The organism is Nonomuraea sp. NPDC049709 (genome assembly GCF_040674815.1).
GTDB lineage: Bacteria > Actinomycetota > Actinomycetes > Streptosporangiales > Streptosporangiaceae > Nonomuraea.
Genome location: NZ_JBFANM010000033.1, coordinates 1 through 57,671 on the forward strand (window position 1 = coordinate 1; position 57,671 = coordinate 57,671).

Annotated in this window: 45 protein-coding genes and 1 pseudogene; 22 read left to right on the forward strand and 24 right to left on the reverse strand. The window is 69.2% G+C overall.

What is annotated here, in order from left to right; all coding sequences use genetic code 11:
* Both AB0J69_RS30300 and AB0J69_RS30305 read right to left on the reverse strand, forming a co-directional pair.
* Window positions 1–455: sugar ABC transporter permease (locus AB0J69_RS30300; RefSeq protein WP_364123872.1), on the reverse strand; the 455-nt coding region annotated here is incomplete at its 3' end.
* 4 nt (window positions 456–459) lie between these two features.
* Window positions 460–1,734: an extracellular solute-binding protein gene (locus tag AB0J69_RS30305; protein ID WP_364123874.1), complete on the reverse strand. Its 1,275-nt coding sequence runs from the start codon at window positions 1,732–1,734 to the stop codon at window positions 460–462.
* A 241-nt stretch (window positions 1,735–1,975) separates the two neighbouring features.
* Between AB0J69_RS30305 and AB0J69_RS30310 the strand changes: the two genes are divergently transcribed.
* From AB0J69_RS30310 to AB0J69_RS30320, 3 genes are all read left to right on the forward strand, one after another.
* Window positions 1,976–2,992 (forward strand): LacI family DNA-binding transcriptional regulator, encoded by a 1,017-nt coding sequence (locus tag AB0J69_RS30310; protein WP_364123876.1) that lies wholly within the window; start codon window positions 1,976–1,978, stop codon window positions 2,990–2,992.
* A gap of 251 nt (window positions 2,993–3,243) precedes the next feature.
* Window positions 3,244–6,831 carry a LamG-like jellyroll fold domain-containing protein gene (locus tag AB0J69_RS30315; RefSeq protein WP_364123878.1) on the forward strand — a complete coding sequence of 1,196 codons (3,588 nt, stop codon included), beginning with the start codon at window positions 3,244–3,246 and terminating at the stop codon, window positions 6,829–6,831.
* A gap of 368 nt (window positions 6,832–7,199) precedes the next feature.
* Window positions 7,200–7,640, forward strand: a complete 441-nt coding sequence (locus AB0J69_RS30320; protein ID WP_364123880.1) for a hypothetical protein — start codon at window positions 7,200–7,202, stop codon at window positions 7,638–7,640.
* Window positions 7,641–8,025: 385 nt separating this feature from the next.
* On the opposite strand, the gene AB0J69_RS30325 is transcribed toward AB0J69_RS30320, so the two are convergent.
* Entirely contained in the window at window positions 8,026–8,646 is a 621-nt protein-coding gene (locus AB0J69_RS30325; protein WP_364123882.1) for a hypothetical protein, read from the reverse strand.
* Between the two features lie 32 nt (window positions 8,647–8,678).
* Here AB0J69_RS30325 and AB0J69_RS30330 point away from each other — a divergent pair, with 32 nt between their 5' ends.
* The gene (locus AB0J69_RS30330) at window positions 8,679–8,969 is read left to right on the forward strand and encodes a hypothetical protein (protein ID WP_364123884.1); all 291 of its coding nucleotides are present in this window, start codon (window positions 8,679–8,681) and stop codon (window positions 8,967–8,969) included.
* 174 nt (window positions 8,970–9,143) lie between these two features.
* Here the strand turns inward: AB0J69_RS30330 and AB0J69_RS30335 are convergent.
* From AB0J69_RS30335 to AB0J69_RS30345, 3 genes and pseudogenes are all read right to left on the reverse strand, one after another.
* Window positions 9,144–9,551 (reverse strand): annotated as a pseudogene (locus AB0J69_RS30335) (LLM class flavin-dependent oxidoreductase); the annotation flags it as partial.
* 99 nt (window positions 9,552–9,650) lie between these two features.
* Window positions 9,651–10,022, reverse strand: a complete 372-nt coding sequence (locus AB0J69_RS30340) for a DoxX family protein (protein ID WP_364123886.1) — start codon at window positions 10,020–10,022, stop codon at window positions 9,651–9,653.
* 152 nt (window positions 10,023–10,174) lie between these two features.
* Window positions 10,175–11,113, reverse strand: coding sequence for an NADP-dependent oxidoreductase (locus AB0J69_RS30345; RefSeq protein ID WP_364123888.1), 939 nt, complete (start codon window positions 11,111–11,113; stop codon window positions 10,175–10,177).
* A gap of 97 nt (window positions 11,114–11,210) precedes the next feature.
* Here AB0J69_RS30345 and AB0J69_RS30350 point away from each other — a divergent pair, with 97 nt between their 5' ends.
* Window positions 11,211–11,918 carry a helix-turn-helix domain-containing protein gene (locus tag AB0J69_RS30350; RefSeq protein ID WP_364123890.1) on the forward strand — a complete coding sequence of 236 codons (708 nt, stop codon included), beginning with the start codon at window positions 11,211–11,213 and terminating at the stop codon, window positions 11,916–11,918.
* 101 nt (window positions 11,919–12,019) lie between these two features.
* Here the strand turns inward: AB0J69_RS30350 and AB0J69_RS30355 are convergent, their stop codons facing one another.
* Together AB0J69_RS30355 and AB0J69_RS30360 are read right to left on the reverse strand one after the other, a co-directional pair.
* Window positions 12,020–12,799, reverse strand: coding sequence for an SDR family oxidoreductase (locus AB0J69_RS30355; protein WP_364123892.1), 780 nt, complete (start codon window positions 12,797–12,799; stop codon window positions 12,020–12,022).
* A gap of 368 nt (window positions 12,800–13,167) precedes the next feature.
* Window positions 13,168–13,917 carry an SDR family oxidoreductase gene (locus AB0J69_RS30360; RefSeq protein WP_364123894.1) on the reverse strand — a complete coding sequence of 250 codons (750 nt, stop codon included), beginning with the start codon at window positions 13,915–13,917 and terminating at the stop codon, window positions 13,168–13,170.
* A 94-nt stretch (window positions 13,918–14,011) separates the two neighbouring features.
* On the opposite strand from AB0J69_RS30360, the gene AB0J69_RS30365 reads away from it, so the two are divergent.
* Entirely contained in the window at window positions 14,012–14,620 is a 609-nt protein-coding gene (locus AB0J69_RS30365) for a TetR/AcrR family transcriptional regulator (protein WP_364123896.1), read from the forward strand.
* 49 nt (window positions 14,621–14,669) lie between these two features.
* Here the strand turns inward: AB0J69_RS30365 and AB0J69_RS30370 are convergent, their stop codons facing one another.
* The 8 genes from AB0J69_RS30370 to AB0J69_RS30405 form a co-directional block, all read right to left on the reverse strand.
* Entirely contained in the window at window positions 14,670–16,415 is a 1,746-nt protein-coding gene (locus AB0J69_RS30370) for a right-handed parallel beta-helix repeat-containing protein (protein ID WP_364123898.1), read from the reverse strand.
* A complete protein-coding gene (locus AB0J69_RS30375; protein ID WP_364123900.1) occupies window positions 16,412–18,850 on the reverse strand; it encodes a glycoside hydrolase family 95 protein in 2,439 nt (812 codons plus the stop codon). The genes AB0J69_RS30370 and AB0J69_RS30375 overlap by 4 nt, the downstream gene beginning before the upstream one ends.
* Before the next feature lie 3 nt (window positions 18,851–18,853).
* Window positions 18,854–20,629: an alpha-galactosidase gene (locus AB0J69_RS30380; protein WP_364123902.1), complete on the reverse strand. Its 1,776-nt coding sequence runs from the start codon at window positions 20,627–20,629 to the stop codon at window positions 18,854–18,856.
* Window positions 20,626–21,498 (reverse strand): carbohydrate ABC transporter permease, encoded by an 873-nt coding sequence (locus AB0J69_RS30385; protein ID WP_364124127.1) that lies wholly within the window; start codon window positions 21,496–21,498, stop codon window positions 20,626–20,628. Before AB0J69_RS30385 ends, AB0J69_RS30380 begins: the two co-directional genes overlap by 4 nt.
* Window positions 21,488–22,549, reverse strand: a complete 1,062-nt coding sequence (locus AB0J69_RS30390) for a sugar ABC transporter permease (protein ID WP_364123904.1) — start codon at window positions 22,547–22,549, stop codon at window positions 21,488–21,490. Before AB0J69_RS30390 ends, AB0J69_RS30385 begins: the two co-directional genes overlap by 11 nt.
* A gap of 44 nt (window positions 22,550–22,593) precedes the next feature.
* The gene (locus tag AB0J69_RS30395; RefSeq protein WP_364123906.1) at window positions 22,594–23,850 is read right to left on the reverse strand and encodes a sugar ABC transporter substrate-binding protein; all 1,257 of its coding nucleotides are present in this window, start codon (window positions 23,848–23,850) and stop codon (window positions 22,594–22,596) included.
* A 26-nt stretch (window positions 23,851–23,876) separates the two neighbouring features.
* The gene (locus tag AB0J69_RS30400; RefSeq protein WP_364123908.1) at window positions 23,877–25,052 is read right to left on the reverse strand and encodes a hypothetical protein; all 1,176 of its coding nucleotides are present in this window, start codon (window positions 25,050–25,052) and stop codon (window positions 23,877–23,879) included.
* Window positions 25,053–25,587: 535 nt separating this feature from the next.
* Window positions 25,588–26,583 (reverse strand): LacI family DNA-binding transcriptional regulator, encoded by a 996-nt coding sequence (locus AB0J69_RS30405; RefSeq protein WP_364123910.1) that lies wholly within the window; start codon window positions 26,581–26,583, stop codon window positions 25,588–25,590.
* 292 nt (window positions 26,584–26,875) lie between these two features.
* On the opposite strand from AB0J69_RS30405, the gene AB0J69_RS30410 reads away from it, so the two are divergent.
* The gene (locus tag AB0J69_RS30410; RefSeq protein WP_364123912.1) at window positions 26,876–27,016 is read left to right on the forward strand and encodes a hypothetical protein; all 141 of its coding nucleotides are present in this window, start codon (window positions 26,876–26,878) and stop codon (window positions 27,014–27,016) included.
* 274 nt (window positions 27,017–27,290) lie between these two features.
* Here the strand turns inward: AB0J69_RS30410 and AB0J69_RS30415 are convergent, their stop codons facing one another.
* Window positions 27,291–28,847, reverse strand: coding sequence for an OmpA family protein (locus tag AB0J69_RS30415; RefSeq protein ID WP_364123914.1), 1,557 nt, complete (start codon window positions 28,845–28,847; stop codon window positions 27,291–27,293).
* A gap of 533 nt (window positions 28,848–29,380) precedes the next feature.
* Here AB0J69_RS30415 and AB0J69_RS30420 point away from each other — a divergent pair.
* The 5 genes from AB0J69_RS30420 (at window position 29,381) to AB0J69_RS30440 (ending at window position 39,950) form a co-directional block, all read left to right on the forward strand.
* The gene (locus tag AB0J69_RS30420) at window positions 29,381–29,830 is read left to right on the forward strand and encodes a hypothetical protein (RefSeq protein WP_364123916.1); all 450 of its coding nucleotides are present in this window, start codon (window positions 29,381–29,383) and stop codon (window positions 29,828–29,830) included.
* A 1,714-nt stretch (window positions 29,831–31,544) separates the two neighbouring features.
* Window positions 31,545–35,219: a hypothetical protein gene (locus tag AB0J69_RS30425; RefSeq protein WP_364123918.1), complete on the forward strand. Its 3,675-nt coding sequence runs from the start codon at window positions 31,545–31,547 to the stop codon at window positions 35,217–35,219.
* Window positions 35,220–36,307: 1,088 nt separating this feature from the next.
* The gene (locus AB0J69_RS30430; protein WP_364123920.1) at window positions 36,308–36,670 is read left to right on the forward strand and encodes a peptidase inhibitor family I36 protein; all 363 of its coding nucleotides are present in this window, start codon (window positions 36,308–36,310) and stop codon (window positions 36,668–36,670) included.
* 2 nt (window positions 36,671–36,672) lie between these two features.
* Window positions 36,673–37,389 carry an ATP-binding cassette domain-containing protein gene (locus tag AB0J69_RS30435; protein WP_364123922.1) on the forward strand — a complete coding sequence of 239 codons (717 nt, stop codon included), beginning with the start codon at window positions 36,673–36,675 and terminating at the stop codon, window positions 37,387–37,389.
* Window positions 37,386–39,950 carry a hypothetical protein gene (locus AB0J69_RS30440; RefSeq protein ID WP_364123924.1) on the forward strand — a complete coding sequence of 855 codons (2,565 nt, stop codon included), beginning with the start codon at window positions 37,386–37,388 and terminating at the stop codon, window positions 39,948–39,950. Before AB0J69_RS30435 ends, AB0J69_RS30440 begins: the two co-directional genes overlap by 4 nt.
* Before the next feature lie 304 nt (window positions 39,951–40,254).
* Here the strand turns inward: AB0J69_RS30440 and AB0J69_RS30445 are convergent, their stop codons facing one another.
* The 3 genes from AB0J69_RS30445 to AB0J69_RS30455 all read right to left on the reverse strand — a co-directional run bounded on the left by AB0J69_RS30445 (window position 40,255) and on the right by AB0J69_RS30455 (window position 42,507).
* On the reverse strand, window positions 40,255–40,455 hold the full coding sequence (locus AB0J69_RS30445; RefSeq protein ID WP_364123926.1) for a hypothetical protein: 201 nt from the start codon (window positions 40,453–40,455) through the stop codon (window positions 40,255–40,257).
* A 231-nt stretch (window positions 40,456–40,686) separates the two neighbouring features.
* Window positions 40,687–41,565, reverse strand: a complete 879-nt coding sequence (locus tag AB0J69_RS30450; RefSeq protein WP_364123928.1) for a bile acid:sodium symporter family protein — start codon at window positions 41,563–41,565, stop codon at window positions 40,687–40,689.
* Between the two features lie 177 nt (window positions 41,566–41,742).
* Complete coding sequence (locus AB0J69_RS30455; RefSeq protein ID WP_364123930.1) at window positions 41,743–42,507, reverse strand: SDR family NAD(P)-dependent oxidoreductase; 765 nt, start codon at window positions 42,505–42,507, stop codon at window positions 41,743–41,745.
* 111 nt (window positions 42,508–42,618) lie between these two features.
* Here AB0J69_RS30455 and AB0J69_RS30460 point away from each other — a divergent pair, with 111 nt between their 5' ends.
* From AB0J69_RS30460 to AB0J69_RS30475, 4 genes are all read left to right on the forward strand, one after another.
* Window positions 42,619–43,467: a helix-turn-helix transcriptional regulator gene (locus AB0J69_RS30460; RefSeq protein WP_364123932.1), complete on the forward strand. Its 849-nt coding sequence runs from the start codon at window positions 42,619–42,621 to the stop codon at window positions 43,465–43,467.
* Between the two features lie 358 nt (window positions 43,468–43,825).
* The gene (locus AB0J69_RS30465; RefSeq protein ID WP_364123934.1) at window positions 43,826–44,797 is read left to right on the forward strand and encodes an MBL fold metallo-hydrolase; all 972 of its coding nucleotides are present in this window, start codon (window positions 43,826–43,828) and stop codon (window positions 44,795–44,797) included.
* 337 nt (window positions 44,798–45,134) lie between these two features.
* Window positions 45,135–46,319 carry a DUF2786 domain-containing protein gene (locus tag AB0J69_RS30470; RefSeq protein WP_364123936.1) on the forward strand — a complete coding sequence of 395 codons (1,185 nt, stop codon included), beginning with the start codon at window positions 45,135–45,137 and terminating at the stop codon, window positions 46,317–46,319.
* A 426-nt stretch (window positions 46,320–46,745) separates the two neighbouring features.
* Window positions 46,746–47,399 (forward strand): hypothetical protein, encoded by a 654-nt coding sequence (locus AB0J69_RS30475; RefSeq protein ID WP_364123938.1) that lies wholly within the window; start codon window positions 46,746–46,748, stop codon window positions 47,397–47,399.
* 287 nt (window positions 47,400–47,686) lie between these two features.
* Here AB0J69_RS30475 and AB0J69_RS30480 read toward each other — a convergent pair whose 3' ends face one another.
* Window positions 47,687–47,863: a hypothetical protein gene (locus AB0J69_RS30480; RefSeq protein WP_364123940.1), complete on the reverse strand. Its 177-nt coding sequence runs from the start codon at window positions 47,861–47,863 to the stop codon at window positions 47,687–47,689.
* A 260-nt stretch (window positions 47,864–48,123) separates the two neighbouring features.
* A complete protein-coding gene (locus tag AB0J69_RS30485; protein WP_364123942.1) occupies window positions 48,124–49,323 on the reverse strand; it encodes a YbfB/YjiJ family MFS transporter in 1,200 nt (399 codons plus the stop codon).
* Between the two features lie 444 nt (window positions 49,324–49,767).
* On the opposite strand from AB0J69_RS30485, the gene AB0J69_RS30490 reads away from it, so the two are divergent.
* The 4 genes from AB0J69_RS30490 (at window position 49,768) to AB0J69_RS30505 (ending at window position 52,633) form a co-directional block, all read left to right on the forward strand.
* A complete protein-coding gene (locus AB0J69_RS30490; protein WP_364123944.1) occupies window positions 49,768–50,478 on the forward strand; it encodes an SDR family oxidoreductase in 711 nt (236 codons plus the stop codon).
* 2 nt (window positions 50,479–50,480) lie between these two features.
* Window positions 50,481–50,846: an SgcJ/EcaC family oxidoreductase gene (locus AB0J69_RS30495; protein WP_364123946.1), complete on the forward strand. Its 366-nt coding sequence runs from the start codon at window positions 50,481–50,483 to the stop codon at window positions 50,844–50,846.
* 102 nt (window positions 50,847–50,948) lie between these two features.
* Window positions 50,949–51,566, forward strand: a complete 618-nt coding sequence (locus AB0J69_RS30500) for a VOC family protein (protein ID WP_364123948.1) — start codon at window positions 50,949–50,951, stop codon at window positions 51,564–51,566.
* Entirely contained in the window at window positions 51,563–52,633 is a 1,071-nt protein-coding gene (locus tag AB0J69_RS30505) for an alcohol dehydrogenase catalytic domain-containing protein (protein WP_364123950.1), read from the forward strand. Before AB0J69_RS30500 ends, AB0J69_RS30505 begins: the two co-directional genes overlap by 4 nt.
* A gap of 104 nt (window positions 52,634–52,737) precedes the next feature.
* Here AB0J69_RS30505 and fxlM read toward each other — a convergent pair whose 3' ends face one another.
* A complete protein-coding gene (gene fxlM / locus AB0J69_RS30510) occupies window positions 52,738–53,973 on the reverse strand; it encodes a methyltransferase, FxLD system (protein ID WP_364123951.1) in 1,236 nt (411 codons plus the stop codon).
* Window positions 53,974–54,206: 233 nt separating this feature from the next.
* The gene (locus AB0J69_RS30515; protein ID WP_364123953.1) at window positions 54,207–55,748 is read right to left on the reverse strand and encodes an MFS transporter; all 1,542 of its coding nucleotides are present in this window, start codon (window positions 55,746–55,748) and stop codon (window positions 54,207–54,209) included.
* A gap of 2 nt (window positions 55,749–55,750) precedes the next feature.
* Between AB0J69_RS30515 and AB0J69_RS30520 the strand changes: the two genes are divergently transcribed.
* Together AB0J69_RS30520 and AB0J69_RS30525 are read left to right on the forward strand one after the other, a co-directional pair.
* Window positions 55,751–56,719: a WYL domain-containing protein gene (locus AB0J69_RS30520; protein ID WP_364123955.1), complete on the forward strand. Its 969-nt coding sequence runs from the start codon at window positions 55,751–55,753 to the stop codon at window positions 56,717–56,719.
* 213 nt (window positions 56,720–56,932) lie between these two features.
* Window positions 56,933–57,376 carry a VOC family protein gene (locus AB0J69_RS30525; protein ID WP_364123958.1) on the forward strand — a complete coding sequence of 148 codons (444 nt, stop codon included), beginning with the start codon at window positions 56,933–56,935 and terminating at the stop codon, window positions 57,374–57,376.
* Window positions 57,377–57,671: the final 295 nt, after the last annotated feature.

Here is a 57,671-nt window from a genome sequence, read left to right on the forward strand (position 1 = left end):
GAATCGCTGTTGAGCATCCACGACCAGGTCGAGGCCGACACGATCAGCGGCAGCAGCCACGGCACCAGGAACAGCGCCCGCAACGTGGCCGACAGCCGGAAGTTCCGGCTGAAGAACACCGCCAGCGCCAGCCCGATCGAGAACTGGAAGGCCAGCGACACCACGGTGAACACCACCGTGTGCCACAGCGCCGGCCAGAACGTCGCGTCGGCGAACACCTTGGCGTAGTTGGCGAACCCGGCGAACGGCGCGTCCCCCTGCACGAACGAGCGCACCGTGTAGTTGCGCAGGCTCAGCTCCACGTTGCGGAACAACGGATAGGCGTAGAAGACCAGCAGGTAGGCCACGACGGGGGCGAGGAACGCCCACGCCGCCCACTGGCCCGACCGGCCCCGCGCCGCCGCCGGGACGGCAGCGCGGGCGGGGCGGGCCTGCGTCTGTGTGACTCGGTTCATGCGGTTACTGGGTCGCGCTCGCCGCGGCCGTCTGTGCCGCCGTCATGGCCTCCTGCGGCGGCTTCGAGCCGCTCAGCGCCGCCTGCACCGCGCCCCACATCGGCTCGGAGATCTTCGGGTACTTGGTGCCGAGGTCGTCGCTGGTACGGCCCTTGGCCGCCTTGACCGCCTCCACCCACACCTGCAGTTCCGGGGTGGCGGCGACCTGCTTGGCCTGCACCGCCTCGGTGGGCGCGATGTAGGACAGGGTGGTCGTGGTGGTCAGCGAGTTGTCGGCGCTGGTCAGGCAGGCCACCAGCTTCTGCGATGCGGCGTAGCGGCCGGTGTCGGACTGCACCGGGATGCTGACGAACTCGCCGCCGGTCGGCGCGGGCGCCGTGCCGCCGGCCTTCGACGGGATCGGGATGATGCCGTAGTCGAAGCCGGCCTCCTTGGCGTTGGCCAGCTGCCAGGTGCCGTTCTCGGCGAAGGCGAAGTCGCCGGTGGCGAACTCCTGCCAGCTGGTGGTCTGGGTGTTGTTGATGACGGAGTTGGGGGCGTACCCCTTCTTCAGCCAGTCGCTCCACAGCGCCACCGCCGAGACGCCCTCGGGCGAGTCGAGCTTGGTGAGGTTCGCGCCGGAGCCCCAGAACCACGGCAGGAACTGGAAGCTGCCCTCCTCGGTGCCGATCGCCGAGAACGTGATGCCCTTCTTCCCGGCTCCCTTCACCTTCTCCAGCGCCGCCGTCAGGGACGCCCAGTCCTTGACGGAGGCGACGTCCACGCCGGCCTCCTTCAGGACCTCCTTGTTGTAGTAGAGCGCCAGGGTGTTGGCCCCGATCGGGACCCCGTACGTCTTGCCGCCGCTCTGCCCGGCGGCCAGCAGGTTCGGCGCGATCGCCGTGACGTCGAGCTTGTTCTCCTCGGTCGTCGTCAGCACGCCGGCCTCGGCCAGCGTGGAGACCACCGGGTTGTCCACGATCAGCACGTCCGGGGAGTTGCCCTGCTGCGCCGCCAGCAGCGCCTTGTTCGTCAGGTCCGTCGTGTCGAAGCCGGTGCGCTCCACCGTCACCCCGGCCTGGGTGCCGCACGTCTCCAGCAGCTTCACCCACTCCGAGCTCTTGTCGTACTGCGGATAGGGGTCCCAGATCGTGTAGGCGCCGGCGGTCTGGCTCGCGCTCGCCGAGCCACCGCCGTCTGACGACGGTGACGATGACGAGCAGGCGACCAGCCCGCCGGCGGCGGCCACAACCGCCAGACCGATGCCGGCCGCGCGCCGGCTTCTTGACGCTGATCTCATTGACGTGACCTCCGCTGACAGCATGACGCGGCTGTTTCAGGCCTTAGCCGAACCGATTCGGCGAATCGGTTCGACCGAAGATAGGCCCGGCCTGTCGCGTGCGTCAATGGGGTGCTCACCAAGAGGTCGCAGCCCGATGTGCGGCCCATGACATCCTCGTCACGGGCTCCGAGGTCGGTCCCATCGGTGAAACGATTCGACTACGATGGGCGCGGCCGATTGCCAGAGCTAGGGAGCGCGGGTGAACATCGGGGAGATCGCCAGGCGGGCAGGCGTGTCGCGCAGCACCGTGTCGTACGCGCTCACCGGCAAGCGTCCGGTGTCGGAGGCGACCAAGCGGCGCATCCAGGCGGTGATCGACGAGCTGGGTTACCGGCCCAACGCCGCCGCCAGGGCGCTGAAGGAGGGCCGGACCCGCACGATCGGGCTGGTCATCCCGCCCGCCAGCCGGCGCCTGACCGACATGCAGCTCGGCTTCGTGGCCAGCGTGGTCGACGCCGCCGCCCACGCCGACCTGGACGTGCTGCTGTCGCCCTCCGGGGGCGAGCACGACCGCTCGTTCGAACGGGTGGTGACCGGCCGGCGCGTGGACGGCGTCATCCTCATGGAGATCCGGCTGGAGGACGACCGCGTCGCGCGCCTGCGGCAGAGCGGCCTGCCGTTCGTCGGCATCGGCCACACCAGTCACCCGGAGGAGATGTCCTGGGTGGACGTCGACTACGAGCGGCTCATCGCCTCCTGCGTGCACCACCTGGCCGACCTCGGGCACCGGCACATCGCCCTGGTCAACCGCAACGCCGAGCTGGTCGCCGCCGGGTACGGGCCGGGCCACCGCGCCCAGGCCGGTTTCGACCGCGCCGTGGCCGAGCGCGGCCTGAACGGCGTGCGCGTCTGCTCCGCCGACGACGCCCAGGCCGGGCAGACGTGTGTCGAGCGGCTGCTGGCCGAGCACCGGGAGCTGACCGCCATCGCCACCATCAACGAGGCCGCGATCCCCGGCATGTACCGCGCGCTGGCCGGGGCGGACCTGGCCGTGCCCGCACGCTTCTCCATCGCCGGCGTCGCCGCTCAGCACTGGGCCGAGAACCTGCATCCGCCGCTGACCGCCGCCGACGTACCCGCCGGACAGATGGGCGCCCACGCCGTCGAGCTGCTCATCCAGCGCATCGCCGACCCGCGCGCCCCGCATCGCCATCTTCTGCTGGCCCCGCCGATCTCGCTCCGCGGCACGACCGGACCCGCCCGGCCCCGCCCCTGACCAGAGGCCTGTCCGGGCCGCCGCATGCGGCCGACACCACCCCCCGTCAAGCGCGCCGCTCGACGTACGACCGCGCGTGACGGCGACATGGCCCCGGCATGTCGACTGCGTTTCCGGCTCTTGACCTTCGCGTGGCAGGCCGCTTATCGTCCAGTCGAATCGATTCGCCGAATCGATTCGACTCACCCTCCGCACTCCCCGAACGGGAAAAGCGCATGGCCAACCCCTTGTCCCGGAGGATAGGCAGGCGCATGCCGCACGCCATCCTCGCCTCCGCCCTCGTCCTGACCGCGATCCCGGTGGCCGCCTTACCGGCCGCCGGCGCCGACCCGGCGCTCGTCCTCCACTACGACTTCGAAGGCGACCTGTCGAGCGGCGCCGTCGAGGACCGATCCCCCTCCGGACTCGACGGAACCCTGGTCAACCCCGGCGGCGCCGGCACCGCCACCGGAGCCGACGGCACCCAGGCCCTGTCCCTGCCCGGCGGCGCGGACGGCTCGGCCACCGCCCCCTACGTGAGGATTCCCCAGGGCCTGTTCCGCGGCCGCGCGGCCATGACCATCTCCACCTGGCTCAACTGGGACGGCGGGCCCGACTTCCAGTGGGTCTACAACCTCGGCAAGGACGGCGGCAGCGCCACCTTCGTCACCCCGTCCTTCGCCGGCGACGCCACCACCCGCTCCTCCATCAAGCCGGTCAGCGGCAACGTCGAAGTAGGCGTCCCCGGCCGGCAGAAGCTGCCCGCCCGCACCTGGGTCAACCTCGTCACCACCATCGACGGCAAGACCCTCACCTACTACGTCAACGGCGCGCCCATCGGCAGCACCACCGCGGAGATCGACCTGGCGGCGGTGATGCACGCCGAGGGCAACACCACCTCCGGATTCCTCGGCAAAGCCTTCTGGGGCGGCCACCCGTTCCTGTCCGGCGACCTGGACGACTTCCGCGTCTACGACGCCGCCATGAACGCCGAGCAGGTCGCCGACCTGGCCGGCGACCACCTGGCCACACTGAAGAAGATCGAGCAGACCACCTTCGACGTCACCACCTACACCGGCATCGCGCCCGAGCTGGCCAGGACCGCCACCGCCGAGTTCTCCGACAGCATCCGCCGCGGCGTGGCGGTCACGTGGGATGCGATCGATCCGGCCCGGTACGCCAGGGCCGGCCAGTTCACGGTCAAGGGCAGCGCGTACGGCACGCCTGTCGTGGCGACCGTCAAGGTGATCGACAACAACCTCACCGTCGACCTCGGCACCGAGACCGGGGCCTTCCACGGCGGCGCGTCCGGCACCCTGTACGGCGTCTACGGCGAAGGCGTCCCCACGCGCAACCTCCTGGAGGGCATGAGGCTGCGCACCGTGTCGACCAAGGCCCAGGACGGCCCGCAACACCCCGGCGCCGACGCGCTGGAGGTGGTCAAGCCGCTGGCCGACGCCACCGACGGCGACGTGTACATCTACATGACCGACATCTATCGCGGTTTCCCCTACCAGTGGCCCGGCAACACCCCCGAGGAACGGCTGAACGACTACAAGGCCAAGATCGCCAAGCAGGTCGACCAGGTCCTCAAGCTCGACCCGAAATATCAGGACAACATCGTCTTCGTGCCGTTCAACGAGCCCGAGGGCAACATGTTCGGCAGCGGCGCGTGGAGCTACAACAAGGTCAGCTGGCTCAGCGATCCCCAGTACTACTTCAAGGCCTGGGACGAGGTCAACGCCCTGATCAAGGGCAAGATGCCGGAGGCCAGGATCGCCGGCCCCAACACCAGCATGCTCTTCGAGCAGGTCCAGGGCTTCCTCAAGCACACGCTGGAGGCCGGCACCGTGCCCGAGGCCGTCACCTGGCACGAACTGGGCGCCCCGGACCGCATCCGCACCAGCGTCGCCACCTACCGGAAGTGGGAGCAGGCCGCCTTCAAGGGCACCGCCTACGAGGGCAGGCAGCTGCCGATCAACCTCAACGAGTACGCGTTCAACTACCACACCTCGGTGCCCGGCCAGATGATCCAGTGGGCCTCGGCCATCGAGGAGTCGAAGGTCGACGCCGACATCGCGTACTGGAACATCGACGGCAACCTGTCCGACTCCGCCGTCCAGGCCAACCGCGGCAACGGCCAGTGGTGGCTGCTCAACGCCTACGGCCAGATGTCCGGCAACACGGTCAAGGTCGTCCCGCCGCGCCCGAACGTCAGCTACACCCTGCAGGGCGTCGCCACCCTGGACAAGGCCAAGGCCCAGGCCCGCGCCCTGTTCGGCGGCACCTCGGGCAAGGCGGGCATCCGCTTCGACCACGTGGACCCCGCGCTGTTCGGCGGCACCGTGCACGCGCTGGTCCAGGAGATCCCATGGACCGGCCAGGTGGGCAACTCCGCCCAGCCCGACGTCGTGGCCGAACTCGACCGGCAGGTGCGCAACGGCTCGGTGGCCTTCGACTTCGGTGACGTACTGCCGGAGTTGAAGGAGACCTCCGCCTACCAGATCATCCTCACCCCGGGGCGGGACACCACCTCCCCCGCCAAGGCGACCAAGCTCTGGCAGGCCACGTACGAGGCCGAGGACGCCGCGCACACCGGCAGCGCCTACCGGCGCGAAGGCCCGCAGGGCTCGCCCGACAACGTCGGCCAGTACTACACCTCCGGCCGGCACAACATCGGCGGCCTGCGCACCGGCTCCGACCTGACGCTCGACTTCAAGGTCTCGGTGCCGCAGGACGGCACCTACGACCTGTCGGTCTTCGCCGGCTCGCACAACCTGGCCGACGCCGTCAAGGAGCAAGGGCCCACCAACGCCTTCCTCCGCGTGGACGGCAAGGCCGAGCAGGAGCTCCACCTGCCTCTCAGCTACCGCTGGCTGGTCTGGGACCACGCCGACACCCAGGTCGAGCTGACCAAGGGCGAGCACATCATCACCCTGGCCGCCAAGAGCCTCGACGGCTCCCGCTCCACCAAGGGCGACGCGCTCGTCGACAAGATCGACCTGTCCCTCGCCAACCCGGCGGCGGCCGAGAAGATCTACGAGGCCGAGTACGCCACCCTCAAGGGCGCCGGCACCGACTACACCCGCAAGAAGGTCTCCGGCTCCGGCGTGGCGACCATCTCCAAGGACCAGACGGCCACCTTCTGGGTCTACTCCCCCGACGACGGCGAATCCACCCTGAACATCGACACCCGCGGCGGCGGCCGAGGCCGGCTGGACGTCAATGGCCGGCGCCTCACCGGCGTCAACGCCGACACCACGGTGAAGGCGTTCCTGTCCGGAGGCGTCAACAAGATCACCCTCACCGGCCAGTCCGGCAGGCTGCTGCTGGACCGCCTGCGCGTCGCCAACACCGACGGAACGCTCGAGCCCACCTGGTACGAGGCCGAGGCCGCCCGCGTCTCAGGCACCGCCAAGGTCGCCGCCTACCCCCTGGCCGGCGGCGGTAAGGCCGTCACCGACGTCGGCGGCGCCCCCGGCAACGCCAACACCCTCACCTTCGACGTCACCGCCCCGGCCGACGGCACGTACGCGCTGACCGTCCGCTACTCCAACCCCGAACAGTCCCCCGCCTCCCACTACAACCCCGACCCCCTGGCCCGCCACGCCGAGATCTCCGTCAACGGCGCCCCGCCGCAGCGGTCCTGGTTCCCGCACTCCTTCCACGCCGACAACTTCTGGGAGCAGACCATCCCGGTCGTGCTCAAGAAGGGAGCCAACACCGTCGCCTTCGCCTCCCACGAACTGCCGAACTTCGACGGCGACAGCTACATCTCCGACACCTTCCCCGACATCCTGCTCCGATCGAAGTACGCCCCGATCATCGACAAGATCGCGGTAACGCCGATCGCCAAGTAGCACATCGCCGGACGGGGCCCATGAAACCCCGTCCGGCGATCACGGCGATCCGCTGACGTAATCACGTGCCTGACGGTTGTCGTGGAGAGTGGCGAGAGCGGCAGCCCGGCATCCACCACAGGCATGCGATGTTTCGCCATCGCCCTGTGGGTGCTGGTCAGCGGCCCTGATGCCGGCGTGGGGCTGGTGGAAAAACCGCAAGTACGACCGGCTGCTCACGGAGTACGAAGCACTGCTGAACGTACGCCAGAACGCGCCGTGAACCTCCTGGCCCACCCTTTCCGGATCATCTCACCGACTTTTCCGCGCTTATCTCGGCGATACGGAGGAGACTGTCCACGACAAGGCGACCTAGTGGCGGAGACGACATGACCTGGAAAGACCACGACCTGCCTGTGCTCAAGGCGATCGTCCAGATGGCAGATGAGGGTGCGGTCTTGATCCAGCCACCCCAGATCGTCAAAAGGCTCGGCATGGACCCGGAGGACGTGCGGCGTTCGCTCGCTGCCCTGGCCGGTGAGAGGCCGCCCTTCTTTCAGTTCACCGATGTCACCGACTCCGACTCGCAAAGTCGGGAGATCGACGAAATTCACAGCCCGACCGGTGAAGCACGCCGCATCGCAGGCGTGTGGCCTGCGGAGCTGCTCGCAAGGAAAATCGTCGCCGGATTCGAAGCAGCTGCCGAGACAGAATCAGATGAGGAAAAGCGCATCAAGCTCAAGCAGACGGCGCAATTCCTGAGTGGCGCAGGCTGGTCGGTCCTGATCGGCGTGGCGGGGAACGCGGCATCCACGGTCACCAAGCTGTGAAGCCTGAACGCCTGGATGACCAGGCGGCCACACTCCGCGCCGCCCCGGCCCCAGGTGGAGGCGGCGTTGCCACCTGATCGGGCAGGGCTGAGAGGCACGGAATGCAGCTCTTCACCGGGCAGCCGTGACGCGAGAATACGGGTATGCCGGCCGCGATTCGCTCGAACTCCTCCAGCGGCGCGTGCCGGTCAACCGGCACGTGAGGTCGTGCACCCGGCGCGCGGCCAGATAGCGGCGCAGCATGGGGGCCCGGGCCCGGAAGTCCATGCTGCGAAGGCCAGCCGACATGCCTTTCCCGCCAGACCAGGCCATATCGCTCTGGCCTGCGAGGACAGGCCAACCGAAGACAGGTTGGTGAACGTGGGCAATCGTCAGGGCCTGTGGATCAACCATTCGCCTGGAGGGCGAGCGACTCCCGGTTCTGCGTGACCGCCGCGATGAGATCGCCAAGATCACACTCCACGGAAGCATTGACGACGGGTTTGAAGTCATGAACCCTCGCCGCCGTCTCGGCGAAATCGGAGGGGTAGAAGCTCCAGCCTTCGATGCTGCTCCAGCCTGCCTCAACGGTGGCTCGACCACCGTCCGGCGACGAGACGCGCAACCAGGCCGTGCACTGGTCCGAGAAATCGAAGGGCAAAAGGACGGTGCCTCCAGTGAGCCGCAGTCGCTGGAGGTGCTCATCCCACTGGTCGAGGAGCCGCACGAGGCTATCCGCAACGTTCTGATCTGTCTGTGCGGACTCGTCGATGGCCAAGTAGTAGGAATCGCAGACATGCCGATAGGTGCCCAGTCGCAGCATCAAGTCGTCGTGGACATCACGATCGGTGGTGCGCTCCAAGCGCAGCGGGACGTGGTTCATGATGAGCACTCCAGCCTGGTCAGGTCCGAGGCTATGCCACTGTTGATCGCGCGCCGGCGGGTTCGAGCGGGCTCGATCGGCTTGAAGGCCATTGCCAGGCCCGGCGGAGTGACAATGGATCCACACATAGTCATAGATGGCCATGACAATCCCTGACCCCGAGAGAAGGGGACGTCATGCGCAGACTCGCCACCACAACCGCCGCCATCCTCACCGCCTCCCTCGGCCTCGCCGGCACGGCCACCTGCCGGCGGCTGCTCACCGGAGCCGGGCAACCCCGCCGAGGCCGCCCTGCTCTATCTGACCGGCAACCCCAGCCCCAACACGCCTGCGAGGCCATCGTTCACGTGATCGATGACGAGTTCGTACCGCCCGACCGGGGTGACGAGCAGGAAGGCCCGGAGTCCGCGGTTCCCGCCGGCGATCCGGACGAGGCGGTGCGGTTCTCCACCACTACCGGCGCCTGACCCTGCGGCGGGCCGCCGCCCCAGACGCGCGCACAGGACCGTCGAGCCGGGCATGATCTCCCCGGAGTCGACGAGATCGATCAGCGCCGCGACCGACTTGCCCGCATGCTTTCCCTGCTGTCGCCTCCGGCGTCCGGCTGCCGGGGAACACCACCAGGCAAGACCGTCAGCAGGTCAACCAGCGCGACGTACGATCCCGGGATCAACAAATGGCGCGTTGACGGCCATCAGCGGCTCCAGCTTGGAGGCGTGGAGCATGTCGTAGTCGTGCTCGTCGTGGTCGAACAGCGGGAACGTGATCGTGGACGATCCGCGTCCGGCGACCACCTCGATGCGGCCGGGGGCGATCGCGGCGGCGGTCGCGAGCTGCTGGAACACCCGGATCGGGTCGTCGGTCGACAAGACGGTGACCGCGGTGCTCAGCTTGATCCGGCTGGTGGTCGCGGCGGCGGCGTTGACGACGGCGGTCGGCGAGGACAGCGGCATCGTCCGTATATGGTGCTCCCCCACGCCGAAGAAGTCCAGCCCGACCTCGTCGGCGAGCTTGACGGCCGCCAGCACGTCGCGGACGGCCTGGGCGGTGGGGCCCCGGGCCGCTGCCGTCTGCCGGCAGCGGGGTGTTGCCGAAGGAGTAGACGCCGAGTTCGAAGGTCATGACCGGTTCCTGGTGAGCGGGGTTCTTTAGAGGGGGTAGGGACCGAAGCGGCCCCAGGCGACGAACGCGGCCAGCACGAACAGGACCGCGTTGAAGGCGATCGCGGCGGGTTCCTTGCGGCGCAGGTGGGTGAGCGCGGCCAGGACCATCACCACGGCCAGGCCGGTCGCGGCCAGCGGGGTCAGGATCGGCGCGATGCCGGTGGCCGCGGGCAGGATCAGCCCGAGCGCGCCGGCGAGCTCGGCGATGCCGATGAGGCGGACGGTGCCGGCGGAGAAGTCCTCGGCCCAGGGCAGTTTGGGCTCGAGCTTCTCCTTGGGCTGGGTGGACTTGGTCACGCCGGCGATGCCGAACATGGCGGCCAGCACGGCCTGCACGATCCACAGGGCGATGTTCATCGCAAGATCTCCTTGACGGTAGGGGGTGAGAGGGCCTCCGGCACGGCCATGGCGGCCGGTCAGCCGGTGAAGACGATCACCGCTGGTCGCGGCCCTCGTGCCGCTGCCAGGACACGGGAGCGGCACGAGCGGGCGAGGTCATGGCGAGCACATCAGGAGCAGGTGACGGCGATCTTGCCGAGCGTTCCGGCACCGAAGGCGGCGAACGCCTCGGGGGCCTGCTCCAGCGCGTAGGTCGCGGTGACCGGGACGCGCAGCGCGCCGGCGGCGGCGTGGGCGGCCAGCTCGGTCAGGGTCTGCGGGTTCGGGTCCGCCATGATCGTGTGTACGGTGACCTCGACGCCCTGGACGGCGTCCGGGGTCAGGCCGAGGGTGGAGGCGAGCCGGCCGCCCTTGCGCAGCAGCCCCGCCAGCTCGGCGCCGTCGCCCGCCAGGTGCAGCACGGCGTCCACGCCCTCCGGAGCGAGCGCGCGGACCTGGGCCGGCAGGTCGCCGCTGTAGTCCGCGAGCTCGACCTTGGCGCCGGTGAGGCCGGTGACGAAGTCGGCTTCGGCGCCGGGACGGGCGGTGGCGATGACGCGGGCGCCGCGGGCGGCGGCCAGTTGCACGGCCAGCGCGCCCACCCCGCCGGTGGCGCCGGAGACCAGCACCGTCTCGCCCTCGGCCAGGGCGACGGCGTTGAGGCTGTCCAGCGCCGCGGTGCCGGCCAGGCCCAGCGCGCCCGCCTCCGCAGCGGCCAGCCCCTCGGGGAGGGGGGTGATGCCGTAGCCGGCCGGCACGGTGAGGTACTCGGCCATGGCGCCGGGCCCCAGGAACGGCTTCATCACCACGCCGAAGACCGCCTGCCCGACCGTGAAGCCTTCGACGCCCTCGCCGAGCGCCTCGACGGTGCCGGCGAAGTCCTTGCCCACCACCAGCGGGAAGCGGTGCTCCATCATCTGCTGCACGTAGCCGGCGGCGACCGACAGGTCGAAGCCGTTGACCGAGGAGACGGCGACCTTCACCAGCACCTCCCCGGCCTCGGGCTGCGGGGTGGGGATCTCGGCCAGGGCCGGGGTCTCGGGGACGGAGTTCAGCGTTACGGCACGCATGAGCTGCACCTCTCAAAGTGGAACGGGCTACCCGTTTTGTGCTGCCAGCGTAACAACAGAAGTGGGTAGGTTGTTCCACTTGGGTAGGGTAGACGGCATGGATCTTCCCGCCGGCTCCCCCGAGGCCTCCGGCGAGCAGCCCGGACCGGGACTGCGCGCCGACGCCGAACGCAACCGCGAACGCATCCTCGCCGCCGCCCGCCGCCTGTACGCCGGCCACGGACTCGACGTCTCCATGGCGTGCATCGCCCGCGAGGCAGGCGTCGGCAAGGCCACCCTGTCGCGCCGCTTCGCCACCCGCGAAGAACTCATCAACGCGGTCTTCGCCGACCGCATGGACGCCTACGCCGCCGCCGTCGCCGAGGCGCTGGCCGACCCCGACCCCTGGCACGGCTTCACCGGCTACGTCCAGGCCGTCTGCGCCATGCAGGCCGCCGACCGCGGCTTCGCCGAGGTGCTGGCCATGACCTTCCCCGCCGCCAAAGCCCTGGAAAAGCGCCGCGCCGAGGCGTACCACAGCTTCCTCGACCTCATCGCCCGCGCCAAGGCCACCGGCCACCTGCGCGACGACTTCACCGACCAGGACATGGTCATCCTGCTGATGGCCAACGCCGGCGTCATCGCCGCCAGCCAGGACGCCGCCCCCGACACCTGGCGCCGCCTCGTCGGCCAGATGCTCCGCGCCTACGCCGCCCCCGGCGCCGACCTGCCCCCGCTGGAGCCGGCCCCCGCACCCACCGCCCTGTACCGGGCCATGGTCCGCCTCACCCGATCCGCCCCCGGCCCTGAAGGAAACAAGGGGTGAGCAAGCGGCCGTGGCCGGGCTGCCGCCCTGACCGCGACAACCGGTGTCGTGTGATGGCCGGGGAGCGCGTCAGAACAGTTGCCTGTCCGGGACGATGCGGCTCAGTAGTGGATCGGGCCTTTCGTTCCCCCGCTGGCGATGACCGCGTCACCGTTGATGGCGACGCTGAGCGGGCTCGCCAGGAAGGCGACCACCGACGCGACCTCCTCCGGCTCCACGAGCCGTCCGATGGAGACGGAGGCGGCCATCCGTCGTTCGACCTCTTCTCTGGTGCTGCCGCTCGCTGCTGCCCACCGGTCGGCGATGTCCAGCATGGTTTCCGTACGGGTGCCGCCGGGGTGGACCACGGTGACGTTGACGCCGCTGGGCCCGAGCTCGTCCGCCAGATTCTTGGTCATGGCGGCCACCGCGACATTGCGGATCGAACCGGTGATCGAGCCGCTCTGGCGGGCCGCCAGCCCGCCGATGTTGATGACACGCCCCCAGCCGCGCTCCGCCATCGCCGGGGTGAACGCGCGGACGCAGCGGAGGTACCCGCGCACCTTCACGTTGATCTCGGCTTCCAGATCGTCGTCGGGGATCGCCCCCGGATTGGTGGCGGCCGCATTGTTCACCAGGATGTCCACTCCCCCGAGACCGCGCACGGCGGCCTCCGCCATGGCGGCCACGGACGCGTCATCGCCGGTGTCCGCGGCGATGCCGATGACCCGGGCGCCGGTTTCCGAGCTCAGGCGGGCCGCCTGCTCCTCGACGTGCCGGGAGCTCCTGGCGACCAGGGCCACGGCGGCGCCCTCGGCCGCGAGCGCGCGGCCCACCGCCCATCCGATTCCCCGGCTTGCGCCGGTGACCACGGCGCGCCGCCCCGTCAGTTGCAGATCCATGTTCACTCCATTCAGCTAGTGAGCGTTGAGAGGTGATGCAGAGCGAACACAGCCGATCTCCGTGGAGATGTCCGCCAACTCCCCGAGTGTTTTTGGTCGGATCGCTGACGAATTTAGCCCCGGCCATCGGCTCGCGAATTGACGAAACGCTGACGTCCGCTTCTATACGTCCTGCACACGTCGGGCGGGGCGGGGCGAGGTGCCGGCCGGATCCGCAGCGTGAGGCCCTGCGGAGCGCGGCCGACGGGCCGAACGACGTGTGTGTACGTCGTCGGTCGAGACCAGGGAAACCTTCTTGATCAGGGCGTGCATGCGGCGTGGACCGTCCCGTCCGCTCCCGCCGCTGGGAGCAGACGGGACGACACCCGTTAGATGTGCACTTCTCCCCCGTCAACGACCAGGTTGGCGCCGAGGAAGAAGCTGCCCTGGTCGGAGGCGAGGAAGGCCACCACATTGGCGATCTCGTCCGGGCGCCCGATCCGGCCGAGCGGGATCGCCGCAGCGAAATCTGACTTGGTGACGGGTGTGTCCTCCGTCCCGACCACGCCGTCGAGCCCGGGGGTGTCGATGGTGCCCGGGGAGATCGCGTTGACCCGGATGTTCCGGTCCTTGAGCTCGTTGGCCCAGGTCCGGGCGAAGGACCGGATCGCCGCCTTGGAGGCCGCGTACGTGCCGAACGCCGCGACACCGTCACCTGCGCGCACCGAGCTGTTCAGGATCACCGATGCGCCGTCGTTGAGCAGCGGCAGCGCCTTCTGCACCGTGAACAAGGTACCCCGGACGTTGACGCCGAAGGTCTCGTCGAAGTGCTCCTCGGTGACCTGCTCCAGCGTCGCGAACGACGCGGCGGCGGCGTTGGCGAACAGCACGTCCAGGCCCCGGCCCCGAGCCCGGACCGCGTCATAGAGCCGGTCCAGGTCTGCCAGGTCGGAGATGTCGCCCGGCACGGCGGTCACCGCCGCCGGGCCGATGCGCTCCACCGCCGCGTCAAGGACCGCCTTTCGGCGGCCGGTGATGAAGACGTGCGCGCCCTCGGCCGCCAGCCGTACGGCGGTGGCCAGGCCGATCCCCGTTCCGCCACCGGTGACGACCGCGGTCTTGCCTTCCAACTGTCCCATGCTTTTCACCTCGATAGAAATCTGTATCGATCGGTACGGAAGTGGACGATAGCAGTTCCGCACCGTTCGGTACAGAAGAGGTATGATCGGCAATGTGAACACCCAGGGGAAGGCGCCGATCGGCCGGCCGCGCGGCTTCGACGTCGACCAGGCGCTCGACCGTGCCATGCGCGTCTTCTGGGAGCAGGGCTACGAGGGTGCCAGCCTCGCCGACCTGACCGACGCCATGGGCATCAGCCGTACCAGCATGTACGCCGCCTTCGGCAGCAAGGAAGACCTGTTCCACAAGGCCCTGCAGCGCTACACCGACGGCCCCGCCGCGTACGTCCCGCGGGCCCTGGAGAAGCCGACGGCGCGGCAGGTCGCCACGGCGTTCCTCGACGGTTGCGTTCGGGCCACCACCAGTCCCGGCTGTCCCGCCGGCTGCCTCGGCGTCCAAGGTTCCCTGGCGGCGGGCGAGGCCGGTCTCAGCGCCCGGGACACGTTGGCAGCCTGGCGCAACAACGGCATCTCGCTCCTGCGGGAGCGGTTCCAGCGAGCCGTCGATGAGGGCGACCTGCCCGCGGGCACCGATCCCGGCCTGCTCGCCCGATACCTCATGGCCGTGGCCAACGGCATCGCCGTTCAGGCCGCCGGTGGCGCGACCCGCGACGACCTCCACATGGTGGCCGACATGGCCCTACGGCAGTGGCCGCCCACCTGATGCGAATGGCTCCTGGGCACGCAGGCGCCGCCCTCCGACGCGTCAAGAGTCAGCGTGGAAGCGCACTCCGCAGCACCCGAAGTGGCGGCTCGTACACGGCATGGCTGATGTCCGCATCCGGGCACGAGCGCAGGACGATGTCCCAGGTCGGTGAGCCGAGGCGGGCGAGCGTGTTGTCCCTGAATCGAATGCCCCCCGTGGCCTTGGCGTCGAGCGCGGGCACGCCCTCCAGCACGAAGCGGTTCCCCTCGACGACGACGCCGCGATGGACGGGGTGGGCGGGGTCGGACATCGTGGTCCTGGGATCCACGAACAACGCTGGACCGCCTGGTTCGACGAACTCGTTGCCCCGCACGGTAAGGTCCCGGACCGGCCCCGACTCCCACCAGTCGGTGGCGTCGCCCGAGACGTAGACGGCCGCCATTCCGGTGCGTTCGAACCGGTTCTCCTCGATGAGCACCGGGCGGCGGGTGGTCACGAGCACTCCGCGCGTGGGCACGTTGCGAAAGACGTTGCGGACGATGTGCACGGTCGGGGTCCTGGTGACGTTCTCCACCGCGGCTCGTCCCGCCAGCTGTCCGGGAAGCGCGGAGCCGACCGTCAGCGTGATGGTCCTGAGAGGACCGCCGTGGTCCCGGCCGCTGGGCTGACGCACCCGCTCCACCGTCGCCAGGGCGATCGGCCGCAGCGTCGCGCGGTCGACGATCTCGATCTCGTCGCCGGCCGAGAACTGGGGCATGCCTGCCGTCTCCCGGTGTGCGTACTCCAGTTCCACCGTGCGGGGGGCGGGCTGACCGGCTACGCGCAGATAGGTGCCGTGCACGTTGACCGGGTCGTCGTGTGGCCCGTCGAAGAGGCAGTCGCGCACGACCGCACGGCCGGAGCAGCCGGAGAACTGCACGAAGTCGGCGAAACCCGCGCTGTGCCGCCCGGTGCCGGGCGGCGCCCTGAACTCGCATTTCTCGATGGAGATGTCACGGCTCGCCTGTGCCACGACGCCGAAGCCGTGCAGGAACCGAAACCGTACGCCGGACAACGTCACGCCGGTGCTGTCGAGCACGAGCCCGCCCGGATGATCACGCGTCGTCAGCCGCATCTGGTAGACGAGGCCGACGTCAGCCGGTTCCTCGTCGTGGTCGTACACGATCCGGATCTCGCGCCGACCCGCCGCCACGATCTTGTGGACGCCATCGAAAAGCGGGTTGGGGGCACGGCGGGTCCACCCGCCGGCCGGGTCGTGGATCTGTGAGTACTCCAGCGCGTCGTAACCATCCCAGGCGTACGTTCCCGAGCCGAGGGGCTCCCCGTGCCAGCGTACGGAACGGCCGTCGACGGAGAACAGCGTGGTCTCGGGCACGCTGATCACCCGGTACGCCCGTCCTGCCGTGAGCCCGGCGTCCACGACCGTGGCGTCGACCACGGTCGGGACGGCGAAGTCGAACTCGAGCCCCTCGATCCGTACCCGGCGAGAGTCGATCACGGCGAAGGTCGTCTGGAGCCCGTGCAGGACCAGGCGGGCGCCCGCGCCCGAGATCACGAGATCGTCTGCCGCCTCGACGAGCACGGCGATCGTCTTGTCACGTACGTGCGGGTCGTCGCCCACGGTGTTGGAAACGTACAGCTCACGTCGTTGCGCGGTGTCCGGCCAGAGGTGGTATTCGCCAGGGGGGAACCGGAGCGTCGCCGGACCCGCGTGGGCCGCGGCCGCCTGGAGGGCCGCCACGACCGAGGGCGCCGCGTCGCCTCCCCCGTCGGGGACCGCACCGAAGTCGGCCACGTCAAACGACGTCCTCACCGGCCGGTCCTCTCCGTGGAGTCGTCCGACGAGACGTGCGCGCCCGGGTGCGGAGGGGACGCCGCCAGCGTCTCGGGATCCACCAGGACGCGCCCGCCCGCGCTGAGGTCGATCCGGCCTTTGCGTCCACCGGCTCGCACGACGACATGGGTACGGCCGGCAGGCCGCCGAGCGCGCAGCGCGATCTCTGTCGCCCGCACCTGCCCGGCCTCGGTGTCCCAGGCGACGTCCACCGCCACCCCCGGCCGGGCGACGATTCCGCGCACTCGTCCGCTGCGCCATTCCGGCGGCACGGCCGGCAGGACGGTGATCGTGCCGTCGTGGCTCTGAACCAGAGTCTCCGCCACCGCCGCGACGTAGCCGAGGTTGCCGTCGATCTGGAACGGCGGATGCGCCGCGAAGAGGTTCGGGTACAGCCCGCCGCGCTCGCCCGCCGATTCCATGGGTGCCGGGCGAAGCACCAGCCCGAGCAGCCGCGACACTCTCGCGGGTTCCCTGAGCCTGGCCCACAGCGCCAGTTTCCAGGCGAGTGACCAGCCGGTGGAGTCGTCTCCCCGATCGTCGAGGGAACGGGCCACGGCCGCGATGAGCCGGGGGTCGGCCGGAGTGTCCCCGGGATAGGCGAACACCAGGTGACTGAGGTGCCGATGCCCGCGTTCGGCCTGCGGCGCGTCGTCGATCCATTCGCGGACGAGGCCGTCACGGCCGGTGGCCGGCGCCGGGATCAGCGGCAGCACGGCCCGGGCCGCCGCGACGACCGGGTCGTCCGTGCGGCGGAGGCGCCGCGCGAGGGCGGCCAGCGCCGTGAACAACCCGGAGATCAGGGTCAGGTCCATCGTCGACGAGCGGCCGACCCCGACGCGGCGCCCCTGCGGCGTGAGGTAGTGGTTCTCCGGCGAGGTCGAGGGCGACGTACCGACGGTCCCGTCGGGGTGCCTGACCAGCCAGTCGAGGCAGAACTCGGCGGCCCCGCGCAACACCGGCCACGCCCGCTCGCGGGCGAAGCGCTCATCCGCGCCGAAGCGCAGCCGCTCGGCGAGGAGCCAGCTCAGCCACACTCCGCCCATCGGCCAGAACGCCCAGGCAGGATCCGCGTGCCCCCTCCCGACGGGCGAGGTGAACGCCCAGGCGTCGGTGTTGTGGTGAGCCACCCAGCCGCGGGCGCCATAGAGCCGCCGCGCGGTGACCCGTCCCCGGTCGGCCAGGGCCACGAGGAGATCGACGAGCGGATCGAGGCATTCGCCGAGATCCGCGGTCTCGGCTGCCCAGTAGTTCATCTCGGTGTTCACGTTGATCGTGTAGTTCGAGCTCCACGGTGGCCTGAGCCGATCGTTCCACAGGCCCTGAAGCGTCGACGGCAGCCCACCGGGGCGCGAGGAACAGATGGCCAGGTAGCGGCCATAGTTGAACAGCAGAGCCGCCAGTGACGGGTCGTGCCCGACGGGGCCGGCCGCCGCGCGTACCAACCGCTCGTAGGTCGGCAGCGCCCGCACCTGCGGCGGGCTGGGCAGGTCCAGGCGTACCCGCTCATAGAGGCGGGCGTGATCGCGCCGGTGGCGCGCCGCCAGGCCCGGCGCTCCGCGGCCGAGGGCCCGGGCGACGCGCCGCTCCGCACGCGTCAGCGCGGTCGACTCGTCGCCGAGCGGCTCGCGGCCGATCGAGGTGAACGTCGTCTCGGTGGTGAGGACGAGCTCGAACCGGCGCGCTCCGCCGGCCTCCCCCGGCCGCATGTCCCCGTCGTGCACGACCCGCGCGGCCACCGCGCCCTTGAGCGCCTCCTCGCCCCACGCCGGTGACAGGTCCGGCTCGTGCGGCGGTGGCATGTCGCTCGGCAGCCGTACGGTCAACCAGGCTCCCGCCTCATGCGCCGCGTGCCCGAGCACCCGCAACGGCGAGGCGAGCCGCCAGCGCACGTCGACGGGCCGGTCCGCATCGAGCACGAGGACCAGCACGCCGTCCGGGTGGGAGACGAAGGACGTCCAGCGCAGCGCGGTCCCGGCCAGGCGGTAGGTCACCTCGTGCGTCGCGGTCGGGAGGTCGAGTTGCCTGCGGTACCCCTCGGCGCGGGCGTCTTCGGGGTTTCCTATCTCCACATGCAGGTCGGCGAACGGCAGGTAGGCCTGCGACCAGCCGCCCTGCAAGGCCATGAGACACCGCTCCGCCTCCGGCGCGTCGCCTCGGGCGATCGCCGCCCGTGCCGCTGCGAGTTCGGACGGCGCCCGCCGCGGATCGGCCGTACTGGTCGCCTCCTCGCTGCCGGGACTGCCCGACCAGGCGGTGCCGTCGTTGATCTGGAGATGCTCGTCACCCGGGGTTCCGTACACCATCGCGCCGAGGCGCCCGTTGCCCAGGGGGAAGGCGTCGAGCCAGGTCGCCGCCGGCGCCGGTGACCAGAGCAGGCGGTCCTCCTGCTGGAAGGAGTCGTCGGAGGGCATGGCTCACCCCGCGCTGGTCCGCCGAAGCCGCGCGAGCCCCCCGGACGGTACGGCCAGCACGTGGGGGCCCGCGGTCAGGGCGATCTCCCCGACGGCTGTCCGGCGCCCTCTGGCGTCCCACGTCTCCAGGTCCGCGCGCAGGTCCCCGCCCTCGTTCAGCAGGATCGGCGCGCTGTCGTCGGCGTTCGCGACCAGCAGTTCCGTCCACTCCCCCTGCGGGATCCGGATCGCGTGCGGCGCGTACCTCGCGACGAAGTGGCGGCCGTCCTCGTCGGCCCGGACCACGGGATACAGCAGATCAGGCCGCTCGGGCGTCAGACGGCCGTGCAGCAGCAGGTCGCGGTGCCCGCGCCAGACGCCCAGCCAGAACGTCAGCGCGTCGGACTGGTCGTCGGTGAGCCGCGTCAGGTCCACGGAGACCTGCGGCACGCCCAGCAGCGAGTTGATCAGGTGGTGGGCGACCCGCTCCGCGCTGTCGCCCTCCGCCCACATGATCGGGTCGCTGTGGATCGGCGTACCCGGCCGCGCCAGGCGGAGGTCGAGGATGCCGATCCGGTTCTGCAGCGCGTTCAGCGGGCAGTCGCCGACGCGGATCATGGAGGCGTACCGCCCCACGGCGGGATGCACGTACGGTTCGCGGAACTCGATCAGCGGTTCGCGCCCGAGTGCGCGCAGCCGGCTGACGATCTCGGCCATCGTGTCGACGGCCGCAGCCACGGACCCCGGGGCGGCCTTGTCCTCGAACTCCTCCAGGAAATCGAGCTTCAGGCCGTCCGCCGCCGTCCGCGCCATGATCTCTTCGAGCCTCTCGGCCAGGTGGGCCCGAGCGGCCGGGTCTCGTGGGTCGAGCACCTGCGCCTGCAGCTCGGGCTTGTCGCGCAGCGTCGAGAACCCCAGGTTCCGGGCCTTGGCCTGGTGGCCGAGGAAAGGTGTGCCGATCCACCACATGGTCCGCAGCCCTCGATCGTGCAGGGCCTCGACCAGCCCGGCGGCGTCGGGGAACTTCTCCTGCGCGATCTCCCAGTCGCCGCACGACCCGTATCCCCGGCCGTGCGAGGTCGTCTGCCAGCCGTCGTCGACGATCAGCGTGCCGAATCCCATCGCCGCGGCCCGGTCGGCCTGCGCCAGCACCGCGTCGGCCGTGACGTGCTGGTGCGCGAAGTACCACGTGCACAGGACCGGGTCCTCGGCGCCGGGGACGGCGCGGTGGCCGTGTTCCCCCTGGAGCCAGTGCCCCGCGGCGGCCACCGCCTCCGGGAAGGGGCGGCCGGACGTGTCCAGCAGCAGCCGCACCTCGCCCGGTATGCCGGATCCGTCGACGGTGACCATGATCGCGAAGTCGGCGGTCTCCTCGACGAGACCCGCACGCACCGAGGTCACGCTCGTACCGGCGTCGAGCGCGTACACCAGGCGGGTGGCGTCCCGGGGCGCCAGCAGAGCTCCGAGCGGAAGCCCGCGCAGCGCGGTCACGTCCTCCGGTCCCGCCCAAGACGGCGGAATGGTGGCGTCCCGCACCGTGCTGCCTGGCCGCCACCAGGCGACGGTGTCGGTGGCGGGGATCGCCACGGTCAGGCTGAACGGCTCGCCGTGCGTGCCGAACACCACCTCGGAAACGCCCTCGCCCAGTTCCCGCACGCGTGTCGCGGTCGAGCGGGTCGCCTGCAGCCGCAGGCCGGTGCCCGGATGGCCGCCGTGCAGGACGACCGGTGTCTCGGGCGGCGCCTGCGACCTGCCCGGCAGCCAGAAGGTAACGGTCGACGGCGATGCGACGTCGGTCATTTGCTCCCCGTGAATGATATTCCGCCGATGATGTGACGCTGGGCGATGAAGAAAAGCAGGACGCACGGCATGGTGATCACCAGAGCGGTGGCCATCAGGAGTGGCGTGTCCGTCCCGTTGACGGACTGGAAACCCGCCAGCGCCAGGGGCAGGGTTTTCCACCGGTCCGTCGTCAGGTAGATGGCGGCCTGGAAGAAGTTGTTCCAGTAGGACATGAACTGCAGCACCGCGGTGGCGATGATGATCGGGCGAGACAGCGGCAGATAGATCGAGAACCAGATGCGGAACCAGCTCGCGCCGTCGATGAGGGCGGCGTCCGTCAGTGCCTCCGGCAGCCGCAGATAGAACTGCCGGTAGAGGAAGATGAAGAACGCGGAGCCGAAGAACGTCGGCACGATGATCGGCCACAGCGTGTCGATCATGTCGAGGTTCTTGAACAGGATGAACTGCGGCACGATGGTGACCTCCTGCGGGAGCAGGAGCGTCGACAGGACGATCGCGAACAGCAGGCCGGAGCCCCTGGCCCGGATCCGGGCGAACGCGAATCCGACCAGCGACGAGGAGAAGACCACCGCGACGACCGGCACGAGCGTGCTCAGGAGCGAGTTGCGGAGATACGTCCAGAAGGGGAACGAGTCGAGGCCGTCGACGAAGTTGGACCACTGCCACTGGATGGGCCAGAGCGACGCTCCCCCGTGCGCCACCCCCTCCGGCGTCCGCAGCGCGGTCGCGATCATCCAGAGGAACGGGTAGACGAAACCGACCGACCCGATCACGAGCAGGGTGAGCGCGAGGATCCGGGTGCCGAGCGGCCCGCGTCGCGATCCGCCGGCCTCCGCCGCAGTCCGTGCTTTCGCGTTAGCCGACATGGGCACGCCGCTTTCGCTCCTTCGGTCGTTGCGATTCGTAATAGACCCAGAAGGCGCTGCCCCGGAACACGAGCGCGGTGAGCACCATGATCATGACGAAGAAGATCCAGGCCAGGGCCGACGCGTATCCCATCCGGAAGAAGGAGAACGCGTTGTTGTAGAGGTAGAGGACGTAGAAGAGCAGGGAGTCGGACGGGCCGCCCCCGTTGTGGGTGACCACGTATCCCTGGGTGAAGGTCTGCATGGCGTAGATGAGCCCGGTGACCACGTTGAAGAAGATCACGGGGCTCACCTGCGGGAGGGTGATGTTCCACAGTGAGCGCCAGCGGCCGGCGCCGTCGATCTCCGCAGCCTCGTACAGCTCCTTGGCGATGTCCTGGAGGCCGGCCAGATAGATGATCATATTTCCGCCGACCGTCCAGAGGCTCATGATGACCACGGTCGGCAGGGCCCAGTCGGCGTCGAAGAGCCACTTGGGGCCCTCGATGCCGAACAGCCGGAGCAGCCCGTTGACCAGTCCGTAGCTCGGGTTGAACACCCAGATGAACAGCACCGCCTGCGCCACCCCGGTGACGAGCGACGGCAGGTACCAGATCGTGCGGAACACATGGATCCCCCGCACCTTGATGTTCATCAGCAGGGCCACCGCCAGCGACAGCACCGTCTGCAACGGAACGCTGACGACGGCGTAGACGAGGGTCACCTTGATCGACTGTCCGAGGTCGGGATCCGAGAACGCTTCGGCGTAGTTGGCGATCCCGACGAACTCCGCCGGGTCGATGAGGTTCCAGTCCGTGAACGAGAGGATCAGGGAGTAGACCATCGGCCCTCCGGTGAACAGGAGAAACCCGACGATCCACGGCGAGACGAAGATCCAGAAGGCGGCGGTGTTCCGCGTGATCCAGCGCGCGCGGACGGCTCCCCACAGAGCGGCGAAGGCGACGGCGAACACGGCGGCCAGCATGATCACTAAGGACAGGATGGGTCTGAGTCCCGCGTAGATGTGCAGCCGTTCGAGAAAGCCTTCGAGGCTCTGCACGATGTCCGACATGTCGGTGTTCTCTCCCTACGCCGCCTGCGGACGGCTCCAGCCGCCTACTTGGTCGCGTCGAGCATCTTCTGGCACTGGGCCTGGAGCTCCGGCAGTACGGTCGCCGGGTCCTCGTTGCCGGAGCCGATCGCGGTGCGCGAGTTCAGATCGGTGGAGAAGGTGCTCTCGATCTTGACCTTGTCCTTCACGTAGGCCGTGGTGACGGCGTTGGTGACGGCGTCGGTGAATGCCTGCAGGTTCACCTTCGGGGCGATCGCCTTGAAGGCATCGAGCGAGCCCTGGATCACCGGGACGCCGAGCGCGGACGTCGTCGACGCCAGCAGGTTCTGGGCTTCAGGACTCGTGCTCATGAACGTCGCGAACGCCTTCGCCGCGGTCACCTCGGCCTCCGTCGCCGACTTCGAGATGCCGAGGCTGTCGACCTCCATCGGCTCGCCCTTGCCCGGCATCGGCACGACGAGGAACTTCGAGGTGTCCAGCGCGGCTATCTTGGCGATGTTCCACGGCCCGAAGTCGGGCAACATCGCAACCTTGCCGTCCGAGAACCACTGGAACATGTCCTGCCCCTGGGCGTCGGTCGGGCTCGGCGCGAACCCGTCGGCCTTCGTGGAGTCGACCACGGTCTGCGCGGCACGGATGCCGTCGGCGTTGCCCATGGTGCAGGTCCGGCCGTCCGCGCTGTAGTACGAACCGCCCTCCGCGATCAACCAACCGTCGTACCACAGCGGCGCGGAGCCGTAGAGCTTCTTCGAGCCCGATCCCGACGTCAGCTTCTTGGCCGCGGCCACGAATTCCGCAGTGGACATCGGCACGGTCGGGGACGGAACGGCGATACCGGCCGCGTCGAAGGCGGCCTTGTTGATCGCCATGACCTTGCTCTTGGCAACGAAGGGGACCGCGTAGTCGGTGCCGCCGACGTTGCCGGCCTTCGCGACGGCCGGCGAGTAATAGACGCCGTGGTCGACCTGGACCGGGGTGAACGCGTTCGCGAAACTCGGCAGCGCGGTGTTGGAGATCTGGGCCACGGTCGGGGCGTCGCCGCCGGCGATGGAGGTCTGGAGCTTCTGCTCGTAGTCGCTCTGAATCCAGTTGGCCTCGACCTTGACGGTCGGGTTCGCCTTCTCGAACGCCGCGATCATCGACTTGATGGTGGTGGCTTCGTCGTTGTTGCCCCAGAAAGCGTACGTGATCGTGGCGGTCTCGGAGCCACCGGCGGCCGAACCTCCGCTCGACTCGCCGCTACACGCCGCGAGTGCGAGGAACGAGACGACAGTGACAGCAGCGAGTGCCTTTGCCTGCATGGGGGGTCTCCTTCGCTAGTGATCTGTTACCGGGCGGAGAGCAGGACGACGCTGCCGTCGGCGCCGGCCCGTACGCGGGTGCCGTTCGGCACCTCGGTCGTGGAGGCGTGCCCGTCGTCGTCCCAGGTGGCGGTCCAGGTCACGCCCGGGCCCCCGGTCACCTGGAGTTCGGTGGCCTCCCGGCCCTCGTGCCTGACGCCGACGACGGACCCGCCGATGGACACCCCCTCGACCTCGATCCATTCATCGGCGGGAAGGTGGGACCGGGTGCGGACGACGCCCCGCGCCGTACCGGGTTCCAGCCCGGTGAGGCCGACCGCCACGTGGGCGACGTGCGTGAAAGGCACCTCCGGGTAGTCCGCGCGGGAAGCGGCGAGGAACCGGATCCACCGCAACGCCTCCTCGTCCCTGCCGTAACGGAGGAATGCCTCGGGAAGGTAGGTGAAGGCTTCGATGTTGGCCGGCGGCGCCGCCTCGACCCCGGACCGCAGAAAGTCGAGGTGCGCTGCCGCGCGCTCGTCGGAGCGCATGATGCCCTTCACCGCGGGGAACCACGTGCTCTCCAGCCGGAAACCGGCGACGGGGCCCTCGGCGGTGAAGCCCGCCGTGTAGTGACGGTGGTCACGCGACCACCACGCGTCGGAGAAGTGCTCGTCCAGTTGCGCGGCCCGCGAGCGGTTCCACGCGGCGAAGTCCTCCTCGACGACCGGGGCGCCGACCGAGCCCAGTGCCCGGTGCGCCGCCCACTGGCTGGCGATCCCGTCGGCGGCGACCTGCAGGTACGGCGGCCGCTCAACCTCGTTGTAGGTGGCCGTGCCGGCGAAGATGTCCCCGGTGCCCCGCTCGCCGGCGACGCCCGTACCCAGTGGGTCATGGGCGTCGACGAACGAGGTCATCGTGGTGCGCAGGAACCGGGCGATGCGCGGATCGCGCAGGAAAAGCTCGTTCCCCGTCCAGCGGTACTGCTCCACCGCCTTCTCCACGAGCTCGAACGGCGCCGGGATCTCCCGGACGAAGTCGTCGTCCGAGCGGTAGTCGATCGCGGCGGGAGTGCCGTCGAACTCGAATGCCCACAGCGGGTACCAGCCGCGATCCTCGGTGGCCGAGCCGGCGAAATGCCGGAGCATCGACAGGTTCTCGGTGTCCAGTCCCAGGAGATGGGCGCCGAGCAGCTGGTGGGCGAGATCTCTCGAGTAGAACATCGGCCGGTCCGTCAGAGCCGCCCAGTAACTGGGCAGGAAGGCGGAGCTCCGCCCGGTCTGAACCCACTCCAGCGACCGCCTTGACGCCCAGCTGAAAGAGTCGACAAGATCCAGCAGACTCGAATCAACCCGAATCTGCGCACTTGGGTAATTCTGTCCCGATCCACCGACCTGGGCCGCAGATGGTGACTTGCTCGTCATGAGGAGCGAGTGTTACATGCACGCCATAAACCGTCAATACTCCGACAAAGACGTCGCACAACGAGGCCCTGGACAGCGTGAGCGCCTCCAGCGCGGAGCGGCCCGCAGTCGCGCAGGGAGCAGCCCGGACAGGAGGCCTCCGGCACGGCAGCTGTCTTTTCGCAGGTGATCGTGTCCACCGGTGCCACATGACGGCCCGTCCGCACCGCCACCTGGGCTCCGCGAACCGATGGACGGCTTATGCAGCTTCTTGCAAAAACACGTCAAGAAGACAGCAACGGGGCGGGCTCAAGCAGGAGTCTGGGAGCCGCCGCAGGCAGACGAACCGTCGTGGCTAGGCGCGGAGAGCAGCCGTCGAACGCCGGACGATCAGCTCCGGGTCGAACATCAGCTCCCCGGCGGGAACCTGCCGCCTGTTCACCAGATGCACCATCGTGGCCGAGATGGCCTGCGAGATCCGCTCGATCGGCTGGCGGACCGTCGTCAGCGGCGGATCGACGAACCCCATGATCTGATGGTCGTCGTAGCCGACGACGGAGACATCGTCCGGGACGGACAAGCCACGGCGTCCCGCCGTACGGATCGCCCCCAGCGCCATGTAGTCGCTCGCCGCGACGATGGCGGTCACGCCCCGGTCGAGGAGGGTTTCCGCGGCGGACATGCCGCCCTCGACGCTGTACACCTGGCGCGCGACGAGCCGGCGCGGATTCTCGACACCGCGCGCGCTCATCGAATCGATGAAACCCTCGAGCCGCCGCTCGCTCGGCCGGTTTCCCACCGGGCCGACGATCATGCCGATCTCCCGGTGGCCGAGGTTCCACAGGTGCTCGACGGCCAGGCCTGCGGCCACCTTGTCATTCGTGGAGAACGTGGGCGCGGAAATACCCTCCATCGCGCCATTGATCGAGACGAACGGGATCTGGCGTTCCTGCAGCAGCCGATACGGCCCCGGATCCGCTCCGACAAGGGTGTTGCTGGCCGAGGCGAAGACCGCTCCGGCGATTCCCAGGTCCATCATCGACGTGATGAAGTCGATCTCCTGCAGGCCGCCCACCGTCGTGGAGCAGACGACGGCCTTGAATCCCTGGGGAGCCAGTGCCGACTCGATCAGCTCGCAGAGCCGCCCGAAGAAGGGCTGGGCCAGCCCAGGCGTCAGGATGATGACGAGTTGGCTCTGCACCCCGCGGTCGTAACCCAACTCGCGGATCGCGTCCTCCACGACCCGCCGCGTCGTGGCGGCGACCACGCCTCTCCGGTTGAGTACGCGACTGACGGTCGCTTCGCTAACCCCGGCACGAGCGGCGACGTCACTGATTCCGACCTTGGCCATAGCTCCCTTTGATCGATTCGGACGGCGCGTGATGTCACTATACGACCAGAGGGGAGACAAGCTGAGCCTTCACCGCCCGAATCGGCGGCGGGCTCGAGCGCCCAGCGCACCGGGGCGTGCGCGTAGTCCGGACGGTGCTCGGCGTACACGCGGTCCTCGAGTGAGGCCTCCGGCGGGGGTCCGCCATTCCAGTCCCACGCGGATCAAGGTCCACCGTGGAGAGTAGGAGCGCCCACCACGCGTGCGGTAGAGCTGCCGTACCACGGCGGCGCTCCCGCCGTTGAGGTCCGACATGGAGATGGCCGGTGCGACCTTCGTGGAGGCCCCCGACGTGGTGGACGGTGCGATGGTCTCCTGTCGTGGCTGGCCGGACCTGCCTGAATGGTCGCGTGCCTTCATGCGCGTGCTGGAGGGCGCGAACGTGTCGTTGTGAGGTGGTTCAGTGCGCACCCGCTTCCCGATCCGCCGGGCTTCATCAGCCAGGTCCCGGGCGAGTGCCGTCGGACCGTGCGAGCGGTGTGGCCGTCGTGCGAGCTGTGCGCCGCCCTGCAGCGTCTCGCGTTCGAGGGACTCGGCCAGGGTGTTGCTCGTGCCCCTCGCTATCACCGTGCTGCTTGACGGCCCAGCTCTCCGGTGGTGAGCCGTCTCGCTCACGGTCGCCCTGATCCCCGCGGCCTTCGTCGCCGGCCTGTCAGGCTGAGCGCGTATTACCGCACGGAGACCTGGAGGTCGCGGAAGGTCCCGATCTTCACTTTCATCGTCGCCACGCCCTCGGGCAGCGCGAACAGGTTCCAGAACACCTTCTCCGCCCCGGGCCCGAACTTCTCCGTGCCCAGCCGCACGCCGGACAGGTCCGTGCAGGCGCAGTACGAGTCCACGTTCCCGCCCTCGGCGGGCACCTGGAGGCGGCCTGGCAGGTACTGACGCCTTGCGGCCACGTCGGTCAGCGTCACGTTGGTGGCCGCCTGATACTTGAACGACATCCAGTCCTGCGCATGGTGCAGCTCGTTGAACCAGGTCTCGGCGGCGCCCTCGTTCTTGATCCGGTAGGTCAGCAGGCCGAGGCCGCCGGGCAGCCGCCGCAGCCCCGTCACCTCCATGGAGATCGGCTGGCCATCCGCCTTGCCGGTGGCCGTCAGCCCGGTCGCGCCCGGGGCGGCGGACGTGGTGGACGTGGCGGACGTGGCCGGCTGCTCGAAGGCGGCCTGCGGCTTGGCGAACGCCACCGTGACCCGCCGGTTGCGCCGCCTGCCCTCGTCGGTGTCGTTGCTGTAGAGCGGCCGGCGAGAGCCGTACCCCTTGGCTCGGAAACGCACGTCCTGCCTGGTGACGAGCGCGGACAGCGCCTGGCGCACGGCTGCGGCGCGGCGCGCGGAGAGCGGGTTGTTGATGGCGTCGGTGCCGGAGGAGTCGGCGTGCCCGTCCACCTGCACGGAGGGGCCTGGCGAGGCGTCGATCAGCTTGGCGGTGCGGGCCAGCACGGCCTTGGCTCTGGGGGTGAGCATGGCCTTGTTCAGGGCGAACAGCACGTCCGACGACAGGTTGACCTGGAGATCCGTGCCGGTGTCTGCGGTCTCTTCCGTTTTGTCGAGCGATTCCGACGGGGTCACGAGCCGGCGGGTGACGGTGGTGACGGGCTCGGCGTCCGGGTCGGGGATGGTCATACCGGGCGCCGGGACCGGCGGGTCGTCACTGATCGGCACGTCAGGCATGGGCGGGCCCACCGGGGTGACGACGGTGGCGGTGCTGGGGTTGCCCGATGGGGCGGGCATGACCGCGTACACGGTGATCGACTGTCCCCCGTCGATGAACATGCCCAGACCGTCGCGGTCTTCGTCGCTGCACAGGCACGGGAAGTCGGCCGGCTTGTACGGCAGGATCCAGGTACGGGCCTGCGCGTCGAGCACGCCGATGCCGGATGCCCAGCGGATCTCCCCGAGCGGGCGCGTGTTGTCGCCCATCTGGCCCGGCCACGACAGGTTCGCTTCCGTGCCCGTGTTGGTGAGCCTGAGCTGGGCCACCAGGTGCTTGCCCTTGACCCGGTTCAGACCGACGACCGCGACCGCGAGCTCCGGGGTCTTGGTGCTTCGGGTCTCCGCCAGCGCGGGCCGGGTGTCCTGACCGGACGCGCTCGGGGTGGCGGCCGCGGTGGTCGAGGACGGCGCGGTCGAGGGAGCCGGCGCGGCTGATGGCGCCGCCTCCTGCGCGGTGCAGGCGGCGACCATGAGGAGGACAACGAACGGGACGACGCTCCGGGGGCTCACCCGCACGATCCTGTCGTACTTTCCGCCCGAAAGTTATATTTTCGGACAAACCAATGTGGCTTGTCGCACGAAGGCGCCATCGGGAGCTCCAAGATACGAGGGCAGGGAGACGCGCGGTCCTACCCGGCGAGCGGGGACCTTGCACGATGGGGGCTGCCGGTCAGATCGCGGTGAATCCGCCGTCCGCTTGGACAGTGCACTTCGGCGATCCCCTCGGACTGGGCCACCCGGCCGAGCGGCCGATGCATTGCTGCGACGGTCCCCCTCAGAACCGTGCGTGCCACTCTTCGCACCTATCCCCAGTCCCCGTTCCGCCGGCTTGCGGAATCATGCAGACCGCGCAACTCATGCGCGAACCGCTGGAATGGTCCCGCATCGCGGTTCGATTGGCATTCACGGCGCCCCATGTTGTTTGTCCAGCACATCGCGCTCTCGCTGGACAAACCAGGCTGAACTAGCTTTTGGTCCTGCGAAACCGCCGATCAAGAAGACATCTTGACCAGGCGCACGGATACCCGAAGTAGGGAGCGATCGTGTCCATCATCAAGCGAGCCGCACTGGTCTCCACGGCCGTCGTCGCCGGAGTCGTCACGCTTACGGCCGTCGCGCCGCCGCCGGCGTTCGCGGCAACCGCGCTGTTGAACGGCGCGGTGATCAACGACAGCGCCTACCCCGCGACGGCCATCAGGAACTGGTGCCTCAGCGGCGGCTCGACGGGCACCTTGACGACCACCAGACCGACGTGCGGCAGCGACCAGGCATCCCGCGGCCTCGCCCCGAGGGGCGGGCGCACCCCGTCCAACGAGGACTGGGACGTCGTGCAGATAGACGCGGGCTGGTGCTACTACGTGAAATTCGCCCTGCCCGGCCAGCCCGACAACCACACCAGGTACGACCGGAGAGGTAAGTCGACGGCGTACGTCAAGGTCGAGGACTTCGCGGCCGCCCACGTGGTGGCCCAGTCCACGAGTTCCTGCCCGTGATCCTCCCGGCATGACGCGGCCGCTTCTCCACGGCCGGGACCGCCAGGTCCTGACTGGGACGTACCACGGTTGATGTCGCTGTCCCTGCCGCGCTGGCGCGACTCCTGCCGGCCTGGCACCGCCGCCCGGTCCGACGCCGGTTGACGTTTTGCAGTCAGCTCGGCCACTCGAGGACGAGCAGGGAGATCCGGAACCTGGTGCTGCGCCTTGGCGGGGAAGAACCCGATCTGGGGATATTGCCGGGTGCATGGTGAACTGGTCGGCTTGGCTATCGCGTGAGTGAAGCGCCTGATCAGGGCTCCGATGACCATCTTACGGTCGACCGCAACGCGAAACGCTTCCCAAGTCTCCTGGATACGGAACCGATGCGTGGTGATCGTCTGTGCGATTCGGGTTTCTTGGCCAACATGGACGCCACTTCCTCGACTTCGCGGACCCTGGCGGGGCGGCCGTAGGCGATGCTGTTGACGTAGGTCAGCTCCTTGACCAGGCTTTTGGTCCCCGGGATCGCCGTCCGGTGCACGCCCAATGCGACGATCCGGCCTCCCCGGACGTTCGGCGTCCGGGTATCGGGCAGGCCCGATACCCGGACGATGCCGGCCCGCGCCGCGGTTGCGGCGCACATCCTCCCACGCCCGTTCCAACACCCCCTTGCAATCTCGCGCGTGAACGAAGCAGCGACCCTTCCCGCACCGCAGGTTGTGTTGTCCTGCGGCTCGATCGGTACTACGACCGCCTCCGGCTTCCTCCCGGCCGCCGTCCACGTCCCGGCTAGTCACCGGTTATAGAGCGACGCTGTCCACGCCTAGGGGAGGGGCCTCCCAATTCCCGCCGCCAGCTTCTGAACGTTCCCCGCCCCTTACGCCGGAGAGTTCCTCGCGGCTGCATTCCAGCCTCCGCATCGCTTCCGTGCCTTCGCCGTGAACCGCCCGGCTCGGCTCTCTTGGTGTCTAACGACGCGGCAGGCTTCGCTTCCGCCACGGACCGCTCAGTTGCTTCCTCTGACGGGCTTTCGACGCTGGGCTTTGATCTGGCCATTCCCGACCAAGCGGCCAGCCTGCTACCGCACTCCCTCGCGATTACCCGAACCGGACTCACACCGGCAGGTGACGACGAGCTTGTGATCAGGTCATGGCCGCTGGACGACCACCTCCTTGATCTCTGGGCGCCTCGGCTGGTGTACTGGCGACGTACGGTGCCGTCGGAATACGGCTGGAAGGGGCCGCGTCCGCCAGAAGGCGCAGGGGCGCAGCGGCGCCATCACGAAACGCGGTCGCGGTCAGCGCCATTCTTCTTGGCATGGGATGTCTCTCGTTCGTCCGACGAATGGTCGAACAAGTGGCGCCGAGAGGCGGCCGAAGGCGTAGCCGGCAGCATTTCATTTGTACGCACTTCGGCACCACCTGATAGGCGCGTGCGTTTCCGGCGATGCACCGTTCGATCATGGCGATTCCCCGCGATGTCCCCCTGTTTGGGGGACCATTGGTCGTCCTGCGAGGGCAAAGGAGACTGGACGACCAACGCACAGGTCGGCTGGGGTGCGTGACCTGCGGCAGTCCAATCCTGAGGTGTTGTCCAGAACTCTGCGTCCTAATGATTTGACTAGCCACATGAAAGTCGTCAATATGCTAGTCATGCTTGTCTCGTTGTACGCAAGTCCCGATAGCCGTTCGTGCCGGCGTTGACCTCCACTGCCACCGGGAGGATGAGGGCAATGGGACGTCCTGAGCGGGTGCTGGATCCGGATAACGACCCACTTCACAGGTTCGCGTTCGAGCTCAGGCAACTGAGAGCGAAGGCAGGACAGCCCAGTTATCGGCAGCTTTCGAAACGTGCGAATTTCTCCGTTACGGCCCTGTCAGAGGCGGCCGGCGGAGTGGTCGTCCCGAGTCTCGCGGTTACGCTCGCCTACGTTGAGGCGTGCGACGGCGATCGCGACGAGTGGGAAAGCCGATGGCAGGCCCTGACGGGCGTACTCGCTCCGGACAGTTCCGGCCTCGAAGAAGGCGCGGCGCCTTATTTGGGGTTGGCCCCGTTCGGGCCGGAGGATGCACCCCTATTCTTCGGACGTGAGCACCTGGTACGGCAACTACGCGAACGTCTGGCAGGCACATCTCTTCTTGCGTTGTTCGGTCCCTCAGGTGCCGGGAAGTCATCGGTCCTCCAGGCAGGCCTCTTGCCGGTTCTCACGGGAGCCGGAGGAGAGGGGAACGGCAGCGAATGGCACGCTGTTCTGCTCACCCCCGGCGAGCAGCCGCTCCGTCATCTGTTCATCCATCTGGGCAATGCGCAAGGCATCGCGGCTGGCCCGATCCACGAGATGCTCACCGCCCCGCATGCCATCCATACGCTGTGTGCCCAGATTCTGAGCGGTGGAGCAGTCGGAGTCCACCTGGCGATCATCGTCGATCAGTTCGAGGAGATATTCACCCTCTGTCACGATGAGCGGGAGCGGCGCGGCTTCGTGGCGGCACTCATGGCCGCCGCTCGCGAACCGCGCGTGCATGTCGTGCTGGGTGTACGTGCGGACTTCTACGGGCATTGCGCTCACTACCCCACACTTGTGTCCGCGTTGCAGGACAACCAGGTGCTGATCGGGCCGATGGAGGAAGACGATCTGCGCGCCGTCATCACCGGCCCGGCCCGGCACGCGGGGATAAGGGTCGATCCGGAGCTGGTGGATCTGGTCGTGGACGAGGCACGCAGCCAGGTGGGTGCGCTGTCGCTGGTCTCGCACGCCTTGCTGGAGACCTGGCGGCACCGTACGGGCGCGTCGCTCACCACGGCCGCGTTCCGGGCGACGGGCGGCCTGCGCGGCGCGATTTCGCAGACCGCAGAGTGCGTCTACGGCGAGCTCGACCCGGCCGGACAGGACATCGCCAAGGACGTGTTTCTGCGGTTGACCATGCCAGGAGATGGAACCGAGGACACCCGCAGGCGCGCACCCCGTGGCGAGCTCGAATCCAGCCACCAGGGAGCACGAACGGCCAAGATACTGGACACGTTGATCGCTGCGCGATTGATCGTGGCCGAGGAGAACACCGTGACCATCGCGCACGAGGCGCTGATCCGAGGCTGGCCCCGATTACGCGCCTGGCTGGAGGAAGATCGCGAGCGACTGCACGCGCACCGGCGGCTGGCGGAGGCCGCCGCCGAATGGGACCAGCACGGCCGGGACGAGGCGTTCCTGTATCGCGGGACACGCCTGTCGCACTGGCACGACCAGCCGGCGGACACGCTGAACGACCTCGAACGCGCCTTTCTCGACGCGGGCAGGCGCCGCGAAACAGCCAAGTCCGCTGGTCGACGCCGGCGCTCCCGCCTGGCAATGACCGTGCTCATCGCGACGACCGTGGTAGTCAGCGTGCTGGCCGTGGTCGCTGTGTTCCAGGGCCGTCAAGCCGGCGAGCAGCGCGACGTCGCTCTCTCTCGCCAGCTCGCAGCCGAGGCCCGCGCCGAGCTGGACCTGAACCCCGGGCGCGGGCTGGGTCTCGCGCGACGGGCGCACGGGCTGTGGCCGACAGTCGAAGCCGAGTCGGTTCTGCGGCAGGGTATCGTCGAAGATCACCTCCTGGCGACGGTTCCTGGGCTGGGACGGGCATCGGGAGTAGCGTTCAGCCCAGATGGCGCTCACCTGGCCGTCAGCTCGGCCGACGGCCTCGTCCGGGTGTGGCCGTGGGTCTCCGGCAGCCTGCCTGCCCAGCCTCTGATCGCGCTACGCGGGCATCGCAAACAGGCGTTGAGCCCGAAGTTCAGCCCGGACGGGCGGCGTCTGGCCGTCCCGGGGACCGATGCGACGATCCGAATTTGGAATATGCACAGCGATGCCACGCCCGTCGTGCTCACCGGGCATGAAGGCCCGGTGTGGAACGTCGCGTTCAGCCCCGACGGGCGACGTCTGGCCAGTGCCGGAAAGGACGGCACAATCCGTGTCTGGGACACCGACAGCGCCGGTGCTCCACAGGTCCTCCGGGGACACCAGGGGGAGAGCACCTCAGTGGCGTTCAGCCCGGACGGACGTGTGCTGGCCAGCGCCGGCCACGACGCGACCGTACGCCTGTGGGACCTGAAGGGACGCGGCGAGCCCCAAGTCCTGCGCGGACACACCGCGGCGATCAAGAACGTTACGTTCAGCCCGGACGGGCGCCTGCTCGCCAGCGTGAGCATCGACGGCACGGCACGCGTGTGGCAGACCGAAGGGAACACGCCGCCCGTAGTTCTACACGGACATGAGGGCGCGGTGGAGGGATTGGCCTTCAGCCATGACGGGCATTTCCTGGCCACCACGAGCGACGACGCCACAATCCGCATCTGGTCCCCGAGCGGGACCGGGGATCCGCTCGTCCTGCGCGGCCACGACCGGGTCGTGTGGGGTGCGGCGTTCAGCTCTGACGGGACCAGGCTGGTGTCCGCGGGAGACGACGGAACGGTACGCGTCTGGGATCCGCGAGGGATGGGGCTGGTCTCGGTGCTGCGCGGCCATGAAAAGGAGGTGTGGGTGGCAGCGTTCACCCCCGACGGTCGTAAGGTGTTCAGCGGCGGTGTGGACGGCACTGTACGGAGCTGGGACCGGGCAGCCGTTACGCACCAGGTGCTGACCCGCCACCCTGGCGAGGTGGTGGGCTTGGCCGTGAGCCGCGACGGGCGACGCGTGGCCAGCGCCGGCAAGGACGCCACGATACAGATCACGGACGCGGATGACGGCGCGAAGCCCGTGGTACTGCGTGGTCACAAGGGTCCGGCGTGGACCGCCGCGTTCAGCCCGGACGGCCGGTGGCTGGCCAGTGCCGGGTATGACGGCACGCTGCGCATCTGGGATCTCACTGGCGCGGCACTCCCGCTGGTACGGCGGGCGGACCCCGTACAGATCCGTTACGCCACCTTCAGCCCCGACGGACGCCAGGTGGCGACCGGCGGGCAGGACGGCACCGTACGGATCTGGGATGCCCACCGCGACGCGCCCCCGCTGATCCTGCGCGGTCACCAAGGTCTCGTGTGGGGGGTCGCGTTCAGTCCGGACGGGCGGCGTTTGGCCAGCGCAGGTACCGACGGCACCGTCAGGATTTGGCCCACGTCAGGTCACGGCAGACCTCTGGTGTTACGCGGCCATCAGAGCATGGTGTGGTCCGTCGCTTTCAGCCCTGACGGGCGATGGGTGGCGGGGACAGGGCACGATGGGACCGCCCGTATCTGGCGCACCGACGTGGCCGCCCCGCCTATCACGGTGGGAGGATTCGCCGCCACCGTGGAGAGCATCGAGTTCTCTCGCGACGGAATGCTGCTGGCCACAGCGCACGGGGACGGAACTGTGCGCCTGTGGCGCTGCACCGCCTGTGAGCCGATCGACGACCTGCTGGCCCGCGTCGATCGGCGGTTGGCCAGAAACTGATCACCTGTGCCGTCCTTTCGTCTGCCGCTTTCAGGACACGTTCGGTGAGACCGGCCCGGTTGCCAGGCCACTTCCTCCGCCGGCGACGGGGAGATCGTGCCGGTGCCAGTGCTGCCACCGATCTCCGGCTGGGACCCAGGCATCCATCACCAGCTCAGGACTGGCTCGCCGTTCGTCTGGCTACGACTACCCGGTGCTGGCGCGCCTCGCTCACCGCGTACGACCAGCTCATCCTCGTAGCCCCGCACTGAGTTCACCACCGCCGTCCACGAGGCCGACCCGTGACCGCCGCCGCGATCATCGTTCCCAACCCCACTACCCCCAGGCTGCCGCGGACTACCTGATCCCCTGCCGACACGTCGACTACTGCAGGGCGAGATACTGCCGCGTCAGCTCACGCCTGCCCTGTTGGTGATCTTCCTAGGCGGAGGTTTGTCGGCGTCGCGGTTGTGCCAGGCGATGTAGCGGCGGGGTCATTCTGCCCCTGTCTGGCGCTCGCCAAGTCGAGCGGTGTGCCGAGGGATCGGTGAGTGAAGCGGCCGACGGGTCGTCAGTCTCGCGAAGGGGGCGAATTGACTCGCACCCGATCCTGCTCGGGGCGACCGGCGCACCCCCGGCCTGTCACCGCGCATGAGCGTGTTCGCGCGGGATCGAGACTTGGACATTTTGTTGTTTCTCCATTTGTTGACTGCTTGTCCGAAGCTCGGATCGACCTGGTTTGAAAGGTAGCAGCCAGCTCCGACCGGGGCGGCGATGAGGTCATTATTCAGCCCGCAACGTTCAATCCTTCATGAGAGCCCGAGACGGGCCGCCGCCGTGGGCAGGCGCATCTCCTGGACCGCACCGCCCCGGCCGGAACTCTGGGCCAAGCGATGCCTCGTTGAAAAACGCTGGTCGCACACCGGCACCGACCTGGGAATTATCCGCCACCAGTTGTCCAATTGTTTGTCAAGCTGCCGTGTTCCTTGCTGGACAATCCTTGTCCGGCTTCGCTGTTCTCAGCAATAGGGCGAATAAGAGGAGGCTGAGCTGGGGTTATAGCGAGCATCAGTGACGACAGCATTCGAAACGAGAAAGGGAGTAATGGTATGCGAGTCAAGACGTTGGTCCTCGGCGGTATGATCGCCGCGGCTGCGTGGGTCGGCCCGGGAATGGCGACGGCTGATCTGAACGAATGCGACTCCGGCAATCTGTGCATGTGGGGCAACAACGACTACAACTGGCTGATCGGCGAACGGGCCGGCGGCGGTGGAACCGCAAACCTGTCGGGCAGTGGCAATAACCAGATGGATTCCTGGGCGAATACTTCATCGACGTACAGCGGCTGCATGTACGCGGACGCCAACGGCGGAGGCGACAAGCAGACCATGGGCCGGGTCAGCAGAGACAACAACGTCTCATCACTGAACAGCGACGAGGTCTCTTCCTGGAAGACGAACGGCAGCTGCTGACAGTGTCCGCCTCTCTCGATGACGCACCGCTGATCCGGGTCAACGGCGCGACAAAAGCGTACCGATCGGATGCCGAGACCGTATGGGCCGTCCGTGATGTCGATTTTCTCGCCCGTTCGGGGCAGTTCATCTGCGTCTTCGGCGCCAGCGGTTCAGGCAAGTCGACCCTGCTGAACCTGCTGGCGGGCCTGGATCTCGCCGACTCCGGGGAGATCCAGGTGGGGGGCGTCACAGTCACCCAGGCCAATGAGAAGCAGCGCGCTCGGCTACGACTGAGCACGGTCGGCATGGTGTTCCAAGACCACCAGCTGATCGAGGAGTTCACAGCGGCAGAGAACGTCGCGCTTCCCCTCGAGGCGCTGGGCATGCCTGCCGGTTCGGCGCGCGAGGAGGCCGTCCGGCAACTATCCCGGGTAGGGCTGGCCGGATTGGCGGATCGGCTACCGCGCGCCATGTCGGGCGGGCAACGCCAGCGGGTCGGGGTGGCCCGTGCCTTGGCCGGGAATCGGCGGATATTGCTCGGGGATGAACCGACCGGCTCGCTGGACTCGTCGGCCACCCTGGAGCTGTTCCAACTCGTTCGCACGCTTTGTGATGCGGGCGCCCTCGCCGTGATCTGCTCCCATGACCCACGGTGCCAGGACTTCGCCGACGCCCGTTACGAGATGGCCGACGGCCGGCTGGAGCAGGTCGGCTCTGTCCGGAGCGCGCGCGTATGAACCTCCACACCGCGCGGTACACCGCCCGGCTCACCAGCCGGTTCATGCGGTCACGCGCCTTGGTCCTGTCCACGTCGATCGTGTTCCTCGTCACCATGTGCCTGATGGCCATGTACGTCACGCTGGACACGCTCTCGCTGTCCGGACGGCAGGTCGCGGACCGTGATCTCGGACGTTTCGACGCGGCCGTCGGCTACGGCAGCATCGCCCTGCAGCCCGGCGACGACTCCTTCGGCGCCGACGTCATGGGCCGCCTGCCCGGCGGCGAAGCGTCCGGCGCGATGGCGATGCTGTCGGCGACGGACTTTCAGCTGACCACTACGCCCACGCGTGAGGTCACCCTTCTGGAGGGAAACTGGGCTCGCCAGCCATTTCCGGACCGCTATGCGCTGTTGTCCGGGCGGTGGCCGATCAGGCCCGGGGAGGTCGTGGTGACCGAACCCAGCGATGTGCGCGCCGTCGCGGGCACGACGCTGGCCGCGATGGGTGGGAGAGTGCGACTGCGAGTGGTGGGCACCGCCGATGACCGGTTCGCCCGGATGAGTAACATCCTCGCCGCTCCGCAAACCTGGGCCACCCTGAACCCGCGGCTGCTCCAGGGATTTCCCCGGCTCCGGGCGCAGCCATTCCTGCTGTGGTCCGGCCGGTCGGCCGCCCTTGTGATCGATGCCGTCGCCGCCGAAGTCGCCGAGCGGCAACCAGGCGATGGAGTACGGGAGACCGTCGCGGCGTCGTTGATGACCCGGCAGCAGCTCATCTCACGGCCCGAGCGGAGCTCGATCGAGCGTTCCCCCGCTGGCTACACCGTACCTTCCCTCCTGCTGACGCCGGGTGCGGTGATCCTCGTCTTCGGGCTCAACAATCGGCGCTTCCGGCGTTCCCTTGCCGTTCTGATGGCCGTCGGCATACGGCCCGCCCTCGGTGTCGCCAGTATCACTCTCGCCGCGCTGACGTGGTGCCTGGCCGCCGCCACCGTGGGAGGCGTGGCAGGCGTCGCGGTCGGAGCCGTCGCCCGTATGGTGCTGGCCGAGGTCCGTGACCGGCCTTCCGGCCCGGTGTCCGGCTTGGCCCCAGCCGCTCTTCGCCTGCTGGGCCTGATGGTGGTGGGCGCGGCCTGCGGGGGCCTGGCCCTCGCCCGCAGCCGAAGCAGCGCACGGTCACAGCAGACGGGCCGGACGGCAGACGGACGCCCCGGCACACGCGCCGACAATGAATCCGTCCACACGGGCCGGTTCCAGAAGCTCGGGCGTGACCTCCGGCATGTGCTCGCGGCCATCATGTGGAGCGCGGTGATCATCTTCGCGGCGGAGGTGGACTCACCGGCGGAGGCGATGGTGCTCAGCGGCCTGCTGACCGCCGCCGTCCTGCTCCTGGTACCTGAGATCACCCGCCTGCTGCTGCGGGCGCTGCCCGAATGCGGGCCCCGCAGGAGGCTGGCACGTCGTCGGCTCGCCGCCGACACCATACGGGTGAACGCGTCCATCACCGTGCTGACGATACTGCTGAGCATCTCCGTCGGGTATCTCACCCTGTTCAACACCTTGGTACGGACCCTGGCACAGGAACCATCCCCCGACGTCCTCCCAGGTCAGGTGCTCGTCACGAATCCTTCCTCAACGGTGCTCGCCCCTCCTGCGCCGATCGTCAAACGTGCCGACGCCTCGGTTCCGCGTACCGCCGCGCGCGCGCAGCTGAGATACCTCCTCGATCTGGACGGCGCGGGGGAAGCCAAGCGCTCCGCAACCCGTGAGGGGTCGGACGCCAGCGTTCTGGCGCTCGATTCCGTAGACCAGGTCCGGCAGTTGATCGCGCATCCGCTGAGTTCGGCGCAGCAGACGGTGCTGCGCAACGGCGGGCTACTGGTCTGGGCGGATGCCGAGCGACCTCCGCGTGGCCCCGCGGCTCGGACACCGCTCGTGGTCAAGAGTGCCGACACAGTGATCGGCCGTACGGCCGCAATACCGCTCGCCACCGTGGACGTCCCGCCCTCGGGGTGGCGTACCGGAACCGACGCGGTCATGCTCACCTCCCGTGCACAGCAGCTGGGGTTGCCGCTGACCAGCGGCGCAATCATGTACTCGGGGCTGACGGAAGCGCAGGCCGAGGCTTTGCAGCGGGGCTTCGTCGACGCCGGTCTGGATGGCAAGTCCGTACAGATCTACACTCCCCCGCCACCGATCATCCCGCAGACCGCCTTCGTCATCACCGCTGTCGGACTCGTCGTCCTGCTCTTCCTGGCCGGCCTGACCGTCACCCGTGAACAGACCCGAGCCCTGCGCGGCTACCTGGGCCAACTGACCAGCATCGGGATATCCACCAGCTGGACACGGCAGATCCTGCTCTACGAACACGTCGTCGTCCTCACATTCAGCACTCTGCTGGCCGCTTTCATCGCCGCCCTGCCGATCCTCGTGTTCGTTTCGAGCGCGTCAAGCTTCACCCTCAGCATCCCGTGGGGGCAACTCCTCCTACTCAGCACAGCGATCTACCTGGGTGTCATCCTCACGGCTCTGCAATCCGTCCGCGGTCTACGCGCCAGGAAGTCGCTCACAGACGGCTGATCAGGAGAAAAGAACTGTACGGTTTTCGACTCTGGCCCCAGGAGCGCACCGACAGGCTACTGATCTTTGCGAGCGGCACCTTCATACCGTCCTCGATGAATACACCGATCATTACAATCGCCGCCGGCCGCACCGCTCACTCGGCCTCGGAGCTTCCACCGACGACGCCTCCGACGTGATCCCGCTGCCGACGGGCCGGATCGAGCGCCGTCAAGTCCTCGGCGCGCTGATCAGCGAGCCGGCTGACCAACGTGGTGCAGTCAAGAAAGGGCAGGTCAAGGACTTGGGCCCAGTTTGACACCCTTCAGGTTGCAGGCCGAACGCCCGCCAGATGCGCCGCACGCGTGATCCCCACCCGGGCGGCCGACTCCCGCCGGGACCACTGGGTCGTTCCTTCGGGCCCCTCCTGCAGCGTGCGGACCACCTCCTCCGCCAGGGCGTCGGTGAGCGTACATGGAGTGCCGGGCCGCGGCTCGTCACCGAGCCCGTCCAGCCGGCGATCCACGAACCGATTACGTCACTTGCCCACCGTGTCCCGCATGATGCCCAGCCGCCGGGCCACGGCGGTGTTGTCCAGGCCTTCGGCACATCCGCGACCAGTGGGCCAGCACCTCTGCGGTCCTACCGCGTGTGGCCCACCCTCGCAGCGTTCGCCGCTCGTCCGCGCCCAGCACGAGCGGACGTCGTGGTCTGCCCGCCATTCCTCCATCAGACGACGAAACTCAAGACCGAGTCACTAGGCGGCGGTCGTCTCGGCCGCGGCTTCCGGCGTGCGGGATCTCATGAGGAATCCGGCGGCGGCCGCGGTGAGGAACATCAGGATGCCGTACGTCGCCGCGGGGACGGCCATCTGGGCGTTGTTCAGCAGCGCCGGGCTGAGGGCGACCGCGATCGCGAGGGTCGCGTTGTGGATGCCGATCTCCATGCAGGAGGCGATGGCCTGGCGGCGGCCCACCCCGGCCAGGCGGGGAGCCCAGTAGCCGACGGTCAGGCTGATCACGCTGAACAGGGCCGTGATCAGGCCGACGGAGCTGATGTAGCCGGCGAGGTTGTCCAGCTCCTGCAGGAGCGCGCCGAGGATGACCAGGACCAGGACGACGGCAGAGGTGATCTTCACGGGCGTGCCCATGCGGTCGGCGAAACGCGGGGCGAACGCGCGTACCAGCATGCCGACCGCCACGGGGACCAGCACGATCGCGACCACCTGCAGCGTCTTGTCGAACTGGAGGCCGAGCGTGCCCGCGTTGCCGAAGTAGCTCAGCGACAGGTTGGTGACCAGGGGCAGCGTGAAGACGGCCAGCACCGAGTTGATCGCGGTGAGCGTCACGTTGAGCGCGACGTCGCCGCCGAACAGGTGGCTGTAGAGGTTCGCGGTCGTGCCGCCCGGCGAGGCGGCCAGCAACATCATGCCGACGGCGAGGGCGGGCGGCAGGCCGAAGGCGAGCACGAGGCCGAGGCAGACGGCGGGCAGGATGAGGATCTGGCAGGTCAGCGCCACGACGGTGGCTTTGGGGTAGGCGAGCACGCGGCGGAAGTCGGCGATCGTCAGGCTCAGGCCGAGCCCCAGCATGATGATCGCCAGAGCGATGGGCAGGAAGACGCTGGCAAGGGCCATGGAAGGGCGAGTCCTCTCCGTGCCGGAAGGGCTCGTTGACCGGATCCCGGGCGCCTTCCGTTGATCGACGTCGGCTGCAGAACCCCACCATGTGGGATCGCCGGCCAGATGGGAAGAGGGGCGGAGCGACGAATCCTCACCCCGGGTGGCACGCCGCCGCCACCCGGGGCATCTGGACTACTTCCCGTGCGGATCGGACGCGTTGAGCATCTCCACGACCTGCTCGTAGTCGCCGCGCGCTTCGCCGTAGCGGAGAAACTTCACGCGTTCGACCTGGATCTCCTTCGCGTCGGGCACCGACTCGAGCAGGGCCATGACCTCGGCCACGAACTCTTCGAGCGGCATCGCGTGCTCGCTGTCCTCCTGGCCGGGCAGCAGCGAGGTGCGGACGGACGGCGGCTCGAGTTCGACGATCTTCACGTTCGTGTCGGCGAGTTGCAGCCTGATCGACTCGCTGAGCATGTGGATCGCGGCCTTCGACGCGTTGTAGCTCGGCGTGATCTTCAGGGGCGCGAACGCGAGGCCTGAGGAGACGGTGAGGATCGTGGCGTCGGGCCGCGTCTGCAGATGCTGGATGAACGCGGCGATGAGGCGGATCGGGCCGAGCACGTTGGTCGTGATGACCGCCTCGGCCGAGGCCAGGAAGGCGTCGGGCTTGTGCCAGTCCTCGACGCGCATGATGCCGGCCATCGTGACGAGGACGTTGAGGTCCGGGTGCCTGGCCAGGACCTCCTGGGCGGCGGAGTCGATGCTCGCGGCATCCGCGGTGTCGATCCGTACGGTGTCGATGCCCGGGTGCTCCGCGGCGATCTGATCGAGCAGGTCGGCGCGCCGGCCGCCGACGATGACGGTGTTCCCCTCGGCTTGCAGCGCGATCGCGAGGGCCAGGCCGATGCCGCTCGTGGAGCCCGGGATGAAGATGGTGTTTCCGGAGATGTTCATGCTCCAAGGTTTCCTTGCCGGCCGGCGCCGGTGCAGAGAGTGGTTATCGGGGGATCGACGATCCCTGGCTCACGGTCGTCGCTCCTTGGGGCACGGGCAGATACTGGACATATGGACCGTGCAGCACTCGCCGACTTCCTGCGCCGCCGTCGTGAGGCGCTGCGGCCGGAGGACCTCGGGCTCCCCGCGGGAGCGCGCCGCCGTGCCCCGGGCCTCAGGCGCGAGGAGGTCGCGGGACTCGCCGCGATGTCGACCGACTACTACACCCGGCTCGAACAGCAGCGCGCCCCGCAACCCAGCCCGCAGATGCTCGCCTCGATCGCCCGGGCGCTGCGGCTGACGGGTGACGAGCGCGACTACCTGTTCCAGATGGCGGGGCAGAACGCCCCGGCGTCCGTGTCCGCCGCATCACATGTCGCTCCCGCGCTGCTGCGCGTGCTCGACCGCCTCAGCGACACCCCGGCGCTCATCCTGTCCAGCCTGGGCGAGACGCTCGTGCAGAACCGGATGGCCGACGCCCTGTTCGGCGACAAGTCGGGCTACACGGGCCTGGCGCGAAGCGAGATCTACCGGTGGTTCACCGATCCTTCGGAGCGGCTGCGCTACCCGGCCGACGACCGTGACCGGCAGAGCCGCGCCCTGGTCGCGAACCTGCGTGCCGCGTACGGAACCATGGGCCCGCAGTCGCGGGCCGGCGAGTTCGTGCGGGCCCTGCGGAAGGCCAGCGCGGAGTTCGCCGAGCTGTGGGAACGGCATGAGGTCGCCAGGCGCTTCGAGGACCACAAGACGCTCGTCCATCCCGAGCTCGGCCCGATCGAGCTCGACTGTCAGGCGCTGTTCACCGAGGATCAGTCCCAGGCGCTGCTCGTGCTCACCGCTCCTCCGCGCAGCGAGGGCTACGAGAAGTTGCGGTTGCTCGCGGTGCTGGGGCACGAACGGTTCCCCACCGACAGCCCCTGACGGCTCAGTCCGAGGACGCGGGCAGTACCTTCCCGGCTTCCTCCCCCACCGGTACGGCCGCGGTACGGTGCTCGCCGCGCGGGCGCAGCCCGAACCACACGAGGACCACGCTGAGGAGTTGTCGCCGCCGGCCAGCACGACGGACACGCCGTTCGAGCCCGCCACCCGCCAGCAGGGTGTTGACCCCGATCCCGCCGTGCGAACCGTCACTGATGCGGGATGTCGAGGCTGGTGTCGACCATGGTGCGGGCCGGCCTGCTTCAACTCATCGTCGTCCTCACACAGATCGGGGCTCGTGAGCACAGCAGGTGGTGGGGCGAGTCACCACCGGGGCGCGCGGCATGGCAGGATCCCGGCCATGTCCCTCAGCGTTCCCCGCCTCCGGATCGGCTCGACCGAGATCATCGCCCTCGCCGATGGCGAGGGCCCGTTCTTCTCCCCGCGCGCCGACGCCTTCCCCGAGGCCACCGCCGCTCAGTGGGCCGAGGCCGACCGCTACGACCCGGGCGCGGTCGACGCCGAGGGCCGCTGGCGGCTCCAGTTCCGCGCGTACGCGATCCGCGGCTACAAGGGCCTCACCATCGTGGACGCCGGGATCGGTCCGGCGGACAGCCCGGCCGGCTCGTGGGCGCCCGTCCCCGGTGCGCTCCCCCAGTCGCTCGCCGCCGCGGGCATCGACCCGGCCGAGGTCGACACCGTGGTGCTCACACATCTGCACACCGACCACGTCGGATGGGCGGTCGTGACCGAGGCGGCCGTCCCACCAGCGGACGACGCTGCGGGCGGCGCTGCGGGCGGCGCTGCGGACGACGCTGCGGACGACGCTGCGGGCGGCGCTGCGGGCGGCGCTGCGGGCGGCAACGCTTCGACCAGCAGCGCGGCCGGTGGCCCCGCTGCGCCCGGCAGCGCGACCAGCGATCGCCGCCCCTACTTCCCGAACGCCGAATACCTGCTCCAGCGGGCCGAGTTCGACGCCCTCGACGCGCTCAACCCGCAGCTGCGCGAGACCCTCATCGACCCGCTCCAGGCGGCCGGACGGCTCCGGCTCCTCGACGGCGACACGCCGCTGCGCGCCGGGCGCACGATCGCCACGCCCGGTCACACGCCCGGGCATCAGAGCGTGCTGGTCGCCGACGGGCACGAGCTGGCGCTCATCACCGGCGACCTCCTGGTGCACGCCCTCCAGCTGCTCCACCCCGAGCTCGCCTACGCGCACGAGATCGACCCTGAGGCGGCCAGGCACTCAAGGAAGCGCATGCTCGGCCACGCAACCGCCACCGCGCTGCACCTGGCGACACCGCATCTGACGGAGCCGTTCATCGCGGCGTGATCGCGGCACCGTCCGAACCGTTCGGCACGGGTCAGGCCGCGAGGGCATGCAGACGCTCCGAACTCTCGGTGGTCTCCTCGTCGACGGGACTGAAGACCGTGAAGCGGCAACCGCTTCAGAGCCGGAGCCACATCCGGTCCGCGTGCAGGCACAGCACGCCGACCAGCTGTTCGAGGTCGACTCCCGGACCGGATTCCTGGACGCCCCGATCGCCATCGGTAGGCGGGTCAGCCGGGGTCGGTCAGGACCTCGCCCGCCTTCACCGCGCCGGTGAGCAGGGGACGAGGCTCCGTCACGGTAGGGTTCTGGCGGACTTTCCTCGAGATGGACGGCACGTGTGAGTAAGGCTAATGAGCTGATCGGCGCGGCGATAGAGGCCCTTGCCCGCGAGGACGAGGCAGCCTTCGACTCCGCCGCCGCCTTCCTGGCCGACCGGGACGACGCCGATCGCGTGCTGGTGGAGGTCGTGACCCGTGCGATCTCGGGGTTGTGGCGGAACGGCTGGCAACCCGCCGACGTGGTCAGGATCGCGGCCAGGCGGCTGACCGACTGGCACGGGCGGGCGGCGGCTGACCTCATCGCCTGGGAGATGCGGGCCTACGCGCCGGCCACGGTGGATGAGCGCTGGCGCGACCAACTCGCCGGCCTGGAGGCCACGGTGTGGTGGAAGGGCGGCTACCTGGCGGCGCGACAGGCCCGCGACGGGGCCAGCCGACTGATGACCGTCTCCGGTGCGCTGGAGCTGCTGGGGTTGCTGACCGGACTGCCGCGGCTGGAGTCGTTGAGCCCGCGGCCCGGGGCCGCTCGCCGTACGGTCCAGGCACGCCCGCACGCGGTCAGCGAGAAGACGTTCGCACGGGTGCGGGCGCTGCTGGCCAAGGCGGAGTCGACGACGTACGAGGCGGAGGCGGAGACGTTCACCTCGGCGGCGCAGAGCTTGATGGCGAAGTACAACATCGACGCGGCGATGCTGGACGCGCAGCCAGGCGGAGGTGAGGCCCCGGCGGGCATCCGGGTCGGCATCGACGCGCCGTACGAGCAGCCCAAGGCCGTGCTGCTCGACCGCATCGCCGAGGCCAACAGGTGCCGGGTGATCTGGTCGAAGGAGCTGGGGTTCGCCACCGTTCTTGGGTTCTGGGCGGACCTGTCCTGGGTGGAGGTGCTGTTCACCTCGCTGCTGGTGCAGGCGCAGACCGCGCTGGTGAACTCGGGCACCAAGAAGCACGGCACCGGCCGGTCGAGGAACAAGACGTTCCGCCAGTCGTTCCTGTCGGCGTTCGCCTCCAGGATCGGGGAGCGGCTCGCCGAGGCCACGGCGGGTGCGGTCTCACAGGAGAGCGCCAGCCGGGGCACCGACCTGGTGCCGGTGCTGGCGGCCCGCGAACAGGAGGTGGAGCAGGCGGTCGAGCGCATGTTCCCGGACCTGGTCTCGCACACGGTCCGCACGTCCTGGGATCGGGAGGGCTGGGCGGCCGGCCGTACCGCCGCCGATCAGGCCAGCCTCGGGGTGCGAGAGCGATAGCGCCTGTATCCCTGATGCTGGGGATGCCCTTCCCTAGCATCAGCCATCCAAGGACGCGACGACACGGATCCGACGGGACAAGGCTGAATGCTGAGCTCGAGAAGCTCTCGCGTGGGCTCCTGCCGTCGTTGACCGGGCCTCGCGAACGAGAGGCGGCACTCCCGATCAGCGGGCGCGCCTGACGGTGTCGCAGGCATGTGCGGATCACGACTGATCGAACGCTCCGCGCCAACCCGGGCGCCACAAGCCAGCAACTCGCCGACGCGCTTGAGGTGAGCACCGGACCGTGCCGCGCGACGTCGGCAGACACCGCGACCTCGCCGGGCTCCGAGCGGCGCACGCTGGCCGGAGCCGGACGCCGACGTCCCTTGACAGCGCCCTTCCGGATGAAAGGCTGAGGCTTCTCCCTCGTCAAGGAGGACCACGATGACCGCGACGCCCCCCGAAGCCCTCACCTCAGACCCCGCGGCACCGCAGATCGCACAGTCGCTGGCAGAGATCCGTGCCAAGGGCGCCGGCCTGTTCTCCCGGGCGCTGGTGATGGTCAACGGAGACCTCTCCTTCGACGAGACGCACAGCTACAAGACCCCGGTCGCGGGAGCGCGTTCCGGGGGGACGACACGCTACTCCCTGGCGGAGACCAAAGACGCGAGCCGCAGCTACCAGGGACGTGTCGACAAGGCGCAGGCTCGCATGTCCAAGCAGGACAGCGAGGTCGCCGTCCTGCAGGAAGCCTGGGACTGGATCGAGGCGCTTCGTTCCTCGTTCCCTCATGGCGCCCACATCCGGGTCGTGGTGGTCGGCAACATCGGGCCGTGCACCGGATGCAAGGCCCGCCTGAAGCTCTTCCAGCAGGACCTCATCGGCGTGTTCGGACCCGGGCAGGTGATCGTGGAAAGCGTCTACGACACCAGCCAGATGTTCGTCACGAAGGACTACGCAGAGAAGTACGAGGACTACGAGACGGGGGCCACGAGCACGGTCTCGACGACCTACGGATACGAGGGCGCGACGGTGGAGGCATACCAGCCGCCGGGTGCTCCGCAGAGCGTGTCGTACTGGCTGTACCAGGTGGGGTAGGCGGTCCCGGGGCCATACGTCTGCCGAGCTCGTCAGCATGGTGATCATGCCGCCCACACAAGGCTTGGTCCTTGCGCTGCAGCGAGGTCTTCCCCAGCGCCCGCGCCCCCGGAGGGGTCCTGGTAGCGGCGCGGGTTTCGGTTGGTCGCTCGGGCTCGAAGTAGGCGGGAAGAGCCTTGCGCAGGTCCTGGCGGTAGCCGCGCATCGGCTGCTCGACCAGCATCAGCCCGGACGGGTCCAGCGCCGCCGTACCAGATCGGCGTGCCGGCGCAGCAGCGTGCCCGGCGTCAGAACAACCGCCGACGACCGGCTGCAGACAACAGCCGCGCCACCTGCCGACGCAACACCGCGAACCGATGACGCAAGACGAGAATCCCCGCGTCCTTCGACCTCTGCGAGCGAGCCGGCAGCACCAGCCAACCCGCGAGCCGGACAGAGATCAGATAAAGCAACCGCAGCACCATGAACAGCGATCATGACCGCCAGAACGGGAACGCCAAACCCCAGGTCAACCCCAACGGCCGAGTTTCGGGCACCCACAAGGTGACCGTGGCCGCCTCCCGGGCGGCCACGCGGTCGGTGGTGGCGCAGCTGGAGAGGCAGGTGCTGCTCGCCAAGCTCTGCAACGTCCCGCACCGGCTCGGTCCCCCGGCGGGGAACTGCCTGGCGTTCCTCGGCGCCCCAGGCGCAGAACGAGGTGCCCGCCGCCCTCTGCCCCCGGCCGCTACGCGGAGTGGCGCGGGAAGCAAACGCGCAGCACGGCAGCGGCCACGGCCGCCGCCAGAACGATGGCGCCGGCCAGGATGAGCGCCTGGTGGTAACCGTGGCGCAGCAGCGGGGCCATGACCAGGGGACCGAGGATCTGGCCCACGGAGTACCCGGCGGTCAGCAGCGCGACGGAGCGGGGAAAGCGCAGGCGGGCGCCCGCGTCCAGGGAGAGCGTGCTGACCCCGATGAACGTCGCCCCGAACAGCACCGCCGCGACGAGCGCGGCCGTCACCCCCGGCACCAGGGCCGGCAGCACGATGCCGCCCGCCTGGATGACGAGCGCGGTGAGCAGCAGCCCCGGCACCGACCAGCGGCGCCCGAGCCGGGCCCACAAGGCCGCGGACGGCACGGCCGCCACCCCGACCAGCACCCAGGCGCAGCTCCCCGCCCACCCGGGGCTCGTCTCCTCGATCGCCGCCGCCAGGAACGTGGCCGCCACGATGTAACCGACGCCTTCGAGCGTGTACGAGGTGAACAGCACGGCGAACCGGCCCCGCAGCGCCGCTCCACCGGCCTTCACCCCGCCGGTCCTGGCGGGCGTGGCCGGCGGGGCCTCCGGGCGCAGGTTCCATGCGGCGGCTGTGAGCAGCGCGGCCAGCAGGGATGAAGCCCACCAGGCCGCCCGCCAGTCGGCGGCCGAGCGCAGCACGAGCACGAGCAGGCCGGACAGCGCGATGCCGCCCCCGACGCCTCCGAACGCCCAGCCCGGCAGGTGCGTGGGATGCTCGCGCAGGTGGCTGAGCAGGGAACCGGCCGCGGTGACGAAGATCAGCGCACTGCTCACCCCGGCGATCAGCCGCAGCGTGATCCACACCGCCGCACCGCCGGTGAACGGCATCGCGGCCAGGCTCATGGTCAGCACGACCAGGCTGGCCCGCAGCAGGGCGGGCCTGCGCATCAGCGCGGGCGACACGCTGCCGGCGAGCGCCCCGAGGAGATACCCGACGTAGTTGGCCGTCGCCAGGCTCGCCCCGGTCGTCGCGGACAAGCCGGCCTGGGCGTGCATCAGGGGCAGGATCGGGGTGTAGACGAACCGGCCGACCCCCATGCCCGCGGCGAGCGCCGCGGCGGCCTGGCCGACGTGGACCCAGGGCGAGCGGAGCGCAGCCGCACCGGTCCGGACCGGGAGGGCGGCGGTCAAGGATCGTCCGGTCATGGGCAGAGCAATCGAAGTCGGGCGGTCATCGTTTCATGGTGCGTGCTTCTCCTGGCCGCCCGCCACGACCGGCGTCCTCCCTGGTGGTAGGCACAGCCTCCGAGCAGCATGGCTCGTGGAGCTTCGCCGGCGGCGGCCTGGACCTCGCCGATGACACTGGTCCGTCGCGACCCGGGCCACGGCCGTGCTCCTCGACGACGACACCACCTCCTGGCCGTGGCGAGGCCCTCGGCGCTGAGGGGACGTCGGCATCCACGGCTCGGACGCCTGGCCGCCCTCTGATGACGCGTACCGCCGCTGACTTGCGGTAAGAGCCTACGCCTACCAGGTAGGAGAAAGCCGGTCCTGGCGCGGGCGGCGTACGCCTTTGACTTCCCTTCTCCGGCCGTCTACGTTCACCCGAATAGACGACCGGTTGTCTACCAGTTTTTAAGGAAGGTCATCATGAATTCTCAGAAGGTCGCCATCGTCACCGGCGCCTCGCAGGGCATCGGTGCCGCCGTCGTCGACGCCTACCGCAAGCTCGGCTACGGCGTCGTCGCCGTCTCGCGCACGATCGCCCCCTCCACCGACCCGGGCGTCCTCACCGTCCAGGGCGACGTCGCCGACCGCGCCACCGCCGAGCGCGCCGTGGCCGCCGCCGTCGAGGGCTTCGGCCGGGTCGACAGCCTGGTCAACAACGCCGGCATCTTCGTGGCGAAGCCGTTCACCGACTACACCGTGGACGACTACGCCGCCGTCAGGGGAGTCAACATCGACGGCTTCTTCCACATCACCCAGCTCGCCATCGAGCGCATGCTCGCTCAGGATGGCGGCGGTCACGTCGTCAGCATCACCACCAGCCTGGTCGACAACGCCGACGCCCGGGTCCCGTCCGTGCTGGCCAGCCTCAGCAAGGGCGGCCTGCAGTCCGCCACGAAGTCCCTGGCCATCGAGTACGCCAAGCGCGGCATCCGCGTCAACGCCGTCTCGCCGGGCACCATCAAGACGCCCATGCACCCGGAGGAGACCCACGAAGTCCTCGCCGGGCTGCACCCGGTGGGCCGGCTCGGCGAGATCAGCGACGTGGTGGACGCGGTCGTGTTCCTGGAGCAGGCCCCGTTCGTCACCGGTGAGATCCTCCATGTCGACGGCGGCATGAGCGCCGGACACTGACCATGAACACCGACACCGAAGCGGTACTCCGGGACGTCCTGGACCGGTGGGTGGCCGGCGTCGGCGCACACCGGCCGCAGCAGGTCGCCGCCCTGTTCACCGAGGACGCGATCTTCCAGGGGTTGCGCCCCTACAGCGTCGGCCGGCCCGGCATCGCCGCCTACTACGACTCCCAGCCGCCCGGGCTGGCCGCCGCCTACCGGATCGTCGAGACCCGGGCCCTCGCCGACGACCTCGTCCTCGGCTACCTCGCCGTCGACTTCTCCTTCACCGACCGGCCCACCCTGCACGTGTGGCTCAGCGTGCTCGTGAAACGGACCGAAGACGGCTGGCGCATCGCCCACTACCAGGTCTCCCGCCTCGACTGAGGACCAGCGATCGCAGCCGGGAACTCCCTGGCGCGACCCATCAGCCGGCTGCGCGAGCCTCCGCATGCCGGCATTTCGTACCAAGCGCAGGAGGCGCACATCATGGACATGAAACTCGAAGTGGTCGTGGTACCGGTCGCGGACGTCGACCGGGCCAAGGACTTCTACACGGCGCTGGGCTGGCGGCTCGACGCCGACATCGCCACCGGCGAGGACTTCCGGGTGGTGCAGGTGACCCCGCCCGGCTCGCCGGCGTCGGTCATCTTCGGCACCTCGGTCACGTCCCAGACGCCGGGCTCGGCCCAGGGCCTGCACCTGATCGTCGACGACATCGCCGCCGCCCACAACGAGCTCAAGCGGCTCGGCGCCGAACCCAGCGAGGTCTTCCACGACGCCGGCGGCGTCTTCCACCACGCCGGCACCGACGCCCGGGTGCCCGGCCCGGATCCGCAGCGCAGAAGCTACGGCTCGTTCCTGTCGTTCAGCGACCCGGACGGCAACGGCTGGGTCCTGCAGGAGGTCACCACCCGGCTGCCGGGACGGCTGGACCCGTCGGCCACCACATACGCCTCCACCGCCGACCTCGCCGCCGCGCTGCGCCGCGCCGCCGCCGCGCACGGCGAGCACGAGGCCCGCACCGGCGCCGAAGACCCCAACTGGCCGGACTGGTACGCCGACTACCTGGTACGCGAGCAGGCCGGAAGGGAACTGTCGGCATGAGCGACCACACCTACCGCGTCCCCACCCATCCTGCCTCCGCCGGCCAGGACTCCACCTACCGGGCCTTCACCGTCACCGGCCGGCGGCAGTTCACCCTCGTCGAGCGCGAGCGGCACGAGCCGTCACCCGGTCAGGTGCGCATCCGGATCGAGGCCTGCGGCATCTGCCACACCGACGTCCTCGCCGTGGAGGGGCTGCGGCCCGATCCCTCGGCGCCGATCGTGCCCGGCCACGAGATCATCGGCGTGATCGAGGCCCTCGGCGACGGGGTCGATCCGACGTGGCAGGTCGGCGACCGCGTCGGCGTCGGATTCCTCGGCGGCCAGGACACCACCTGTCAGGCGTGCCGGCGCGGCGACTTCGTCAACTGCTCCGACCAGCCGCAGACGGGCACCGGCATCGACGGCGGCTACGCCGAAGTGACCTACGCGCGGGCGACCGGCCTCGTACGGATCCCGCCCGGCCTCGACCCTCTCGCCGGCGCGCCGTTGCTGTGCGCGGGCCTGACCATGTACAACGCGCTGATCTCGGCCTCGGCGCGGCCCGGCTCACTGGTCGCGGTGCAGGGCATCGGCGGCCTCGGCCACCTCGGCATCCAGTACGCCCGCGCGCTGGGCCACCGGGTCGTCGCCATCGCCCGGGGCACCGCCAAGGCCACGCTCGCCGCCGAACTCGGCGCCCACGACTACATCGACAGCACGCAGACCGACCCCGGCGTCGCCCTGCGACAGCTCGGCGGGGCGGCGGTCATCGTCGCCACCGCCGCCTCCGGCGCGTCGATGTCGCCGCTGCTGCCAGGGCTCGGCCGGCGCGGCGAACTGATCGTCGTCGGAGCCGCGCCCGACCCGATCCAGGTGGCCACGGGCGACCTCATCTTCGGCGAGCACGTCGTGCGGGGCAGCCTGACCGGCACCGCGATCGAGAACGAGGACAACCTGCACTTCGTCCTCGACCACGGCATCCGCTCCCGCAACGAGGTGTTCCCGCTGAGCGAGGCGCCCAAGGCCTACCAGCACATGATCAACGGCGACGCCCGCTTCCGCGTCGTCCTCGACCCCACGACATGAGACACCCATGTCCGATCTACCGCTGGACGGAACCGTCGCGCTCATCACCGGCGGCGGTGGCGCCCCCGCCGCTCGCACCCCGCGGGGTTCGGCCTGATCCCTGATCACGTCCGCCACTGCATGACCAGCTGCGTGTGGCGCTTGCGGAATACCCGGCCCACGGCAGGTTCGGGGACCGCGGCGCCCGCCGGGTAGAGGATGAAGCCGGGCCCCGGGCGGTGCCGCCAGTCACGATCCCAGGTCAGCACGTGATCATGCAGGCGGTCGGCCAGACCGGCGCCCTGTGGACCGTGTCCGTAGATGCCGAATTCGTGCCGGACCTTGCCACTCTGGTCGTCACGGTGGGCTTCCCGGGCCGTGAGATAGGCGAAGCTGTCGGGCGCGATGAGTGCCGGGCAGAACCAGCGGGCGGCGGTGTGAACGAGGTCGCATTCAGTGGCGGGGTCGCGGTAGATGAGCCCGAACGAATCGTCTTCGGTCACGATCCACAGGTTCAGCGTCTCGAACGACTCATGGCTGTCGACCGTGACCCCCGTCCACAGCTCTGTCCGGTCCTCCTCCAGGGCACGGTTGAGCGCGGCCTCGTCGAGTTCAGGTCCGCCGTCGATCGTCAACGAGACGGCACCGCCGGCCAGCTCCGCTTCCTGGGACCGGTGGGCGCCTTCGCCCTGCAGCGCGACGAACCCGCACACGGTGGGATCATGGCCGACGAGCCGATCTCCTTCCTGGACGAAGGTGATCGACCTGGTGGTCGACTTGAAGATCAGCGGAACGACCAGGCGACCGCCCGGTGCGAGCAGTTTGCCCCACGGGCAGTCCCAGACCCCGACCGTCACCAAGATGGCGTCGAACGGGCCAAGGTCGTCGACCGCGTGTTCGGCGTCGCCGAGAACGACCTGTACCTGCGGGTAGCCGGTCTCGGCGAGGAATCTGCGCGCACGTTCGCACACCCATGGATCGATATCGACGGTGACGACGTGCCCTTCCGGTCCCACGATCTCGGAGATGACGGCGGCGTTGTAGCCCCCAGAACCTATCTCCAGCACCCGGTCACCCGACCCGATCCGCGCCGCTTCGATCATCTGCGCCTGCAGCCAAGGGGCGCTGACAGAGCTGGTGGCCCGCCCGCGCTCGTCGAACCGGGTCCGGATGACCTCGTGGACCGCGTAGGCGGCCTTCAGACTCGTGGCTTCCGGGCCGAAAACCTCACGGGGAACGTTGAGAAACGCCGCCGCCACCTCGGGCCGGCGAATCGAGCCTTGCTCGAGCAGGGCCGCGACCATCGCAGAGCGGAGCTGCTGCGCGGGCTCGGAGGTAACGGTCTCCATCGGTGTCGGCACCCCACCGACCCTAGCTTCGACCCCTGATCCTTCTCAGCGACTCCCGCGGAGACCGCCAGTTTCCTGACCTGGCTTTCCGCAGGCAAGGAGTGCCCTTTCCGGTCCCGATCGGCGGGTCAGGAGGCTACGCCGGTGTGCCCCCTCCGAGCACAGCGGAGGGATCGGATCGGACCAGGTCGCCCAGCCGGAGGACGCGGCGAACGACTTCCGCACGTGGGGGCGGCCTGGGTTCTCTACTCGGCATGCTCGACTGCGGCTTTCGGGAGTGCGAGCATCACGAGCGCCGTGATCAGGTAGAGCGCGGCTGAGACGATCAGGACGATGCCGAGCGCGCCACTGTAGCCGGCCAGCACCGGCGCTCCGGTGGCTGAACCGGTGACGGAGGTGAAGAAGATCGTGCCGAGCACGGCGATGCCGACGGCGCCGCCGATCTGGTTGACGGTGGAGAGCACCCCGCCCGCGGCGCCCGCGTTGCGTCCGGGGACGCCTGCGAGGACGACGTTGACGAGAATGGGTGCGGCGAGACCGAGCCCGAGGCCACCGATGAAGAGCGCGAGGGCGAGGAGCCAGTATCCGAGTTCGTTGCCGTCCTTGACGATGTACCACAGGACGAGCTGGGATGCCGCGATGGTGAGCGAGCCGGCGATCAGGAGCGTTCTGCCCGCCTTGGCGGCGAGCGCGACGCCGAGGCCGGAGGTGATGATCGAGCCGAGCGCGTACGGGAGGATCACCAGGCCGGTCTCCCATGCGGTTCGGCCGGTTCCGTTCTGGAGGTAGACCGAGAGGGTGAGGAAGTACGACCCGATGCCGCCGAAGAAGAGCACCGAAGCGCTCAGGCCGACTGCGAAGGCGCGGATTCTCAGCAGCGCCGGGTCGAAGACAGGTTCGTTTCCGCGTCCGGCGAGACGGCGCTCGTGGGCGAGGAAGATCGCGAGCACGATGGTTCCGGCTGCGAGGAGGGCGTTGCTGGCCCAGGTCCATCCCCATGTCCCGGTCTGGATGATCGGCAGCAGCAGGAGAAGGATGCCCGTGGCCGCGAGGAGCGCGCCTGGGAGGTCCAGTCGCGCGGTCGAGGCGGAGCGGGACTCCGGCAGGACCTTCGCGCCGATGATGAGCGCCAGGATCGAGACGGGCACGTTGATCCAGAAAATCGTACGCCAGCCCAGGTTGAACAGGTTGGTGTCGACGAGCAGCCCGCCCAGCAGCGGGCCGGCGACCGAGGCGAGGCCCTGGACCGCTCCGTAGGCGCCGAACGCCTTGGCACGCTCGCCCGGAGCGAATGATGCCCGGATGATCCCGAACACCTGCGGAACCATGATCCCGGCGGTCAGCCCCTGCCCGGCCCGCATGCCGATGAGCATCCCCGGATCGACGGCCAGCGCGCACAGCGCCGAGGTGACCATGAATCCGGCCAGCCCGATCACGAACAGCCGCTTGCGGCCGTACTGGTCGCCGAGCCGTCCACCGGTGATCAGGCCCGCGCCCAGGGCGAGGATGTAGGCGGCGATCGTCCACTGGATCTGGGCGTCACCGGCACCCAGGTCTTGGGCTATCGCCGGGGCCGCGACGGTGACGATCGTCGCGTCGAGAAGGTCCATGAAGGAGCCGAAGAGCACCACCAACAGCGCCGCGGTCCCGCCGGCGCCGGCGATGGGGGTCGGAGAAGCCTCAGTGGTACGGGTGCCCCCTCCGGGGCTCGGTGAATCGGTCATGCGGGCCACCATCACCGGCATAGTTGCCATCGAGTGACCGCTATCGGTGAGAAAATCCGACAATCATGGCTGCTACCTCCGCGCGGGCGCTCAAGCTGCTGTCCATCTTCGGGATCGGTGCGACCCTGACCGCCGAGGAACTCGCCTCCCGGCTCGGAACGTCAGCGAGAACCGTACGTCGCGACATCGATACGCTCCGGGATCTCGGGTACGAGATCGAGGCCGTCCGCGGAGCGGGTGGGGGCTATCGGCTCGGTCGTGCTACCCGCTTGCCGCCGGTCGTCTTCGATGAGGACCAGGCCGTCGCCACGGCGGTCGCGCTCCAGACCGTGCCGGCGGTCCTGTCCGGCATCCGCGAGAACGCGGCCCGTGCTCTCGCCACGCTGCACCAGGCGATGCCCGCGCGCAGCCGCCTGCATGCCGAAGCGTTCACCGTCTCTTCAGCCCGCAACTACTGGGAGTTCCCCGCGCCACCGATCGACGCCGAGATCGTCCGCGCCGTCGGCAGCGCGATCAACCGGCGGCACCTCGTTCGCGTGGACTACACCGGTGACGGCGAACCCGTCACGCTCACGCTGGAGCCGCACGACCTCGTGGTCTGGGCCGCACGCTGGTACCTGGTCGCCTTCGACCCGGATGCGGACCGGTGGCGCGCTATGCGCGTGGATCGCATCAAACCACGCGCGCCCACGCACACCCCCTTCGACCGGCGTGACATCCCGCACGGCGATCCCGTCGCCTTCGTCATGACCGCACACGACCGCGGAGACGCCGCCGCCGAATGGCAATGCCGCGGCTCAGCCATCGTCGCCCTGCCCGCCTCCACCGTCGCCCGGTTCGCCCCCGGCGGATCAACAGTCGGGTACGACACCGAAACCACCTGCCGACTCACACTCGGCGCATGGTCATGGCCAGGACTGGCAGGACTGCTCCTCACCTTCGACGCCGACATCACCGACATCGAACCGGCCGAACTCAGGCAAGCCCTGCGCTCCCTGCGCACCCGGATCACCAAGGGACTCCGACCCGGCTGACCTGCACATCGGTACGCGAGGAGTGCTGCGACCGGATCCTGCTGTTCGACCGCGGTCATGCCGAGAGGATCCTCCACATCTACGCCCGCCACTTCAACGATCATCGCCCCCACCAAGCGACAAAACCCCGAGCCCACAACCGGTGAAGCCGTTAAGAAGCAGTACGGGCCGGGGACACGTTTGAGAGAAGACCCCCAGGACAAGGAGAGCATCATGCCCGACTCCCCCGCCCCGCTGGCGAACGTCTTCACCATCGGCGTCCGCAACTTCACCGCCCAGCGCGACTTCTATCGCAGCATGGGCTGGCCGCAAGTAGTCGACGACGACAACTACGCCGCCTTCGAGCTCCGCGGCGCCGTGCTCGGACTCTTCCCCCTGCAGAACCTCGCGGCCGACGGCAACACCGAGCCGGCCCCCATCGAGAACGGCATCAGCTTCACCATCGGCATCATGACCGACAGCGCCGAGGACGTGGACCGTCTGGTCGACCGCTTCCGCAAGGCGGGAGCGCGCATCACCAAGGAGCCGGAGGACGCCGAGTTCTTCGAGGGACGGTCGGCCTACCTGGCCGATCCCGAGGGCAACTACTTCGAGGTGGCCTGGGCAACCAGCGACAACACGATCGTGGCGGCGGCACGCCGAGCGGCCGGACAATGACCGCCGCGCCGCGCGGCGCACCGGCCGGGCGCCGTCGCAGGGCATGGACCCCCGAGCAGCCGCTCCAGGATGCCCGCGCGGCGTGTCCCACCCGGAAGCCCGGTTTCGTGCTGTGAGCTGGAGTTCTGCTGCATGATCAGAGCGGGCGCCGCAACTACGAGCCGCCGGTGCTCCGTCACGAAACCAGGCACTCCGCCGTCAGCTGGGTGGTCGGCCGCGGCGGGATCACACCGACCGGCTCTGGCTCACGCAAGCCGGGTCGAGCGGCCGGTTCTGCCACAGCCATCCGTGGATA

Bases quoted from the DNA above. Each gene is read 5' to 3' on its own strand.
- AB0J69_RS30395 (WP_364123906.1), bottom strand. From the start codon at position 23,850: ATGCAGGCAAAGGCACTCGCTGCTGTCACTGTCGTCTCGTTCCTCGCA.
- AB0J69_RS30305 (WP_364123874.1), bottom strand. From the start codon at position 1,734: ATGAGATCAGCGTCAAGAAGCCGGCGCGCGGCCGGCATCGGTCTGGCG.
- AB0J69_RS30405 (WP_364123910.1), bottom strand. From the start codon at position 26,583: ATGGCCAAGGTCGGAATCAGTGACGTCGCCGCTCGTGCCGGGGTTAGC.
- AB0J69_RS30455 (WP_364123930.1), bottom strand. From the start codon at position 42,507: ATGAACATCTCCGGAAACACCATCTTCATCCCGGGCTCCACGAGCGGC.
- AB0J69_RS30500 (WP_364123948.1), top strand. From the start codon at position 50,949: ATGGACATGAAACTCGAAGTGGTCGTGGTACCGGTCGCGGACGTCGAC.
- AB0J69_RS30375 (WP_364123900.1), bottom strand. From the start codon at position 18,850: ATGCCCTCCGACGACTCCTTCCAGCAGGAGGACCGCCTGCTCTGGTCA.
- AB0J69_RS30380 (WP_364123902.1), bottom strand. From the start codon at position 20,629: ATGACCGACGTCGCATCGCCGTCGACCGTTACCTTCTGGCTGCCGGGC.
- AB0J69_RS30385 (WP_364124127.1), bottom strand. From the start codon at position 21,498: ATGTCGGCTAACGCGAAAGCACGGACTGCGGCGGAGGCCGGCGGATCG.
- AB0J69_RS30315 (WP_364123878.1), top strand. From the start codon at position 3,244: ATGCCGCACGCCATCCTCGCCTCCGCCCTCGTCCTGACCGCGATCCCG.
- AB0J69_RS30490 (WP_364123944.1), top strand. From the start codon at position 49,768: ATGAATTCTCAGAAGGTCGCCATCGTCACCGGCGCCTCGCAGGGCATC.
- AB0J69_RS30465 (WP_364123934.1), top strand. From the start codon at position 43,826: ATGTCCCTCAGCGTTCCCCGCCTCCGGATCGGCTCGACCGAGATCATC.
- AB0J69_RS30450 (WP_364123928.1), bottom strand. From the start codon at position 41,565: ATGGCCCTTGCCAGCGTCTTCCTGCCCATCGCTCTGGCGATCATCATG.
- AB0J69_RS30485 (WP_364123942.1), bottom strand. From the start codon at position 49,323: ATGACCGGACGATCCTTGACCGCCGCCCTCCCGGTCCGGACCGGTGCG.
- AB0J69_RS30425 (WP_364123918.1), top strand. From the start codon at position 31,545: ATGGGACGTCCTGAGCGGGTGCTGGATCCGGATAACGACCCACTTCAC.
- AB0J69_RS30480 (WP_364123940.1), bottom strand. From the start codon at position 47,863: ATGGTGCTGCGGTTGCTTTATCTGATCTCTGTCCGGCTCGCGGGTTGG.
- AB0J69_RS30525 (WP_364123958.1), top strand. From the start codon at position 56,933: ATGCCCGACTCCCCCGCCCCGCTGGCGAACGTCTTCACCATCGGCGTC.
- AB0J69_RS30495 (WP_364123946.1), top strand. From the start codon at position 50,481: ATGAACACCGACACCGAAGCGGTACTCCGGGACGTCCTGGACCGGTGG.
- AB0J69_RS30475 (WP_364123938.1), top strand. From the start codon at position 46,746: ATGACCGCGACGCCCCCCGAAGCCCTCACCTCAGACCCCGCGGCACCG.
- AB0J69_RS30320 (WP_364123880.1), top strand. From the start codon at position 7,200: ATGACCTGGAAAGACCACGACCTGCCTGTGCTCAAGGCGATCGTCCAG.
- AB0J69_RS30390 (WP_364123904.1), bottom strand. From the start codon at position 22,549: ATGTCGGACATCGTGCAGAGCCTCGAAGGCTTTCTCGAACGGCTGCAC.
- AB0J69_RS30345 (WP_364123888.1), bottom strand. From the start codon at position 11,113: ATGCGTGCCGTAACGCTGAACTCCGTCCCCGAGACCCCGGCCCTGGCC.
- AB0J69_RS30325 (WP_364123882.1), bottom strand. From the start codon at position 8,646: ATGGCCATCTATGACTATGTGTGGATCCATTGTCACTCCGCCGGGCCT.
- AB0J69_RS30440 (WP_364123924.1), top strand. From the start codon at position 37,386: ATGAACCTCCACACCGCGCGGTACACCGCCCGGCTCACCAGCCGGTTC.
- AB0J69_RS30360 (WP_364123894.1), bottom strand. From the start codon at position 13,917: ATGGGACAGTTGGAAGGCAAGACCGCGGTCGTCACCGGTGGCGGAACG.
- AB0J69_RS30350 (WP_364123890.1), top strand. From the start codon at position 11,211: ATGGATCTTCCCGCCGGCTCCCCCGAGGCCTCCGGCGAGCAGCCCGGA.
- AB0J69_RS30355 (WP_364123892.1), bottom strand. From the start codon at position 12,799: ATGGATCTGCAACTGACGGGGCGGCGCGCCGTGGTCACCGGCGCAAGC.
- AB0J69_RS30340 (WP_364123886.1), bottom strand. From the start codon at position 10,022: ATGAACATCGCCCTGTGGATCGTGCAGGCCGTGCTGGCCGCCATGTTC.
- AB0J69_RS30505 (WP_364123950.1), top strand. From the start codon at position 51,563: ATGAGCGACCACACCTACCGCGTCCCCACCCATCCTGCCTCCGCCGGC.
- AB0J69_RS30430 (WP_364123920.1), top strand. From the start codon at position 36,308: ATGCGAGTCAAGACGTTGGTCCTCGGCGGTATGATCGCCGCGGCTGCG.
- AB0J69_RS30410 (WP_364123912.1), top strand. From the start codon at position 26,876: ATGGAGATGGCCGGTGCGACCTTCGTGGAGGCCCCCGACGTGGTGGAC.
- AB0J69_RS30460 (WP_364123932.1), top strand. From the start codon at position 42,619: ATGGACCGTGCAGCACTCGCCGACTTCCTGCGCCGCCGTCGTGAGGCG.
- AB0J69_RS30400 (WP_364123908.1), bottom strand. From the start codon at position 25,052: ATGTTCTACTCGAGAGATCTCGCCCACCAGCTGCTCGGCGCCCATCTC.
- AB0J69_RS30330 (WP_364123884.1), top strand. From the start codon at position 8,679: ATGCGCAGACTCGCCACCACAACCGCCGCCATCCTCACCGCCTCCCTC.
- AB0J69_RS30520 (WP_364123955.1), top strand. From the start codon at position 55,751: ATGGCTGCTACCTCCGCGCGGGCGCTCAAGCTGCTGTCCATCTTCGGG.